This is a genomic window from Corynebacterium sp. HMSC065D07 (assembly GCF_001810695.1).
GTDB lineage: Bacteria > Actinomycetota > Actinomycetes > Mycobacteriales > Mycobacteriaceae > Corynebacterium > Corynebacterium hesseae.
Window position 1 is genome coordinate 1 of the sequence record NZ_KV802474.1, and the last position, 56,177, is coordinate 56,177.

Annotated in this window: 51 protein-coding genes and 1 pseudogene (1 of these 52 running past the window's edge); 24 read left to right on the top strand and 28 right to left on the bottom strand. The window is 63.2% G+C overall.

What is annotated here, in order from left to right; translation table 11 throughout:
* Window positions 1-675 precede the first annotated feature (675 nt).
* Window positions 676-1,833: a non-hydrolyzing UDP-N-acetylglucosamine 2-epimerase gene (gene wecB, locus HMPREF2760_RS10995; protein WP_070597373.1), complete on the bottom strand. Its 1,158-nt coding sequence runs from the start codon at window positions 1,831-1,833 to the stop codon at window positions 676-678.
* A 96-nt stretch (window positions 1,834-1,929) separates the two neighbouring features.
* Complete coding sequence (locus HMPREF2760_RS12895; protein WP_154736808.1) at window positions 1,930-2,067, bottom strand: hypothetical protein; 138 nt, start codon at window positions 2,065-2,067, stop codon at window positions 1,930-1,932.
* A gap of 207 nt (window positions 2,068-2,274) precedes the next feature.
* Between HMPREF2760_RS12895 and HMPREF2760_RS11000 the strand changes: the two genes are divergently transcribed.
* A complete protein-coding gene (locus HMPREF2760_RS11000; protein ID WP_070597375.1) occupies window positions 2,275-2,550 on the top strand; it encodes a hypothetical protein in 276 nt (91 codons plus the stop codon).
* A 50-nt stretch (window positions 2,551-2,600) separates the two neighbouring features.
* Here HMPREF2760_RS11000 and dnaG read toward each other — a convergent pair whose 3' ends face one another.
* Window positions 2,601-4,529 (bottom strand): DNA primase, encoded by a 1,929-nt coding sequence (gene dnaG, locus HMPREF2760_RS11005; RefSeq protein ID WP_070597377.1) that lies wholly within the window; start codon window positions 4,527-4,529, stop codon window positions 2,601-2,603.
* Window positions 4,530-4,686: 157 nt separating this feature from the next.
* On the opposite strand from dnaG, the gene HMPREF2760_RS11010 reads away from it, so the two are divergent.
* Together HMPREF2760_RS11010 and HMPREF2760_RS11015 are read left to right on the top strand one after the other, a co-directional pair.
* Window positions 4,687-5,214: a guanyl-specific ribonuclease gene (locus HMPREF2760_RS11010; RefSeq protein ID WP_070597379.1), complete on the top strand. Its 528-nt coding sequence runs from the start codon at window positions 4,687-4,689 to the stop codon at window positions 5,212-5,214.
* A gap of 3 nt (window positions 5,215-5,217) precedes the next feature.
* Window positions 5,218-5,451 (top strand): barstar family protein, encoded by a 234-nt coding sequence (locus tag HMPREF2760_RS11015; protein ID WP_070597381.1) that lies wholly within the window; start codon window positions 5,218-5,220, stop codon window positions 5,449-5,451.
* Between the two features lie 63 nt (window positions 5,452-5,514).
* Here the strand turns inward: HMPREF2760_RS11015 and HMPREF2760_RS11020 are convergent, their stop codons facing one another.
* The 3 genes from HMPREF2760_RS11020 to HMPREF2760_RS11030 all read right to left on the bottom strand — a co-directional run bounded on the left by HMPREF2760_RS11020 (window position 5,515) and on the right by HMPREF2760_RS11030 (window position 10,943).
* Complete coding sequence (locus HMPREF2760_RS11020; RefSeq protein WP_070597383.1) at window positions 5,515-8,820, bottom strand: LamG-like jellyroll fold domain-containing protein; 3,306 nt, start codon at window positions 8,818-8,820, stop codon at window positions 5,515-5,517.
* 252 nt (window positions 8,821-9,072) lie between these two features.
* Window positions 9,073-10,347, bottom strand: a complete 1,275-nt coding sequence (locus HMPREF2760_RS11025; RefSeq protein WP_070597385.1) for a deoxyguanosinetriphosphate triphosphohydrolase — start codon at window positions 10,345-10,347, stop codon at window positions 9,073-9,075.
* 11 nt (window positions 10,348-10,358) lie between these two features.
* A complete protein-coding gene (locus HMPREF2760_RS11030; RefSeq protein ID WP_070597387.1) occupies window positions 10,359-10,943 on the bottom strand; it encodes a YdcF family protein in 585 nt (194 codons plus the stop codon).
* Window positions 10,944-10,987: 44 nt separating this feature from the next.
* Between HMPREF2760_RS11030 and HMPREF2760_RS11035 the strand changes: the two genes are divergently transcribed.
* The gene (locus tag HMPREF2760_RS11035; RefSeq protein WP_070597389.1) at window positions 10,988-13,027 is read left to right on the top strand and encodes a TPM domain-containing protein; all 2,040 of its coding nucleotides are present in this window, start codon (window positions 10,988-10,990) and stop codon (window positions 13,025-13,027) included.
* 603 nt (window positions 13,028-13,630) lie between these two features.
* On the opposite strand, the gene HMPREF2760_RS11040 is transcribed toward HMPREF2760_RS11035, so the two are convergent.
* The 3 genes from HMPREF2760_RS11040 to HMPREF2760_RS11050 are packed head-to-tail and all read right to left on the bottom strand — an operon-like array spanning window position 13,631 to window position 15,947.
* The gene (locus HMPREF2760_RS11040) at window positions 13,631-14,050 is read right to left on the bottom strand and encodes a hypothetical protein (protein ID WP_070597391.1); all 420 of its coding nucleotides are present in this window, start codon (window positions 14,048-14,050) and stop codon (window positions 13,631-13,633) included.
* Complete coding sequence (locus HMPREF2760_RS11045; RefSeq protein WP_070530243.1) at window positions 14,050-14,568, bottom strand: hypothetical protein; 519 nt, start codon at window positions 14,566-14,568, stop codon at window positions 14,050-14,052. Before HMPREF2760_RS11045 ends, HMPREF2760_RS11040 begins: the two co-directional genes overlap by 1 nt.
* Window positions 14,568-15,947, bottom strand: coding sequence for a glycine--tRNA ligase (locus tag HMPREF2760_RS11050; RefSeq protein ID WP_070530241.1), 1,380 nt, complete (start codon window positions 15,945-15,947; stop codon window positions 14,568-14,570). Before HMPREF2760_RS11050 ends, HMPREF2760_RS11045 begins: the two co-directional genes overlap by 1 nt.
* 190 nt (window positions 15,948-16,137) lie before the next feature.
* Between HMPREF2760_RS11050 and HMPREF2760_RS11055 the strand changes: the two genes are divergently transcribed.
* Both HMPREF2760_RS11055 and HMPREF2760_RS11060 read left to right on the top strand, forming a co-directional pair.
* Window positions 16,138-16,437, top strand: coding sequence for an ArsR/SmtB family transcription factor (locus HMPREF2760_RS11055; RefSeq protein WP_070597392.1), 300 nt, complete (start codon window positions 16,138-16,140; stop codon window positions 16,435-16,437).
* A 28-nt stretch (window positions 16,438-16,465) separates the two neighbouring features.
* Window positions 16,466-16,885 carry a Fur family transcriptional regulator gene (locus HMPREF2760_RS11060; protein WP_070530236.1) on the top strand — a complete coding sequence of 140 codons (420 nt, stop codon included), beginning with the start codon at window positions 16,466-16,468 and terminating at the stop codon, window positions 16,883-16,885.
* A gap of 8 nt (window positions 16,886-16,893) precedes the next feature.
* Here HMPREF2760_RS11060 and HMPREF2760_RS11065 read toward each other — a convergent pair whose 3' ends face one another.
* The 11 genes from HMPREF2760_RS11065 to hemW all read right to left on the bottom strand — a co-directional run bounded on the left by HMPREF2760_RS11065 (window position 16,894) and on the right by hemW (window position 28,270).
* The gene (locus tag HMPREF2760_RS11065) at window positions 16,894-17,646 is read right to left on the bottom strand and encodes an isoprenyl transferase (RefSeq protein WP_070597395.1); all 753 of its coding nucleotides are present in this window, start codon (window positions 17,644-17,646) and stop codon (window positions 16,894-16,896) included.
* Between the two features lie 10 nt (window positions 17,647-17,656).
* Entirely contained in the window at window positions 17,657-18,373 is a 717-nt protein-coding gene (gene recO, locus HMPREF2760_RS11070; RefSeq protein WP_070597396.1) for a DNA repair protein RecO, read from the bottom strand.
* A gap of 1 nt (window position 18,374) precedes the next feature.
* Window positions 18,375-19,370, bottom strand: coding sequence for a GTPase Era (era, locus tag HMPREF2760_RS11075; RefSeq protein WP_070530228.1), 996 nt, complete (start codon window positions 19,368-19,370; stop codon window positions 18,375-18,377).
* 725 nt (window positions 19,371-20,095) lie between these two features.
* The gene (gene pdxY / locus HMPREF2760_RS11080) at window positions 20,096-20,944 is read right to left on the bottom strand and encodes a pyridoxal kinase PdxY (protein WP_070597399.1); all 849 of its coding nucleotides are present in this window, start codon (window positions 20,942-20,944) and stop codon (window positions 20,096-20,098) included.
* Window positions 20,945-20,994: 50 nt separating this feature from the next.
* Window positions 20,995-21,570, bottom strand: a complete 576-nt coding sequence (ybeY, locus tag HMPREF2760_RS11085) for an rRNA maturation RNase YbeY (RefSeq protein ID WP_070530222.1) — start codon at window positions 21,568-21,570, stop codon at window positions 20,995-20,997.
* Window positions 21,567-22,532, bottom strand: a complete 966-nt coding sequence (locus HMPREF2760_RS11090) for a PhoH family protein (RefSeq protein ID WP_070561478.1) — start codon at window positions 22,530-22,532, stop codon at window positions 21,567-21,569. The genes ybeY and HMPREF2760_RS11090 overlap by 4 nt, the downstream gene beginning before the upstream one ends.
* 10 nt (window positions 22,533-22,542) lie before the next feature.
* Complete coding sequence (locus tag HMPREF2760_RS11095; protein ID WP_070597401.1) at window positions 22,543-23,283, bottom strand: 16S rRNA (uracil(1498)-N(3))-methyltransferase; 741 nt, start codon at window positions 23,281-23,283, stop codon at window positions 22,543-22,545.
* The gene (gene dnaJ / locus HMPREF2760_RS11100; RefSeq protein WP_070597403.1) at window positions 23,283-24,425 is read right to left on the bottom strand and encodes a molecular chaperone DnaJ; all 1,143 of its coding nucleotides are present in this window, start codon (window positions 24,423-24,425) and stop codon (window positions 23,283-23,285) included. Before dnaJ ends, HMPREF2760_RS11095 begins: the two co-directional genes overlap by 1 nt.
* A gap of 54 nt (window positions 24,426-24,479) precedes the next feature.
* A complete protein-coding gene (gene hrcA / locus HMPREF2760_RS11105) occupies window positions 24,480-25,514 on the bottom strand; it encodes a heat-inducible transcriptional repressor HrcA (RefSeq protein ID WP_070597405.1) in 1,035 nt (344 codons plus the stop codon).
* Between the two features lie 10 nt (window positions 25,515-25,524).
* Window positions 25,525-26,697 carry an ATP-binding protein gene (locus HMPREF2760_RS11110; RefSeq protein WP_070597430.1) on the bottom strand — a complete coding sequence of 391 codons (1,173 nt, stop codon included), beginning with the start codon at window positions 26,695-26,697 and terminating at the stop codon, window positions 25,525-25,527.
* A 424-nt stretch (window positions 26,698-27,121) separates the two neighbouring features.
* Window positions 27,122-28,270 (bottom strand): radical SAM family heme chaperone HemW, encoded by a 1,149-nt coding sequence (gene hemW, locus HMPREF2760_RS11115; protein WP_070597408.1) that lies wholly within the window; start codon window positions 28,268-28,270, stop codon window positions 27,122-27,124.
* A 142-nt stretch (window positions 28,271-28,412) separates the two neighbouring features.
* Here hemW and HMPREF2760_RS11120 point away from each other — a divergent pair, with 142 nt between their 5' ends.
* The gene (locus HMPREF2760_RS11120) at window positions 28,413-29,786 is read left to right on the top strand and encodes a hemolysin family protein (protein WP_070597410.1); all 1,374 of its coding nucleotides are present in this window, start codon (window positions 28,413-28,415) and stop codon (window positions 29,784-29,786) included.
* Complete coding sequence (locus HMPREF2760_RS11125; protein WP_070564745.1) at window positions 29,786-30,853, top strand: CNNM domain-containing protein; 1,068 nt, start codon at window positions 29,786-29,788, stop codon at window positions 30,851-30,853. The genes HMPREF2760_RS11120 and HMPREF2760_RS11125 overlap by 1 nt, the downstream gene beginning before the upstream one ends.
* Before the next feature lie 198 nt (window positions 30,854-31,051).
* Here HMPREF2760_RS11125 and HMPREF2760_RS11130 read toward each other — a convergent pair whose 3' ends face one another.
* Both HMPREF2760_RS11130 and HMPREF2760_RS11135 read right to left on the bottom strand, forming a co-directional pair.
* On the bottom strand, window positions 31,052-31,732 hold the full coding sequence (locus tag HMPREF2760_RS11130) for a hypothetical protein (protein ID WP_070519581.1): 681 nt from the start codon (window positions 31,730-31,732) through the stop codon (window positions 31,052-31,054).
* A 125-nt stretch (window positions 31,733-31,857) separates the two neighbouring features.
* Entirely contained in the window at window positions 31,858-33,699 is a 1,842-nt protein-coding gene (locus tag HMPREF2760_RS11135; protein ID WP_070530199.1) for an AMP-dependent synthetase/ligase, read from the bottom strand.
* A gap of 93 nt (window positions 33,700-33,792) precedes the next feature.
* On the opposite strand from HMPREF2760_RS11135, the gene malQ reads away from it, so the two are divergent.
* Complete coding sequence (malQ, locus tag HMPREF2760_RS11140) at window positions 33,793-35,892, top strand: 4-alpha-glucanotransferase (protein ID WP_246823689.1); 2,100 nt, start codon at window positions 33,793-33,795, stop codon at window positions 35,890-35,892.
* 63 nt (window positions 35,893-35,955) lie between these two features.
* Here malQ and HMPREF2760_RS12900 read toward each other — a convergent pair whose 3' ends face one another.
* Window positions 35,956-36,111 carry a hypothetical protein gene (locus HMPREF2760_RS12900; RefSeq protein WP_167595632.1) on the bottom strand — a complete coding sequence of 52 codons (156 nt, stop codon included), beginning with the start codon at window positions 36,109-36,111 and terminating at the stop codon, window positions 35,956-35,958.
* The gene (locus HMPREF2760_RS12905) at window positions 36,104-36,262 is read right to left on the bottom strand and encodes a hypothetical protein (protein ID WP_168164014.1); all 159 of its coding nucleotides are present in this window, start codon (window positions 36,260-36,262) and stop codon (window positions 36,104-36,106) included. The genes HMPREF2760_RS12900 and HMPREF2760_RS12905 overlap by 8 nt, the downstream gene beginning before the upstream one ends.
* Window positions 36,263-36,285: 23 nt before the next feature.
* On the opposite strand from HMPREF2760_RS12905, the gene HMPREF2760_RS11145 reads away from it, so the two are divergent.
* Window positions 36,286-37,557 (top strand): carboxylesterase family protein, encoded by a 1,272-nt coding sequence (locus HMPREF2760_RS11145; RefSeq protein WP_070597414.1) that lies wholly within the window; start codon window positions 36,286-36,288, stop codon window positions 37,555-37,557.
* 10 nt (window positions 37,558-37,567) lie between these two features.
* Here the strand turns inward: HMPREF2760_RS11145 and idi are convergent, their stop codons facing one another.
* Both idi and HMPREF2760_RS11155 read right to left on the bottom strand, forming a co-directional pair.
* The gene (idi, locus tag HMPREF2760_RS11150) at window positions 37,568-38,092 is read right to left on the bottom strand and encodes an isopentenyl-diphosphate Delta-isomerase (protein ID WP_070597416.1); all 525 of its coding nucleotides are present in this window, start codon (window positions 38,090-38,092) and stop codon (window positions 37,568-37,570) included.
* Window positions 38,089-38,625 (bottom strand): hypothetical protein, encoded by a 537-nt coding sequence (locus HMPREF2760_RS11155; protein WP_070597417.1) that lies wholly within the window; start codon window positions 38,623-38,625, stop codon window positions 38,089-38,091. The genes idi and HMPREF2760_RS11155 overlap by 4 nt, the downstream gene beginning before the upstream one ends.
* 90 nt (window positions 38,626-38,715) lie before the next feature.
* Here HMPREF2760_RS11155 and HMPREF2760_RS11160 point away from each other — a divergent pair, with 90 nt between their 5' ends.
* The 12 genes and pseudogenes from HMPREF2760_RS11160 to HMPREF2760_RS11215 all read left to right on the top strand — a co-directional run bounded on the left by HMPREF2760_RS11160 (window position 38,716) and on the right by HMPREF2760_RS11215 (window position 53,139).
* Window positions 38,716-40,548, top strand: a complete 1,833-nt coding sequence (locus tag HMPREF2760_RS11160) for an ABC transporter ATP-binding protein (RefSeq protein ID WP_070597418.1) — start codon at window positions 38,716-38,718, stop codon at window positions 40,546-40,548.
* Window positions 40,549-40,558: 10 nt separating this feature from the next.
* On the top strand, window positions 40,559-41,656 hold the full coding sequence (locus tag HMPREF2760_RS11165; protein WP_070597419.1) for a MalY/PatB family protein: 1,098 nt from the start codon (window positions 40,559-40,561) through the stop codon (window positions 41,654-41,656).
* Window positions 41,657-41,694: 38 nt separating this feature from the next.
* Window positions 41,695-43,035 (top strand): branched-chain amino acid transport system II carrier protein, encoded by a 1,341-nt coding sequence (gene brnQ, locus HMPREF2760_RS11170; protein ID WP_070597420.1) that lies wholly within the window; start codon window positions 41,695-41,697, stop codon window positions 43,033-43,035.
* A gap of 3 nt (window positions 43,036-43,038) precedes the next feature.
* Entirely contained in the window at window positions 43,039-44,019 is a 981-nt protein-coding gene (locus HMPREF2760_RS11175; RefSeq protein ID WP_070597421.1) for an LLM class flavin-dependent oxidoreductase, read from the top strand.
* A 77-nt stretch (window positions 44,020-44,096) separates the two neighbouring features.
* On the top strand, window positions 44,097-44,852 hold the full coding sequence (locus HMPREF2760_RS11180) for a GntR family transcriptional regulator (protein ID WP_070564718.1): 756 nt from the start codon (window positions 44,097-44,099) through the stop codon (window positions 44,850-44,852).
* Entirely contained in the window at window positions 44,849-46,267 is a 1,419-nt protein-coding gene (locus HMPREF2760_RS11185; protein ID WP_070597422.1) for an ABC transporter substrate-binding protein, read from the top strand. Before HMPREF2760_RS11180 ends, HMPREF2760_RS11185 begins: the two co-directional genes overlap by 4 nt.
* Window positions 46,264-47,169, top strand: a complete 906-nt coding sequence (locus HMPREF2760_RS11190) for an ABC transporter permease (protein WP_070597423.1) — start codon at window positions 46,264-46,266, stop codon at window positions 47,167-47,169. Before HMPREF2760_RS11185 ends, HMPREF2760_RS11190 begins: the two co-directional genes overlap by 4 nt.
* Complete coding sequence (locus HMPREF2760_RS11195; protein WP_070597424.1) at window positions 47,166-47,924, top strand: ABC transporter permease; 759 nt, start codon at window positions 47,166-47,168, stop codon at window positions 47,922-47,924. Before HMPREF2760_RS11190 ends, HMPREF2760_RS11195 begins: the two co-directional genes overlap by 4 nt.
* Entirely contained in the window at window positions 47,908-49,128 is a 1,221-nt protein-coding gene (locus tag HMPREF2760_RS11200; RefSeq protein ID WP_070597431.1) for an ABC transporter ATP-binding protein, read from the top strand. Before HMPREF2760_RS11195 ends, HMPREF2760_RS11200 begins: the two co-directional genes overlap by 17 nt.
* Complete coding sequence (locus HMPREF2760_RS11205) at window positions 49,100-50,737, top strand: FUSC family protein (protein WP_070597425.1); 1,638 nt, start codon at window positions 49,100-49,102, stop codon at window positions 50,735-50,737. The genes HMPREF2760_RS11200 and HMPREF2760_RS11205 overlap by 29 nt, the downstream gene beginning before the upstream one ends.
* A 300-nt stretch (window positions 50,738-51,037) precedes the next feature.
* Window positions 51,038-52,758, top strand: a pseudogene (locus HMPREF2760_RS11210) (BCCT family transporter).
* Window positions 52,759-53,139, top strand: a complete 381-nt coding sequence (locus HMPREF2760_RS11215; protein WP_070519547.1) for a cell division FtsX domain-containing protein — start codon at window positions 52,759-52,761, stop codon at window positions 53,137-53,139. It abuts the pseudogene before it with no gap.
* On the opposite strand, the gene HMPREF2760_RS11220 is transcribed toward HMPREF2760_RS11215, so the two are convergent.
* Window positions 53,136-53,783, bottom strand: a complete 648-nt coding sequence (locus HMPREF2760_RS11220; RefSeq protein WP_070597426.1) for a response regulator — start codon at window positions 53,781-53,783, stop codon at window positions 53,136-53,138. The two genes, HMPREF2760_RS11215 and HMPREF2760_RS11220, sit on opposite strands and share 4 nt — an antisense overlap.
* Window positions 53,783-54,952, bottom strand: a complete 1,170-nt coding sequence (locus HMPREF2760_RS11225) for a sensor histidine kinase (protein ID WP_227486269.1) — start codon at window positions 54,950-54,952, stop codon at window positions 53,783-53,785. Before HMPREF2760_RS11225 ends, HMPREF2760_RS11220 begins: the two co-directional genes overlap by 1 nt.
* Before the next feature lie 88 nt (window positions 54,953-55,040).
* Between HMPREF2760_RS11225 and HMPREF2760_RS11230 the strand changes: the two genes are divergently transcribed.
* Together HMPREF2760_RS11230 and HMPREF2760_RS11235 are read left to right on the top strand one after the other, a co-directional pair.
* Window positions 55,041-55,829 (top strand): PrsW family glutamic-type intramembrane protease, encoded by a 789-nt coding sequence (locus HMPREF2760_RS11230; protein ID WP_083304527.1) that lies wholly within the window; start codon window positions 55,041-55,043, stop codon window positions 55,827-55,829.
* Window positions 55,826-56,177 carry the 5' portion of a hypothetical protein gene (locus HMPREF2760_RS11235; protein WP_070597427.1) on the top strand. Its footprint extends 71 nt past the window's final position, so only the first 352 of its 423 coding nucleotides appear in the window; it begins with the start codon at window positions 55,826-55,828; its stop codon lies off the right edge, out of view. Before HMPREF2760_RS11230 ends, HMPREF2760_RS11235 begins: the two co-directional genes overlap by 4 nt.

Here is a 56,177-nt window from a genome sequence, read left to right on the forward strand (position 1 = left end):
CACCCCGCTACGCACCCCGAAACCGGAAGAGCCACTAATGGCTGAAAAATAGAACAGATTAGAATACCTCACTTTTCACTACTACACAATCACAGAAATAGCAAATAGAAGTATTTCAGAACACTGCGGGAGCCAAAACAGAACGATTAGTTAAGCCATACTCAATACGAAGGTTTTCGTCCGTTCAGAACTGCACTACACGCATCCACCCCAGCGCTACTTAACAGTTCGACTACCTTATCGCGCATAGTTTTCAGTGCTTTTTCTGAATATAAGCCATGCCGGATGCTTTAAGATCCGTACCTAGCTATCCTTTTGCCAAAATCACGATCCGAGTCATTGTGAGCCCAGACAAAGCCATTCCAGCGCAGTCGATACTTGTGGCAGTTCGAAGAAGATCTAAAAATTTCTTCGCCACTTCAAAATGCTTCACATTTCTCTCACAAGTCTAAAGCCACCCAAACCATTCGCAATAGGGAGTGAGCTAGTCGGACCAAGGGGCAGATCGTTGTGGAGGATCTATACCAATGGACATACCTAGTACCAGTGCGTCAAAGAAATCCATGCAATCGCTTAAACACTAGCGTCTTGTGCGCTTACTGTCACGGCCTCCTGATCCTTCTCACGGGCAGACCAGCCGATGACAAGGGCTCGTCTACGAATATAGCGGACCGTCTATGCCCCTGCACTTGGTTCAAAGTCTGGTAGCCGTTCACCTACGCCGAGGAGCTCGGCAATAGCGGCAACGGCACGCTCGGCAGCCTTGCCATCGCCATAGGGGTTCACGGCGTTGGCCATGGAGTGATACGCGGCGTCGTCATCAAGCAACAGCTTGGCCTCCGCCACGATGAGACTACGATTGGCCCCCACAAGCTTCACAGTGCCGGCAACAACAGCTTCAGGGCGCTCAGTGTTCTGGCGCATGACTAGGACCGGCTTACCCAGAGCCGGCGCTTCCTCCTGGACTCCGCCGGAATCCGTCAGGATGATGGTTGCGCGGTCAAGAAGCTTGGTGAACTGGTCATAAGGAAGTGGGTCCGTGATGAGAACATTGGGCAAGGACTCGACTTCCGGAAGCACAGCTTCACGAACCTTTGGGTTCAGGTGCAGTGGAAGGACAAAGTTGATGTCCGAGTAGCTCTCCGCAAGGTCCTTAACTGCGCCGCCGATCTTCTTCATCGCTTCGAGGTTCTCGCGGCGGTGGGTGGTGACCACCACGAGGCGCTTGCCAGTTTCGGCTGCTTCCTGCAGGGCGGGATCCTCAAATTCGGTGTCCCAGCTGGCTGCCTCCAGAAGAGCATCAATGACGGTGTTGCCGGTGACCGCGATGTCCTTCGACCGGACGTTCTCACGGCGCAGGTTTTCCATCGAGCCTGCAGTCGGCGCGAGGTGCAGCTCTGCCACCTGGCCAATGAGCTTTCGGTTGGCTTCTTCCGGGAACGGAGAGTGAATGTCACCGGTACGCAGACCAGCTTCGAGGTGAACGACCTTCACGTCTCGGTGGAAACCAGCCAGCGCTGCGGCCATTGCGGTCGAGGTATCGCCCTGGGAAATGATGACATCAGGCTGTTCGGCATCAATGATCTCATCTAGTCCCATCAGCGCACGGGAAACAATCTCATTGAGCCCTTGGCCTGGCTTCATAAGGTGAAGATCCAGCTTTGGCTCAATGCCGAACATTGTATTAACCTGTTCCAGCATTTCCTTGTGCTGACCAGTGGAGACGGCAACGGATTCGAAACGCTCGTCCTTCTCCAGAGCCTTGATGACCGGTGCCACCTTGATGGCTTCAGGGCGGGTTCCGTACACGGTCATAATCTTTGGCTTAGACATAGACTTCCTTTGTTGACTACTGGGAGAGAATCTCCATAAGAGTCTACAATGCGGATGCTTCGCGCACATGGCCCAGAGTTATATAGAAAACAAACGCTAGTCCTCGCTCACGGTGACTTCGCGCGGTTCTTCAAGGCAATTGGTGCGGGGCTCAGCTGCCGCCACGCTGGCCGTTAGCAGCGCTGACATGGCCACGGCTGCCGATACCGCATGCGTACGCTTCGAAGTCTTCACAGGTATTAAGTTAACTGAAGCGAATGCAATATGGGAAGAGTTCCTCTCATATCTATTCGGTATCCCTGTTCGCTTCGCTGCCAAGAGGCCACCTGCCCCGGACTGGTTTGGCAGGTAGGCTATTCATGAGAATTGCACGTTGCCCGTACGTTGTACGCAAACGCCGGCTGTTGCGCTGGCTTGAAGTAAGGGGATGACTAGTTTCCAATGATCCAATTTGTTGTGGGTGCTGCCGCCGGATACGTCTTTGGAACCAAGGCGGGGCGCAAGCGCTATCACCAAATTAAGGGTGCCTACGAGAAGGCCGTCAACTCCCCCGCCACCAAGGCCGCGGTGCGTTCCGCACGCAAGGCCGTGGCCAACCGATTGGACCCGGAACCGCGCATGCGTGAGCTTAAGGACTACAACAAGGGGCACCGCGGCAAACGCGGCGCCGCGGATGGTGCGCAACCGGATCGGATTTACGAGCCGGACGAAGATTAGCGCGTACGCTACAACGCGTGCACGTGGCTGCGGATTAGCGGGGGCGTCGGTTAGCGCACGCCGCGGAAAGCGCGATCATTGAGCTCGCGGCGGGCCTGCTCGAGGGCGACGAGGTCCGCGAAGAGTGAGTTGTAGGATTCTTCGTCGTCGGAGGGGCGCATGCGGCCCAGCTGCGCCTTGAGTTGGGCTACCTGGTCGCCCACACGGGCCTCTTGGAGGCGGGAGAGTACGGAATCGGCGTAGGCCTCAAGGTCGGTATCGGGGTTGCCGGTCTCCCCTAGCTTGATAGGTTCCACGGCGAGCTCAGAGACGAAGTTGCGGGCCATGAGGTCCGGCATTTCACCCGCCACGGCGGCCAGCCACTCCACCCCGGGCTGCTCGGCACCGGCAGTCACTCCGCCGAGGGTGGAGATGGCGCGGCGGATGGTGCGGTAGGCCTCGTTGGAGTAGGCGTCGTCTGTGATTCCGTCGAAGTAGCTGCCGGCGATCTGCGGGAATTGCAGGGCCAGCTTGAGGGCCTCGCGCTGCGGCCACAGGTGTGGCTCGCGGGGGCCAGGGATGTGCATGACGGGGGCATTAGACTGCGCGGGCGCAGATGAGGTCTGTTCCAGGGAGGCAAAGCGCGGGCGCTGTTCCTTCCTGGGCTTACGCGCCTCCTGGCGCACTTGGTGGAGTACTTCCTCCGGATCGGGCCAGCCCACCCAGCCGGCAAGGCGGCGGGCGTACTCGCGCTGCAGAGGTTGGTCGCGGATCTGGGCCACCACGGGCACCGCGCGACGTAGGGCTTGGAGGCGGCCCTCCGCGGTATCGATGCTGAAGTCTGAGATGACGGAGCGGATGACGAACTCGAACATGGGGATGCGGTCCGCCACCAAGTCACGCACCGCGGCATCGCCGCGCGCGAGGCGCAGATCGCACGGGTCCATGCCATCGGGGGCTACGGAGACGAAGGATTGGCCGGTGAACTTCTGCTCGCCCTCGAAGGCTCGCATCGCGGCCTTCTGTCCGGCCTCGTCGCCGTCGAAGGTGTAGATGAGCTCGCCGTGGAAGTAGGAATCATCCAACATGAGGCGGCGCAACACCTGCAGGTGATCCGCGCCGAAGGCGGTACCACAGGAGGCCACGGCGGTCTTCACGCCCGCGGCATACATGGCCATGACATCCGTATAGCCCTCCACCACCACGGCCTGGTGCTGTTCCGCGATGTTGCGCTTGGCCAAATCCAGCCCGAAGAGCACCTTGGACTTGTGATAGAGCATGGTTTCGGAGGTGTTCATGTACTTGCCCAGCTTGTCGTCGTCGAAAAGCTTGCGCGCGCCGAAGCCGATGACGTTGCCGGATAGGTCCTTGATGGGCCACAGCAGACGCCGGTGGAAGCGGTCGATGGGACCGCGCTTGCCCATCTTGGAGATGCCGGCGGCGTCGAGCTCCTCAAAGGAAAAGCCCATACGTAGCAAGTGCTTGGTGGCGGTGTCCCAGCCCTCCGGGGCATAGCCGCATTCGAAGGCGTAGATGATTTCCTTGGAGAAGCCGCGGTCGAGGAGGAACTCACGAGCAGTGGCGGCCTGCGGGGTCTCCAGCTGCTGGCGGTAGAACTCGTGCGCGGCCTTGTTGGCGGCGATGAGGCGGCGGCGGGTGCCGGGCTTTTCATCGCGCGCACCGGTGGAGCCACCTTGGTAGTTGATGTGGTAGCCGATCTTCTGGGCTACTGCCTCGACGGCCTCCGGGAAGGAGACCTGCTCCATCTCCATGAGGAAGCTGAAGACGTCTCCGCCCTTGCCGGTGGAGAAGCAGTGATAATAGCCGCGCTGCGGGCGCACGTGGAAGGACGGGGTCTTTTCATCCTTGAAGGGACTCAAGCCCTTCAGCGAGTCATAGCCAGCGGGTTTGAGCTGAACGTACTCGCCCACGATTTCATCAATAGGCGCGCGTTCACGGATAGCTTGGATGTCGCTGTCCGGAATTCTGCCTCGTGCCATGCGTACAGACTACCCCGCCCGCCGGAGCTACAGGTACCCACGGCTGGGTGGATCAGTGGCGCCAAGTCCCACATCCCCAAACAACCTGCAGTGGGGATTGGGAAAAGGCCTGGTCCGGATTTCTGGTTCAGGCCCTATACCTGCAATGATGGGGGCCATGTCCCAATCCTCCCCCTCCAAAAAATCGCTGCCGGCCATCATCGGTGGCGCGGTGCTAGTCCTCGTCGCGGGCTACTTCGGCATTGACCTCGGCGGCTCCGGCGATGGCGCTGACCAGAAGGCAGCGCCCTCATCGGCTGCGTCTGCTTCGTCCGCTGCATCCGGCGCATCCGATGGCGGCGATGGGGATAAGGGGGACGTCGCAAAGCAAGGCGAGTCAGACCTGCCCACCTGCGCCATGGACTCCCTGCCGCAGGAGGCCCACGAGACCGCCGAGGATATCCTGGCCGGCGGGCCCTATGACTATCCAGATAATGACAACGTGCGTTTCGGCAACTATGAGGGCGCGCTGCCGCAGCAGTCAAAGAATTACTACCGCGAATACACCGTGGAAACCCCGGGGATTGGGCACCGCGGGGCAAAGCGCATCGTCACCGGCGGCGGCAGCGAGACCGACCCGGATGTCTGGTACTACACCGACGACCACTACGACAGCTTCTGCAGTATCCCGGACGCGGAGGACTAAGACATGCAACGCATTCTCATCACCGAACCCATCCGCACGCGCGAGGACTTCTATAGCGCGCTCGGCCGCCTGCGCGGCTGCCAGTCCGGTGCCCCGCGCAACCTCGACGCCCTGGCGGACTTCCTCCGCGAGCAACACATCGTAGCGATTATCGCCGCGGATTTTGACATGGTGGAGGAAGATTTAGCGCGGGTGAGAACCGTGCTGGAGGACCAGGGCGTCGCGCTAGTGCGCTAGTGAGGTTGTGGGCCGGCTGCGGTGATGGGCCGGCGGGTGGTTAGCCCGCCGGGGCCTTAGACCTTAGAGGCCGAGGGCGCGCTTGACGGTATCGCGCATTTCCGGTGCGAGGTAGTTCAGCAGGCCGGCGATGACCGCGGTGGCGCCTGCAGCGCCGAAGAGGGCGCCGAGGATGGCGGGGAGGACGCTTCCACGGCTCGAGCTGTTGCTCGAGTGGTCGCTCGAGCCGCTGGAGCCACTGTTGCTTGATCCGCTGCTGCTCTCGCTGCTGCTGTCGGTGTTGTCGTCCGCGCTGCCGGCGGTGACTTCCACGACGCGGGAGGCCAGGGCCTGGTTACCAGCGGAGTCGGTCACGGCGTAAGTGACGGAGTAGACGCCCGGCTTGGCGGTGTCGATGTTGCCCACCACCTTCACCTTGTCGGTGAGGTCACCGTCCTTATTGTCCTTGGCGCTAACACCTTCGAGGAGGTTGGCCTTTTCGCCCTTGGTGAGGGTGAGCTTGTCGCTCGGGACTGTGAGTTCAGGGGCTTCGTTATCCTTCTCCTGCTGATCCTGCGCGGTGAAGACGCCGAACTGGCGCACGATACCGGGCTTGGTGTCCTCCTTGGAGGAGGCATCGGCAGAGGTAGCGTACCAGCCATAGGCCTGGCCGGCCTTGACGTCCTTGTAGGTAACGCTGGCGGGCCAGCCGGACTTGGCGGTGTCTTTGCCAATCTCCTTGCCGGTATCGGTCAGGGCGAGCATCGAGTTCGTCGCAAAGCTGGTCTTGCGGGTCTGGAACTGGATCGGCACACGGAACTCATCCTCATGGCCGTTGTAGCGGTGGCGGTCGTCGTACTCGGTGGCATTGTGGTCGTCGAGAAGCGGCGAATACGTATCAACGACCATCTCCGAATTCTTCAGGTCAAACTGCAGGAGGCGCAGGTAGCTGGAGCCAAAGCGCAGGCCGGTGTCGCCGTCATACTTGCCTAGCTCCGTCAGTCCCAGCTCATCGGAGCCGACCTCATAGAACTGGTAATCCGCGAGAAGCTCCACCACGTGGTTGTTGGTGTGGCCAACGTCCTTGCGGGTGACAATGGACACACCGTGCTCGTGGCCAGCCAGAACCAGAGCCACGTTGGGGTTCTTTTCAATGACGTTCTCATAGACCATCACGCCGTCGTGGGAGAAGTCCGAGCCGCGGCCATCCGGGTTAGCGGAAGGCTTGAGGTAGGCGTGGGTGAGCAGGATGGCGTTGCGGTCGGAGTACTGCTTGAGCACCTTATCCGCCCACGCGGCTTCCTCCTCCGTGACGTCAAAGCCCAGGTGCAAGGCGATGAAGTCCATGCCGTTGGTGGAGAACAGGTCATAGTGGTTATCGTTATCGCCCTCAGCATAGGGGTGGTAGGAGGCATCCTGCTCAGCCCACTTGCCCGTGCCCTGCTGCGCCTCGTAGCGCTCCGGACCGAAGTATTCGTTGTAGAGGTTGCCGGCGCCGACATCCGCGCCGCTTTGGTTGTCGTGGTTGCCGGGCAGCACGCCGTTGACCACGCCGGCGTCCTCCAGAATCTTCTGGGCGTTGGAGGCTACCTCGAATTCCTTCTTGGCATTGGGGCGGTCATTGTCCTTGCCAATCCAGTTCTCAATGATGTCGCCGGTGTGGGCGGAGTAGGCGATCTTGCGCGTCTCGGCGTTGTCCGCGATCCACTGGGTGGCTGCGGTGTAGCCGTCTTCCCACTTCTTGCGTTCCTCGGCGGTGGCCTTCTCTACTGCGCCTTCGGAGAGGTACTGGGTATCGGTGTGGTGGGCGATGGAAAAGTCATAGTCGCTGGTGTCGGCGAATTGCTCGTTGACGGGCTCGTTGAGGTCATCGGCAAAGACGTCATAGCCCACCAGCATGGTGTGGATGCTTCCGCCGTCGACGAAGTTCTGGTTGACTTCCGCGCTGAGGCTTACTTCGGCATCGGCTACGCCGCGGGTTTCTGCTAACTTCTCCCAGCTGTTGCTCTTGGTATTCCACGCCATAAGGCGCACCGAGCGCTTGGGATCCACGGTGCCGGACCAGGCGAGGTCGTGGGCCTTCTTCTCTGCGTCCTTGACCTTCAGATCAAAGCGCTGGAAGGGCATGTCCTCCGTGGAGCTGGTCTCCTGGGCGTCCTCGTTATCCGGGTTGAGGGACTTGTTGAAGTCCTCGCCGTCTTCGTACTCGAAGTCTAGGGTCTCAGGGATATCGGTGACGGTGCCCTGGAAGCCCTTCTCCGCTACCGCAACGTCTGCTTCAGTGAAGGTGGTCTCCACCTCCCCACCGCTCGGGTTGTCCGCGCGGGCGGAGATGGTCACGCCCTCGCCGCTCGGCGTGGAGTCGGTACCGGCGGCACCCGGGAGGTTGCCGGAGGTGAAGTCGATGGCCTGGGAGATGGGGTTACCAAAGACATCGCGGCCCTCGACCTGGATGGAGTGGTTTCCTTCCTTGAGGCCGGTGCCGATCTCCTGCCCGCGCTCAATTTCTTCGCCGTCCAGGGCGTAGGTGAGCTCGCGGGAGATGAGGGCTTCGTCGTTGAACTGGACGTCGAAAGTCACCGGGCCCGTCAGGTGCTGGCCAGCACTCGGGGTGGAGCCGGTGATCTCCGCCTTCTTATCGGTGCTCAGGTTGGAGTCCTCGTAGAGGGCGGAAATCTCTTCTTCGCCCAGCGGATCGGAGAAGATGCGGGCTTCGCTCACGACGGCATCAGAGTAGAACTGGGCGGCGTTATCCCGGCCGGAGTCCGCGCCGATCATCACGGCGGTGGAGTTGGACTTGGGCTTGGTCACCTCACCGTTGATCTCGGTGTTCTCAGCCACCTTGGCGCCGTTGACATAGAGCTCGCTCTTGGTGCCGTCGTAGACGCCCACCGCGTGGTACCACTGCCCCGGTTCCACCTGCTGCTGGGCTTTCTTGTAGCCATCGCTGCCGTTGACGGTGAAGGTGAGCTGGTCGCCGTAGATGACCATGGCCCAGCCACCTGCTTCCTTGTTGGCGCAGAGGCTCTTTTCGTTGCCGTCGAATTCTCCGTCGTAGCGGAAGACGCATTCGACGGTGAAGCCGTCCTTGATCTGGTCAAACTTGTCCCCGATGTCGAAGCCGACGGCATCCTTGCGGCCGTCAAAGTGGGCCACGGGGCGCTCAAGCACGCTGTCTTGCTCCACGGTGGGCGCGCCGATGTTCAGCGGTGCGGCATCGGATGCGGAGTTGCTGATGGTCCCGTTCTCCAAGGACAAGTCCAGGATGTCTGCCTTGGGCAGGTCCTGGGCGGAGGCGAATGCGGGAGCAACAAGGCTTGAGCCAACGAGGCTGATGGAGGCGATCAGCGCGGCTTTATGCAGTTTTTTCTGAGACTTCTTTTGAGACACAAAAATTCCTTGACAGATAGCAAAATGAAGAGACTTCCGCTTCTGAGGGCTCCACAGGAGCCGCACAGCTGACGGCCCGCCCGAGGCTAGGCCGCTCGTTTAACAACGAGTTGTCAGGTGCATGACGTCAAAGTAAACGGTGTTCAACTATCGAGTGACGGAAATCTCCCGCTTCGCCCGGCCGTTGCGCGCAGCACGGCCCTGCCCCACCTTCTGCCCGTGGGCTGGGTGCGCTGGTGCGCTAGCTCCGCCCTAGCTCAAGAAGCCGAAGAGCTCGGCGCTGCGCTGCGCCAGGCGCTCCAGGCGCGACTCCGTCATGGAGGCGATCTGGTCGATGATGGCGCGGTCACGCTCCAGATCGGTGTCGGCCTGGTTCCACCACAGGGCGAAGGTGGCGTCCAGCGAGCCCGGCGCGCCGGCCACCAGGTAGTCGTAGACGCGGTAGATGCGCTCGCGCTGGCGGTCCTGGCGGGCTAGGTGGGCGGGCTCATCCATGACGTAGAGCACGGCGATGGTCTTGAGCAGGGTCACCTCCGCCACCGCGCCCGGCGGGACGGCGAGGTCGCCGTTCATGCGGCCAAGCGGTTCGTCGTTAGCCGCGAGCGTGGCGGAGACGGTAGCGCCCACATAGCGGCCGACGAGCTCCGAGGTCATCTTCTTCAAGTTGGCATAAGAGCGCAGGGAGTAGTCGAAGTTGCCGATGGCGTTGATGACGTCCAGCTGGCGCAGGCGGTCGGCGGCCTCCAGGAGCTCGTCGGCAGTGCCGCCGAAGGCCTTGGCGCCCTTGTCCGCGAGGTTGGCCAGCTCCACCAGGTCCCACAGCACGTTCAAAGAGATGCGGCGGGAGATGATGCCGTCTTCGACGTCGTGGACGGAATAGGCGATGTCGTCCGACCAGTCCATGACCTGGGCCTCCATGGACTTGCGCTTATCGCTATGCCCCTGGCGCAGCCACTCCAGGATGTCTACGTCCTCGTCATAGGCGCCGTATTTGCGGTTGGTGGTGCCATCCGGGTTGGTCTTGGTCCAGGGGTATTTGCAGGCCGCATCGAGCGAGGCGCGGGTGAGGTTCAAGCCGTAGCTGCGCGGGCCCGCCGGGGTATCCAGGACCACCTTGGGCTCCAGCTTGGCCAGGATGCGCAGGGTCTGGGCGTTGCCCTCGAAGCCGCCGAGGGCTACCTCGTTGAGTGCATTCTCGCCGTTGTGGCCGTAGGGCGGGTGGCCGATGTCATGGGTTAACCCCGCCATATCGCACAGGTCCGGGTCCAGGCCTAAGCCAGCACCAATGCTGCGGGCGATCTGGCTGACCTCCAGGGAGTGCGTCAGCCGGGTGCGCGGGGTATCGCCATCTCGAGGGCCCACCACCTGGGTTTTATCCGCCAGGCGGCGCAGCGCCGCGGAGTGCAGGACGCGGGCGCGGTCCCGGGAGAAGGCGCCGCGGTGCTCCTCGGATTTGAGCAAGGCCGAGCCTTTGGGTGACTCGGAAGCGAGGCGGGCGACGTCTTCTGCGCGGTAGGAATAGCTCACGGGTTTTAAGTTTAGGCGGAGTCCTGGCCTTCCTGGGTCTGCCTCGCGCCAATGACGCGGTGGCGCAGGGCCTGGTTGGGGCGAATAATGCGCTCGATGCGGTAGAAGGCCGCGCGCACGCCATCGGTGCGCTCCTCCCCCAGCAGGGTGCGCAGGCCCAGGTAGGCCAAGCCGCCGGTCTCGTGGGCCAGGTAGCGCCACCACGGGATGGAGAAACGCGGGGAAGGATAATAGGGCGTGCCCATAACGGTCGCGGTGATTCCTTCTTGGCGGGCGATAAGGAAGGTGCGCAGGCGGTGGAGCGGATCGGTGATGATGACGGCCTCGGTCACGCCCAGCTTCTCGCGCGCGGCAATCAGCTCGCTGCGGGTGTCCAGGCCTTCCTCGAGGGCGGTGACGTTGAGGGGATCGTCGTCAAGCATGCGCTTAGCCACCCCGGCCTCGGTGAACCTATCGCCGGGCAGCTTGCCGCCCACGGTGATGATGGGCAGGTCGTGCGCGGCGGCGTACTCGGCGGCACAGCGCACGCGGCCGGACAGGATGCGGGAGGGGCGCCCGTCGTACTGTGCGGCGCCGAGGACAATAACGTACTTCACTGTCTGACCACTCTAGCGCTGGGTGGGAAGGTATCGTGGTGCGCATGACTACTGCTGCTCGTTTTGGTCGCGCCGCCCTTGCCGCTGTGGTGTTGGGGTTGGCCACTGCTAGCCCCGCCGTGGCGGCGGACTTCGTTCTCGCCGCACCCGAGGCGGCCTCCATTAAGGACAAGGTGACGGATGAGGCGGGGGTGCTCTCGGACTCGGAGAAGTCCGAGTTGGAGGACAAGATTGCCGCGCTGCAGCAGGAGAACCACGTGGTGATTTTCGTGGTCTTTGCCTCCTCGCTGTCGGAGGGCGCGGAGAGCTATGCAGGTGAGATTGTGCAGTCCAAGGGCCCGAACTCCGCGGCCTATGTGGTGGGCGTGGATGATTCCACCGTGGGCGTGCAGACGGGTAAAGACTGGCCGCGTGGGCGCCTGGATGCGATGTATGACGCGGCCTACGCCAAGCTTGCCGAAGGTCACCAGTACGGCCCCTCCGCACTTGCGCTTGTCGACGCTGCCGCTTCCGGTTCTGCGGGGTCGTCTTCTGGCGCTTCTGCTGCTTCTGACTCCGATGGCTCCGGAGGCCTGTGGCTAGCTGGCGGCGCAGGCGCGCTGGCTTTGGCGGGTGGCGGAATCGCGGTGGCCAACAGGCGCAAGACAAAGAAGGACTCGGCGGCCACTCTGGAGTCCGCGCGCCAGATTGAGCCGGGCAATACCGCGCAGCTCGACCGCCTGGATATGGATACGTTGGAGAAACTGGCGCAGGAGGAGCTGGTCTCCACCGATGAGTCGATCCGCCGCGGCAAGGAGGAGCTCGACATCGCGGTGGCCGAGTTCGGCCCCGAGCGCACCCGCCCGTTCACGCGCGCGATGAACCACTCCACGCTAACACTGCAGAAGGCGTTCCAGATGCAGCAGAGGCTACAGGATAACCTGCCGGAATCGACTTCGGAGCGCCGCCAGATGCTGGTGGAGATTATCTCCTCCTGCGGGCAGGCCGATGATGCGTTGGATGAGCAGGCGGCGGACTTTGCCAAGATGCGTGACTTGCTTATCAACGCCGGCTCCAAGCTGGATGAGCTAACCCAGCGCACGGTTGATCTGCGAGGGCGTCTGCCGCAGGCGCGCACGACATTGTCATCCCTCAGTGCTTCTCATTCCGAGGAAGCGTTGTCCTCGATTGCGGATAACCCGGAGATGGCAGAGGTCTCGCTCGACGAGGCCGAGAAGCTGCTGTCACGCGGCCGCGACCTGCAGTCCCAGCCGGCCGGGCAGCAGGGCCCTTTGGTGGGCTATATCCGCGATGCCGAGCATGCGCTCGAGGTCTCCGACCGCCTGCTCAGCGCCGTGGAGAACGCGGAGAACTCGATCACCGCGGCGCAGGATAACCTGCCGGCGCTCATCGATGAGGTCGAGGAAGAAATCGCCGAAGCACAGCAACTCGAGCAGCAAGGAAAGGCGCAGGGCTCCCCTGCCGATTGGTCCGCGCTGGAGTCGCTGCTCGTTCAGGCGCGGGAGGCGCTCAGTGCGGCTCGCCAGCAGGGCAAGGCCGACCCGCTGGGGCAGTACACCGCGCTGACGGCGCTCGATAGCAAGCTGGACGAGCAGCTCGATACCGTCCGCGAAACCAACGCCACCCGCGAGCGACAGATTGCGCTCTACCGCCAGCAGATTGCCGCGGCCGAGTCCGCCATCCAGGCGGCAGAAGACTTGCTCTCCTCGCGCGGCCGCGTGGTGGGCCCGGATGCGCGCGTCGCGCTTGCCGATGCCTCCCGCCTCTTCGCCCAAGCCCAGAACTCCGCCTCCAAGGACCTGCGCGCGGCGCTCAACTATTCCCGCGATGCCGCTTCTGCTGCGCAGACTTCGCTCAACCGCGCGAAGGAAGACCTGGAGGCTTATCGCCGCCGGGAGCAGCGCCGCCAGGCCACCGATGCCGCGGGCAACATCCTCACCGGCATGGTCATTGGCCAAATCCTCGGCGGCGGCAGCTCCCGTGGTGGAGGCTTCGGTGGCGGCTTCTCCGGTGGTGGAGGCTTCGGCGGCGGTGGCTTCTCGGGCGGCGGAGGCGGAGGCGGTTTCCGCGGCGGCTCCTTCTAGCCGCCCCCTCCCCCTTTTCGCGCCTAGGCCTCGAAGCCCGCGGCCTACACCCGGCATCTCATAACCGGGGCGGCCCCACATGGCATCTCGCAAAAGGCGCCTTGCACAAGGCATCTTCCAGAAGGCGTTTTCACAGCTAAAAACGCCTTTTGAGCCCTCCACATGGCGTCTTCAGCCCCAAAGACGCCTTTTGTCAGACACCATTTGTCAGATGCCTTCCGTCGGATGCCATTTGTGAGATACCGTCTGCCACATTTCCTGTGCCCACATCGGACGACTGGACCCCGGCTCGGTAGCCGGCCAATCAGCTCCTCGGATACGGGGTGGTGCACATACACGGTAGGTGGAACACGGTCATGCACATGGTTCTCGTCAAAAGGCTTCTCTCACAAGGTTGCAGTCAAACGGTTTACCTGGGGGCAAGTAAACCTTCTGCACCGAGCTAGATGGTTCGTTTGGGGGCAAACAAACCTTATGACTGCAACCATCTAACTAGAACCCTCTACTGGCATACCAAGCCGAGCAAGGATGCCAGAAGAGCTCCCCTTTTAATGAAATCACCCAAGTTTCCACGCCAGTTCTGGCTATATCGCGGAAGGTAGGTTAGGTGCGAAGGGGGCGGGTGGAGCCGTCGAGAAGCAGGCAACAGTAGCTGGTGAAGGCGGCGTCCGCGAGGGGGAGCTCGCCCACCGCAACCTCGAGGTCGCGGCCCCGCGGGGCGGTGCGGGCGACCTCGTTGGCGTCTGCGAGAGCGAGGATGCGGCGCTCGCGGCGGAAGGGGTTCGTGCGCTCGAGCAGGTACTCGCGGCCCTGGCAGACCGCGCGCAGCTTTTTCACTGTGAAGCTGGTCTGTTCCGCCGAAAAGTCGGGCCCGCGTACAGTAAAGCTGCGAGCGCCCGGGATGTGCTCGAAGGCGATGGTGGCACCCGTTCCAGGAAGCAGCAGGCCCGTCGGTCTCACGCGGGCGATGACCTCACCCGCGCCATCCGCCAACGCCCCGTCGTGCCACACCCAGCGCTGCATCAGAGCAGCACCACAACGACCGCAACGATGGTCAGCAGCACCAACGTCGCGATGATCGGGATAGCGGTGCTCTGCGTCCGCGCCTCCAGAATCACACGCGTAAACCAGCTCAGCGCCGCAATCTCCGAATGATTGAGGTCATCGGAATCATCGCTTTTCTCGCCCTCAAACTCCAGGATGGCCTTACGTACACCCGAGTTCTTCGAGGAGAACTGCGCGATTTTCAGCCCGTCGTGGTCCTCAACAATCCAGTCGCCGCCGGCCTCGTTGATGAAGGCAAACGTGCGCCCATCCAGGGACGCCTCCAAGCGCTTATCGCGCTTGGGGTTGCCCGCCAGGCGGTAGACGCGGTCATCCTCCAGCGTCACCGACGCGCCCAAATCATCGAGCCCCAGGCGCCAGTGCTCGCCTTCCACGTCCGCCGAGCGCTCCTGGAACATGCCCAGCGACGCCGGACCCTCCCCTACGAGGAGCACCGGGTTCTTGCGGTCGCTGCGGTCCCAGCTGGTGTAATGCATTAGCAGCCGATCAGTCGAGCGGCCAGGTAAGCCTCAAGCTCGTCGAGCTTGACGCGCTCCTGCTCCATGGAGTCACGCTCACGCACGGTGACCGCGTTGTCCTCCAAGGTGTCGAAGTCATAGGTCACGCAGAACGGCGTGCCGATTTCATCCTGGCGGCGGTAGCGGCGGCCGATGGCGCCGGAGGTATCGAACTCCACGTTCCAGTTCGCGCGCAGCTTGTTCGCCAGCTCGCGAGCCGGGGTGGATAGCGCTTCCTTCTTCGACAGCGGCAGCACGGCCACCTTCACCGGTGCCAGGCGGCGGTCCAGGCGCAGCACCACGCGCTTGTCGGTGCCGCCCTTTGCGTTGGGGGCCTCCTCCTCGTCATAAGCGTCAACGAGGAAGGCCATCATGGAGCGGCCCAAGCCGGCAGCCGGCTCGATGACGTACGGGGTCCAGCGCTCGCCGGACTCCTGATCGAAGTAGGACAGGTCCTCGCCCGAGCCCTTGGTGTGGACGGAAAGGTCGTAGTCCGTGCGGTTAGCCACGCCCTCCAGCTCGCCCCACTTGGAGCCCTTGAAGCCGAAGGCATACTCGACGTCCACGGTGCGCTTGGAGTAGTGGGAGAGCTTCTCCTTCGGGTGCTCGTAGAGGCGCAGGTTCTCTTCCTTGATGCCCAGGTCGACGTACCAGTTGTAGCGGTCATCGATCCAGTACTGGTGCCACTCTTCATCCTCGCCCGGCTTGACGAAGAACTCCATCTCCATCTGCTCGAACTCGCGGGTGCGGAAGATGAAGTTACCCGGGGTGATCTCGTTACGGAATGACTTACCAATGTTCGCAATGCCGAACGGCGGCTTCATGCGGGCCGAGGTCATCACGTTCTTGAAGTTCACGAAGATGCCCTGCGCGGTCTCCGGGCGCAGGTAGTGCAAGCCCTGCTCATCGTCGACCGGGCCAAGGAAGGTCTTGAGCAGGCCGGAGAAGGCCTTCGGCTCAGTCCAGTCACCCGGCTGGCCGGTCTCCGGATCGTTGATGTCAGCGAGGCCATTGGCCGGCTCGTGGCCGTGCTTTTCCTCGTAAGCCTCGATGAGGTGATCCGCGCGGTAGCGCTTACCGGTGTGCTTGGATTCCACCAGCGGGTCGGTGAAGACCTCGACGTGGCCGGAAGACACCCACACCTGGCGCGGCTGGATCACGGACGTATCGACGCCCACGACATCGTCGCGGGACTGCACCATGTGACGCCACCACTGGCGCTTAATGTTCTCCTTGAGCTCGACACCGAGCGGGCCGTAGTCCCACGCAGAGCGGGAACCGCCATAAATTTCACCTGCCTGGTAGACCAAGCCGCGGCGCTTACACAGGCTGACGACGGTATCAATGACGGATGCCATAGCTAATGGGACTCCTCTGGTAGGGGACAGTCTTTATACAGTGCGGCCTAGTCTAGCGCGCCCCCTGACACCGCGTGCCCTCACCCCGAAACTGTGGTGCATTTTATACACTTTTTCGCATTCTTCAGCTATAGTACCTATATCTCTCTTTTTAACTCTCCCCCAATAGATATGGTTGAAGGTGAATGGTGTGACCAACACCCAGAAAGAAGCTCTCTCGTTCGATCCCGCGGCAGCCGCCACCGTCATTAGCGCTTTGGATTCACCGCTGCGCATCGACATCATCCGGCGCCTAGCTGAGCGCGATCACTACGTCCACGAACTCGTGGCCGCCACCGGCAAATCCCAACCGCTTATTAGCCAACACCTGCGGGTTTTGAAGCGCGCGCACATCGTCGACTGCGAACGCCTCGGCCGCGAAGTCCGCTACTTTTTGGCGGCTCAGAAGGTGCTGCCTTTGCTTCGCGACGCCTCACTGGCCACCTCTTAATGGAAGTGTGTTGATAAACTTTAGACCCATGGCCATCCACGACAGTATTCCCAAGCTCGGCGCTCGCAATACCCGCCAGCGCACCGCCGTCGTCGAAGTCCTGCGTAGTCTCGACAAATTCGCCTCTGCCAAGGACATACACCAGGCGCTTATCGACGGCAACCAGAAAGTCGGCCTCACCACCGTCTATCGCACGCTCCAATCGCTTTCGGAGATTGAAGCCGTCGATGCACTCCACATGCCTTCCGGCGAGACCCTCTACCGGCACTGCGAAAGCAATGCGCACCACCACCACTTGGTATGCACCAAGTGCGGCCGCACCGAGGAAATCGACGGCGGCCCCATCGAAGAGTGGGCCTCCTCGGTAGCCAAAGAGCACGACTTCGAGCTCACCGGGCACGATGCCGAAATCTTCGGCATCTGTGCCAACTGCTCCGCGGCGTCTTAGATTGCGGGCTACTTGACGCCGCCGAAGCGGCGGTCGCGCCGCGCGTACTCCTCCACCGCGGCGAACAAGTCATCCGGAGTGAAATCCGGGAAGAGCTTGTCCTGGTAAATCATCTCTGCGTAGGCCGACTGCCACAGCAGGAAATTCGAGGTGCGCTTCTCACCGGAGGGGCGCAAGAACAGATCCACGTCCGGCATATCGGGGTCATACATCACCGAGCTCACCGTCTTCTCATTGATGGAGCGCGGATCGAGCTCGCCGAGGGAGACTTGCTCGGCGAGTTCCCGGATGCCGTCGACAAGCTCGGCGCGCCCACCGTAATTCACGCACATCACCAGAGTCATCTTGGTGTTGTCCTTGGTGAGCTCCTCGGCGGCCTCGAGCTCCTTGATAACGGAGCGCCACAGGCGCGGGCGGCGGCCGGCCCACACCACGCGCACTCCCCTATCGTTGAGCCAATGGCGCTGGCGGCGCAGGACGTCGCGGTTAAAGCCCATGAGGAAGCGGACTTCCTCCGCGCTGCGGCGCCAGTTCTCGGTGGAGAAGGCGTAGGCGGAAAGGTAGGGAACGCCGAGGGCGAGGCAGGTATCGACGACGTCGAGAAGCACTGCTTCCCCGCGGCGGTGGCCTTCGGTGCGCTTCATGCCGCGCTCCTCTGCCCAGCGGCCGTTGCCGTCCATGACCAGCGCGATGTGGCGCGGCAGGAACTCCTGCGGGATAGCGGGCGGATGAAGGACTCGGTTCGGGTCAGGCGTAATCACGCATTACAGTCTACTGTTCCATGATCCCCAGCGCGCCAACGGAGCGCTCGAGGTGCCATTGCAAGTGCGCGCGGGTGAGGCGATGGGCTTCTTGGGCTTGGGTGTTCGTCGGCTGGCTGGGGTGGCCGTGGGCGATAAGCCACATGTGGTGCAGGGTTTCCGGGTCCACCTCGGCGGCCCCGGGCGGGCGGCATTGGTGGCAGGCAGCACCCCCGACGGCTGGGTGGAAGGCGTGGTGAGGGCCGGGCCTTTGGCACTGGGCGCAATCGAAAAGGCTGGGTGCCCAGCCGGCGTGGGCCATGGCTTGGAGGAGGAAGGCGTCGAGAAGCATGAGCGGATCGCCGTGCTGAAGGTTGTCGAGGACGTCGACGCAGGCATTGTAGAGATAGGGGTCCCCGGGGGCATCGGCGGCGGCGAGGCGCTCGGCGGATTCGAGGGCAGCACACGCGGCGGTATAGCGCTCGTAGTCCTCGATGATGCGCGCACCGAAGTAGTCCACGGTATCGGCCTGGGAAATGGTGTAGAGGTTTCGGCCCGGGTAGAGCTGCACGTCGAGGTTGACGAAGAGCTGCAGGCGCGAGCCGAAGCGCGATTTGGCGCGGCGAACGCCCTTGGCCACCCCGCGCACGAGGCCGTGGTGGCGGGTCAAGAGCACGATGATGCGATCCGCCTCGCCAAAATCATAGGAACGGATGACGAGGGCGCGGTCGCGGAAATTTTCGCGCACTTTAGAAGCCCAGGCGGCCCAGTGCCTTCGGGTCCGATTGCCAGTTCTTGAGCACCTTAATGCGCAGGTCAAGGTAGACGTTTTGGCCGAGCAGCTGGATGATTTCCTTGCGGGCGGTGCCCACGATGCGGCGGAAGCGGCGGCCGTCCTTGCCCTCGATGATGCGCTTCTGGCCGGGACGCTCCAGGTAGAGGATGGCGTGGACGTTGAGGACGTCGGGGCGTTCCTGGCTGGGCAGGATCTCATCGACCTCGACGGCGACGGAGTGCGGGAGCTCGTACTTCAGGCCGGACAGCGCAGACTCGCGGATAAGCTCAGCGATGCGCTTGGCCTGATCCTCGTCGGTGATGTGGTCATCCGGATAGAATTTAGGCCCCTCGGGGAGGTGGTCCACGATGACCTGGGTCAGCTCATCCAGCTGCACGCGCTCGGTGGCGGAGACGGGGATGACCACGGCGTCTGGGTTCTCCTCGGAGAGGAGCTCGTGAAGAGCTACGAGCTGGGCGCCGACTTGGTCCTTGGAGGCTTTGTCCAGCTTGGTGACGATCCCGATGATGGGGGTCTTCGGGGCGACCTTGCGGACGTTCTCCAGAATCCAGCGATCGCCGGGGCCGATCTTCTCATCGGCAGGGATCGTCAGGCCGATGACGTCGACGTCTGCGTAGGTGTCCTTGACTACCTCGTTGAGGCGTTCGCCGAGCAAGGTGCGCGGGCGGTGCAGGCCGGGTGTGTCGACGAGGACGATTTGTGCATCCTCGCGGTGTACGAGGCCGCGGATGGGGTGGCGGGTGGTTTCCGGCTGGTCGGCGGTGATGGCGATCTTCTGCCCCACCAGGGCGTTGGTCAGGGTGGACTTGCCGGTGTTGGGGCGGCCGACGAAGGACACGAAGCCGGAGCGGAAGCCCTCGGGCGTGTCGGTGTATTGCGAATAGTCAGCGGCGTTGGCTTCGCCCTCAGCCGGCAGGTCCGCGAAGGCGGCATCGAAATCAGTGCTCATATCGCCTCATATCATAACGCACGAGCTGCCGAGTCCCGTTCTTGTTGTATGGCCCTGCTCTGGCTCTCGACGTGCGGCCCCGAGAGCTTCCTGTCGAGGGGCTTAAGAATGGTCCTTTCAGTTTGATCCTTCTACTCTGGTCCCTTCTCTGTGTAAAGGGACCATCTGGTGGTGGTTTTCGCGTACTGAAAGGTCCCTTTAGTGTGCGAAGGGACCAGACTAGAGGGACCTTTTGTGCTCGCGCGAGGGTTATCCGCCCTGCAGATGGTTTGAGTCAGGCGGTTCTGGTCATAAGGTTTCTTAGCCCCCAAACGAACCATCTAGCGACCTCCAGAAGGTTTGTTTGCCCCCAAGAGAACCTTCTGACCCGAACCATCTGAGTAGAACCTTATGGCTGGAAACGACATCGTTGAAGGAGGGCCGCGAAAGCAGCGGTGAGGTGCGGGTGAAAGCTGATGGCGCGAGGTTATCCGCCGTATGACGACTGCGAAAAGCTTGCGCCAAATGGCATCTTGCAAATGGCGTCTTCCGAAAGGCGTCTTTGACCGCAAAAACGCCATCTGGCCGCAGCAAAAGGCGTTTTCAGGAGTGAAAACGCCTTCTGACAGATGCCTCCTGCGGGATGCCGTTTGCCGGACACCAAATGCCGGGCCAGGACATGACGCCGGGTCAAGGCATCCACGCCAGGCCGCGAACGCGCGCGCAGGGCGGTCACGGATTGACGGCTAGAGCTCCTCCACCCGGAACTGCAGCTGCGGGTTAGCAAAGACATCCTGCGACTCGATGAGCAGCAGCTCCTGAGAATCCGCCTCATAGGTGTTTTGGAGCAGGTCAAAGACGGAGGACGCGGTTCGCTTGAGGGCCAGCTTGGCGTCGTTGGTCTCCACGTAGTGCCCCGTAAAGAGCGAAGCCGTGACATCGCCCGAGCCATTGCGCTTGAACGGCAGCTTGGGGGTAGCGACTAGGAAAGCGCGCTCGCCATCAACGGCGAGCATCTCAATCTCGTCCTCGCTGGTCTCCGGGCGCTGCACCGAGGTCACCAACACGGTCTTCGGGCCGATCTCCTGCGCGCGCTTCACCGCAGCGAGGGTCTGCTCCAGGGTGCCCACCTCACAATCAGTCAGGTAGCCCAGCTCAAACTGATTCGGGGTGATGATATCCGCAATGGGCACCACCTTATCGCGCAGCAGCGGCGGGATTTCATCGGAGACGAAGCAGCCGGATTTGGCGTTGCCCATCACCGGGTCACACGCATAGAGGGCCTTGGGGTTAACCGCCTTGATGCGGTTCACGGCATCCACGATGGCGCCCGCAATATCCGGACCGCCCTGGTAGCCAGACAGGATGGCGTCGATGCGAGGGAAGGCGCCGCGCTTCTCGATGCCATCCACAATCGCCGTGACCTCCTCCGCCGGGATCATCGGCCCGCCCCAATCGCCATAACCGGTGTGGTTGGAGAAGTTCACCGTGTGAATCGGCCATACCTCATGGCCAGCGCGCTGAAGTGGAAAGACTGCTGCGGAGTTGCCCACGTGACCGAAGGTGACGTGGGACTGAATGGAGAGGATGTTCATAGTCCTCCATTGTGCTACGCCCCACGTAGCACCTCAACGTTTGGGCCGTTTTAGATTCCGCCGCCGGGAACTTCCTCATCGAGCTTCGCGCGCTCGGCGGCATCCGGGAAGGCCTTCGGGCCCGAGGGCTTGGGCTGGTAGCTCACGCCACGCGCCGCCAGGTCCTCGTACCAGTCCGCCAGCAGCTCGTTCTGCAGGCCGAACATTTCTTTCTCCTCCGCCGCAGTGGTGTGATCATAGCCCAGCAGGTGCAGGCAACCATGCACTGTCAGCAGGGCCAGCTCGTGGCCCAAAGAGTGGCCGGCCGCGGTGGCTTGGCGCTGCGCGAATTCCGGGCAGAGCACGATATCGCCCAGCATGGCCGGTCCAGCCTCGGCGGCGTCGGGGCGCCCGCCGGTAGCACCCGGGGTGAGCTCATCCATGGGGAAGCTCATCACATCGGTCGGGCCTTCCAGGTCCATCCAGCGCACGTGCAAGTCCGCGATGGTATCCAGATCCACGGCGGTAATCGTGCACTCGGCATCCGGGTTAACGTCGAGGCGGCCGAGGGCGTAGGAGCAGACGTCGATCAGCATCTCCTCGTTCACGCCGTCATAACCGGACTCGTTAATAAATTCGATGCTCATTTCTTCTCCTCCTGCTCAGCAAAGTTATCGTAAGCCTCCACGATGCGCCCGACCAGCTGGTGGCGCACCACGTCGGCCGCGCCCAGCTCCGCGAAGTGAATATCGGGCACGCCCTTGAGAATGCGGCGCACCAGACGCAGGCCGGAAACTTGCCCGCCCGGCAAGTCCACCTGGGAAATATCGCCGGTCACCACGATGGTGGAGCCAAAACCCAAGCGCGTCAGGAACATCTTCATCTGCGCCGGCGTGGTGTTCTGGGCCTCGTCGAGGATGACGAAGGCATCGTTGAGCGTGCGGCCACGCATATAAGCCAAGGGGGCGACCTCAATGATGCCGGCCTCCATGAGCTTCGGAATCATCTCCGGATCGATCATGTCCCGCAAAGCGTCGTACAGCGGGCGCAGGTAGGGGTCAATCTTGTCGTTGAGTGTGCCGGGCAGAAAGCCCAGCTTCTCCCCCGCCTCAACCGCCGGGCGGGTCAAAATAATGCGGCTGACCTGCTTGGCGCGCAGGGCCTGCACCGCCTTGGCCACCGCCAGGTAGGTCTTGCCGGTACCGGCCGGGCCGATGCCGAAGACAATCGTGTTCTCGTCGATGGCCTGCACATAGCGCGACTGGCCCACCGTCTTCGGGCGCACGGCCTTGCCGCGGCGCGAAACGATATCCGCTGCGAGCGTCTCAGACACAGACGCCGGGGCATCCACCGTGACCAGGTCCAGGGTGTGCTTCACGGTATCCGTGCTCACCGGGTGGCCGCGGCGCGCGATGGCCTCGAGCTCCTCTAAGACCTTGTGCGCGCGGGCCACCTCATAATCGGGGCCGGCGGCAGTAATGGTGGTGCCGCGAGCAAAGAGGTCCACGCCCAGAAGGTTTCCCAAAACGCGCAGGTTATCGTCTGCCGGGCCGAGCACCGTGGCCAGGTAGGCGGAATCGAGATCAAACTTGGTGGTGATAATAGGCACGCCCAAAAGGCTACCAGCGCGCGGTCAGGGTGCCGATGCTGGCCAACGCCACCATGCTTGCCGACGCCGTCCTCAACACCTCCGGCCCCAGCTTGATCGCCGTCGCACCGGCGTCCTGCAAGCGGGCTAGTTCCTCCGCGCCGATGCCACCCTCCGGGCCCACCAGAAGGTAGATAGTCTCGGCGGAGTCCAAACCACTCAGGTCCTTGAGCCGGACCTCGGCTTCCTCGTGGAGGACCAAGGCTCGTGCGCCCACAATCTCCTGGCACAACTGGCGGGTGGTCAGCGGGCCACGCACCGCGGGCACGCGCACGCGGCGCGATTGCTTCGCCGCCGCCACGGCCGCAGATTCCCACTTCGCTAGCGCCTTCGGGGCCTTCTTCGCATCCCACTTGGATACGCAGCGATCCGCCTGCCAGGCGATGATCTCATCCGCCCCTGCCTGGGTGGCCAGGTCGACGGCCAACTCGGCGCGCTCCGACTTCGGGATGGCCTGGACCACGATGACGCGCGGGGAGGGTTCGGGGATGATCGCGAGGTCGGCGACAAGCGCGGCCAGCGTGTCCTTGCCCTGCGTATCGGTGATGGTGGCGGTGGCGCGGCGCCCGGAGCCGTCGATAAGCACCAGGCTCTCCCCTGGGCCCATGCGCTTGACGGTGACCGCGTGGCGACCCTCCGCGCCGTCGAGGCCCACGGGCTGGCCGACCTCGGCGAGGGACAGGTCCGGGTGGAGGAAGACGGGCAGAGACATTAGCGACGGAACTTGCCTCGGAGGCGGGTAAAGAGGGATTCGCCCTGATTGTCACCGGCGCGGTGCACTTCGGTGCCACCGTGGCCGGCGGCGCGGACCTTTTCGAGGGCCTCGCGGGTCTTCTTATCCAGGTCCGTCGGGATCACCACATCCACGTGGGCGTGAAGGTTGCCAAAGCCATCGGTGCGCAGGCGCGGCATGCCCTTGCCCTGGAGCGTGATGGACTCGCCCGGCTGGGTACCCGGCGCGATATCGATGGTGAGCTCCTCGCCGTCGAGCTGCTCGACGGTACAGGAAGAGCCCAGAGCCGCATCCACCATGGGCACGCGAACGGTCAGGTGCAGGTCATCGGCATTGCGCTCGAAGACGGGGTGCGGCTCGGTGTGCACCTCCACGTACAGGTCACCGGCGGGGCCGCCGCCGTGGCCGACCTCGCCCTGGGAGGCCATGCGGATGCGCATGCCATCACCAATGCCGGCGGGGATGCTCACCGTAATATCGCGACGCTTGCGCACGCGGCCATCGCCTCCGCAGTGGCCGCAGGGATCGGTGACCACTTCGCCGAAGCCATAGCACTTCGGGCAATCGCGGGTAGTCATCATGTTGCCCAACATGCTGCGCTGGACTTCCTGGACCTGGCCCATGCCGCCGCAATGGTCACAGGTGACCGGCTTGGACTTGGACTCGGATCCGGTTCCCTCACAGCGGTCACAGATCACGGCGGTGTCCACCTTGACCTGCTGCTTGACGCCGCTATAGGCCTCCTCGAGGGTAATGGTGGTGCGCAGGAGGGCATCATCGCCCGGCTGCACGCGGGAACGCGGGCCGCGGGAGGCCGCTCCCCCGCCGAAGAACTCGGCGAAGATATCCCCGAGTCCGCCGCCGCCGAAACCGCCAAAGCCGCCGCCCTGGGCCGCGCGCTCCTCCATGGGGTCACCACCCATGTCCACAATCCGGCGCTTCTGCGGATCGAGCAGAACCTCCTGTGCAAGGGAAGCCTCGCGGAACTTCTCCGCGGCCTCATCATCGCCCGGGTTGACGTCCGGGTGGTACTTGCGCGCCAGCTTGCGGTAGGCCTTCTTAATCTCGGCGTCGGACGCCGACTTTTCTACACCAAGAATGCCGTAGTAGTCACGAGCCACGTACTGTCATCCTTCTATTTCTCGTTGATACTAAATCTAATCCGACGGGCTAGCTTACTCGCCCGCCAGGATTTCACTCACATAGCGTGCAACGGCAGAGACCTTGGAAATTGTTCCCGAATAGTCCATATACGTCGGCCCCACAACACCCAGCCCGCCGAGTGCCGCCGCATGCTCGCCGGTGCCAAAACCATAGCGCGTGGCCACGACAGAGGTTTGGCGCAGCTCGTCGGCTTCATTTTCCTCGCCGATGGATACAGAAACACTGCCCAAATCCGGCACACGCGCCAGCAGCTTGAGCACGACGACCTGCTCCTCAAGGGCCTCGATGATAGAGGGCAGGCCCTCGGTGAGGGCCACGCGGGTGAGGTTGGAGGTACCCGCCATAATCAGGCGATCGGAGGGCTGCTCCACGAGGGTCTCAATCAGCGTCGTCGCGGCCTTGAGGAGGTGGGGGCGGATGTCGGCTGGGGAGTCGTCAACAAGCGCGGCCAGCTCCACCGAAGCATCGGTGAGCGTCTTGCCCTCCAGGGCGGTGTTGAGGATGTCGCGCAGGCGGTGGGTCTGCTCGGGGTCGATCACGTCATCGAGCTCCACATTGCGCTGATCGACGCGCCCATTATCCGTAATCAGCACCAAGAGCAAGCGCACCGGTGAGAGTGCCACGACCTCGCAGTGCTTGACGCGGGAGACCTTGAGGTTGGGCATCTGCACGACGGCTGCCTGCTTGGTCACCTGGGCCAGCAGCTGGACAGACCGGCGCAGCACGTCTTCCAAATCCACCCCACCTTCGAGGAAGGTGAGCATGGCGCGGCGCTCCGCTTTGGAGAGCGGCTTGACGTCGTGCAGCGTATCGACGAACTGGCGGTAGCCCTTCTGCGTGGGCACGCGCCCGGAGCTGGCATGTTCCTGGGCGATGAGCCCTTCGGCTTCGAGCACTGCCATGTCATTCCGAATCGTCGCCGAGGACACGCCCAGCTGGTAGCGCTCGAGCAGGGCCTTGGAGCCGACGGGCGATTGCGAGGCGATATAGTCCGCGACGATGGCGCGCAGGACCTCTTGGCGGCGGGCATCGGTGGAGCTGGACATGTCTTTAAGGCTATCCGTTCTGGCGGGCGATGAAGTCGTCAAAATTTGGCACAGTGTAGCTCACCCTGCCGTGTTCTGGAGCATAGATCAATCCTTTACTAATGAGCTTGGCTCGCACAGGACCCAGTTTCTTCGTGTCTTTACCTAAGATGTCCGCGATGTCCTTGCTCGAGATTTCCTCTCCGCCAACCTTTGCCATCGCGGTCAAGTAGTCCCGCTCGGCTGGAGTAGCGCGATCCCACCTGGCTTGGAAAAACCCGCGGTCCAACTGCTCAATTCCAAGCCGCGCGGCGCGTCGAGCTGCATCGGAATCCATAGGTGAAGTTCGCGCAGTGCGCCACATTTGTGCACCAAATTCCTGGATGAAATACGGATACTGCCCCGATACATTAGCTAGATATTCAACTGCTTCATCGTCAAATTCCACATTCTGTGTCCGCGCAGGTTCACGGAAGGCGGCAACTGCGGCATACATTTCGAGCCTGCCAATTTGGTGCACCTCGAACATTCGCTCTGCATAAGAGCGGGACTCCGCCAGAATCCCTGGCAGACTCGGGAGCCCAGCGCCAATAATGTAAAAAGGCAAGCCCAGCTGCGCTGCTTCATGTTGTGCAGAAATGAGTGCTTCGAGCAGCTCTTCATCAAGGTCTTGCATTTCGTCGATGAAGATTCCTAAAGCTTTATCCTCCTTGAGGAGCGTCGTAGTGATGGCCTCGATCACATCGTGCAGATCAAGCTCAAGGTTTCCTGTTGCCGGAGGAATGTCTCCTACTTCAACCCCAAGGTCAATAATGCTTTGTCCTACCGAGAGCGAAAAAGATTTTACGGCCGCAGCAATAAAGTGAAAACCCTCAGATACCTTGGCTTTCGTCCGATAGCGCAAAGAGGCTTTGGCTAAACCTTGCGCTAGAGCACGGCGGGCTCCTTCTCGTCCACGTGCCCCCTGCGAAGCCTCAAACTTAATCGTTAGCCAGTCGGCTTGGTCAGCCTTCCTTTTTAATTGGTTGAGCAGCACGGTCTTACCCACTCCACGCAAGCCAACGAGCAGCATTGGACGGCCAAGCAATCCGTTCTGGATGCGTTTGACAAGATTGTCAAACGCATGAAGGTCTCTCTCGCGCCCAGTAAGAACTGTCGGCGCGATGCCCGAGCCAGGAGTATAGGGGTTTAAGGCGTCATCCATGCCACTAATACTAGCAATATCGAGAGCGACTAACAGGTTTCTCGACGTGGAGAGAGAAACTAACACCGCTATCAAACTTCCCGACGACAGGAGCAAAACTAACAAATTCCCGGCGGAGCTAACTTTAAGTCCCCATGTCTCCTCGACGTCGAAAGGCCAAGGCCTAGCCACTTCTTCGCAGCTTCGCGGTTGCATCACACAGCTGGTTCTACTCAGATGGTTCAGGTCATACGGTTTACTTGCCCCCAAACGAACCTTCTAGCAGCCTAAGGAAGGTTTGTTTGCCCCCAAACAAACCTTATGACTAGAACCTTTCCACTGGAACCATGTGCGGAAGGCTGAGGACAGGCCACGAGCAGGGTACGGCCGCTAATGAGCCAGCTGATGCGGATCCGGAGGTCGGCCCGCAGGCGGGGCAAGCCCCCTAGCGAGCGGTGCCTTCGGCGGTATCTTCGGCGACGAGAAGATCGGTGATGATGCCGTCGGCGAGCAGGCGGCCTGCCTTGGTCACGCGGAGGTGGTCGCCGGCGCGCTCCAACAGGCCGCGCTCGATGAAACGCGCGGCGACGGGCTCGGCGGCCGGCGCTAGCCACGAGGACGGGATGCCCTCGCGCAGGCGCAGTCCCAGCATGATGCGCTCGGTGTGGCGATCGGCGGCGCTAAGCTCCTCACGCTCCTTGATGGGAAGCTCCCCTTGGTCTACCGCCTTGATATAGGTCCGCGGGTTCTTCACGTTGAAGAAGCGCTCGTTGCCCAAATGCGAATGCGCGCCCGGGCCCGCGCCCCACCAATTGCCGTCCACCCAGTAGATGCGGTTGTGCTGGCACTCCCCGCCCGGCTTGGCCCAGTTGGAGACCTCGTACCACTCAAAGCCTTCGGCCTCGAGCGTGGAGGAGATCATCTCGTAGCGCCGGGCCAGCACGTCCTCGTCCGGGGCCGGAAGCAGGCCCTTCGATACCTTGCGGGCCATGCGCGTGCCGTCCTCCACAATGAGCGAATACGCACTGATGTGGTCCACCCCGGTCTCCAGGGCGCGCTCCAAGGTCAGGGCAACGTCGGCGTCTTCTTCAGTCGGCGTGCCATAAATCATGTCCAGGTTGACGTGCTCGAAGCCCGCGGCACTAGCCTCGCATGCCGCATCGAAGGCGCGGCCCGGGGTGTGGGCACGCTCGAGCACGGCGAGCACGCCCGGGGAGGCGGACTGCATGCCAAGGGAGAGGCGGGTGAAGCCGGCGTCGAGAAGCCCGGCGAAATACTCCGGCGAGGTCGACTCCGGGTTGGATTCCGTGGTGACCTCCGCGTCTGGGGCTAGGCCAAAGGTGTCGCGCACCCGATTCAACACACGGCCCAGCCCCTCGGCACCCAACAAGCTCGGCGTGCCGCCACCGATAAAAACTGTTTCGGCCTCGCGGCCTACCTGGGCCGCCCCCATCTCCAGCTCTTTCTCCAGCGCAGCCAGATAATCGCTGGTCAGATCCCCTCCCAGCTCACCGGGCGTATAGGTGTTGAAATCGCAGTAGCCACAGCGCGAGGCACAGAAGGGAACGTGAATATAAAGACCGAAGGGATCCATGGGGAACAAAATAACCGACTACACCGTTGAAGCGGTAGTCTATAGTGCAGATTTGCAACCCCGATAGTGAAGAAAGGCCCCCTTTTTCGTGGAACCTCCGAGTCGATGTCCCCGCCGTCTCCTTAAGGCGGTGGGGTAAGCCGTGTTATCTGCCATCCTGATGATTGTGGCGGGTTTCGCCGTCATCGCTCTCATTATCGTGGCCAACGCGTACTTCGTCGCGCAAGAATTCGCCTTCATGTCCGTGGACCGCACGCAGCTGCGCCAGCGCGCCGCTGCGGGGGATAAACCAGCGGAGCGCGCGCTCAAGATCACGCAGAAAACCTCCTTCATGCTTTCCGGCGCACAGCTGGGCATCACGATTACGGGCCTGCTTATCGGTTATGTGGCCGAGCCACTCGTGGGCCAAGGCCTGGGCCAGCTGCTCGGTGGCGTGGGCGTGCCCACGGGCGTGTCCGTCGCCGTGGGCACGGTGACCGCGCTGGCCGTGTCGACGGTTCTCACGATGCTCTTCGCCGAGCTCTTCCCCAAGAACTACACCATCGCCGCCCCCATGAAGTCAGCGCTGTGGCTGTCCGCGTCCACGATGTGGTACCTCAAGATCTTCGGCTGGCTGGTCCACTTCTTCGAGTATTCCTCCAACGCCATCCTCAAGGTCTTCGGCATCGAACCGGTGGAGGATGTCGATTCTTCTGCCACCACCGATGATCTGGAGTCCATCGTGGATGCCTCCCACGAGGCCGGCGACTTGGATGAGGACACCTACCTGGTGCTCGACCGCCTCCTCGACTTCCCCGAACACGACGTGGGACACGCCATGATTCCGCGCTCGCGCGTGGATGTCATCGAGCCAGAGACCACCATCGGTGAGGTCCGCGAGATGATGTCGGAGAACCACACCCGCTACCCCATCATCGACGATGAGCACAATCCCATCGGCGTGGTGCACCTCTACGACGTGCTGGGCACCGAGCTGCCCGCAGCCACCCCGGCCCGCGAAATCATGAAGGAACCCGTGGTGGTTCCGGAGCTCATGCCGCTTCCTGACGTCGTCACGGAGCTTCGCGACGCCGACGAAAAACTCGCCTGCGTCATCGACGAATACGGCGGCTTCGTGGGCATTGTGACCATGGAGGACTTGGCCGAGGAGATCCTCGGCGATGTCACCGATGAGCACGACCTCGAAGAGACCGAGGAGATCACCGAGCAGGACGAGACGCACTGGATCGTCGACGGTGACACACCCATCGACGAGGTCGAGCGCGCCATCGGCCACGACCTGCCGGAGGGTGATTTCGAAACCGTCGCCGGCCTGCTCATCGCGCACTCCGGCACGTTGCCGGAGGAAGGCGAAGAGCTCGCCATCGAGCTGGAGGCAGAGCCTGAAGACTGGGTCGACGGCGATGAAGCCCCCACCCGCACGCTCAACGTGCGCGTCGAGGAAATCGACCGCCACGTGCCCTCCGTCCTAGCCCTAGAGCTGGTGGAGGAATTCCCGGAAGGAGACGATGACTAATGACTGATACTTGGTGGTTCAACCTCCTCATCACCATTCTCATCATTGCTGCTTCCGGCTTCTTCGTGGTCATCGAGTTCTCCCTCATGGGTGCGCGCCGCAACCGTCTGGAGGAAACCGCGGAATCCTCCGCTGCCTCGCGCGCGGGCCTTCGCTCGCTCAACGAGCTGACCATCATGTTGGCCGGCGCCCAGCTGGGCATTACCGCCGCAACCTTCGTCCTCGGTGCCGTGACCAAGCCGTGGGTCCATCACCTGCTCATGAGCCCGCTGGAGGCCCTCGGCTTGCCGCTGGGCGTTGCTGACGTCGTCTCCTTCCTCCTTGCGCTTTTCGTCGTGACCTTCCTGCACCTGGTCATCGGCGAGATGGCGCCGAAGTCCTGGGCCATCGCCCACCCGGAGACGGCCCTGCAGCTCATTGCGGTTCCTGCCCGCGGCTTCATCTGGCTCTTCCGCCCGCTGCTGATCTGGATCAACAAGATGGCGAACAAGCTGGTGCTCATGACCGGCGAGGAACCCGTCGACCGCGCCGGTGCGGCTGGCTATGACGCGGAGACCCTGCGCCACCTCGTCGAGCACTCGCGGCAGACGGGCACGCTTGACGACGACTCCGCGAACCAGATCACCGGCGTCATCGAGCTGGAAGCCTCCACCGCCGCACAGTTGGCTCGCGAGCACGGAGCGGAAATCTTGCCTTTGTCCTCCGATGCCACGGTGGCTGAGCTGCACGACCTCGTCGTAAACAAGTCCATCATGCGCGTGCTTGTCTACCCGCGCGCCTCGCGCATTCCGCGCATCGTCCACGTCCGCGATACTCTGATGGCGGATCCGGAAACCCCGGTGCTGGAATTCTCCCGCCCCGCGTTGGCGGTGAGCTCCTCCTCGACCGTGCAGAAGACTCTGGATCAGATGCGCGCCCGCAACGAGCAGCTCGTCATGGTGGGCAAGCCCACCAAGGACAAGACCGTGTGGATCCTGACCTGGGATGACATCATGGGCCAGCTGTGGCCGCAGATTACGGAGCAGCTGGACCAGGCCGCGCCGGCCGCCAAGAATCCGGGGGTCTAGCGCTTGCGCGCTAGACGGGGGCACACGAAGCTAAGCGTGGCTCACGAAGATAGACGGGGGAACACGAAGCTAGGCGGTGGCACGCAATACTAGGCGCGCCACGCTAACTACGAAAAGCGCCACCGAGAGAGGGAATCTCGGTGGCGCTTTCCTTTTGTCCTTGTGTGTTGGCAACAAGGAAGTCTGTGATGCGGCTCCTTAAGCGGTCGTGGCGGCCTGCTTCTGGCGCTTGGCGCGCACACGGGCGACGACGGCGTCGATACGCGCGCGCTCCTCGAGGAAGGGCGGCGGGTTGTGCCCGCGCATGGTGCGCACGAAGGCGGGGTGCGCCTCGACGACGGTGTGGCGCCAGGCCTGCACGGCAATAAGGGAGGATTCTCCCGCGCGCTTGTACAGGTTCGGCAGGGAAACCACGTCGAGGTTGCGGGCCACGGCGTCGGTTTGCGCCAGCACGTACTCGACCAGCTCGCGCAGGTAGGCAGCCACTGCGGCGGTACGGCCGCGCAAGGTTTCTGCCAACTCGGAGACCACGACGGGCGGGCCGGAGATAGGCAGGCCCTCAGCGAGCGCGCGTGCGGTGAGCTGCTTCGGTTCCTCGACGTCATTGTCGCCGGAGGAGGCAGCCGAAATGGTGCCGGACTTCAGGCCGGAGACCAGCGCCTGGCGCAGGCCGATGAGCTCGCCGACGCAGCGCCCGGAATCCACGCGGGCGTCTTCGACGATATCCCCCAGCTCGGCCAAGCAGTCGAGGGAGAGTTCATCGTCCCAGTCCTCGATGGCCTCGATGAGGTGCTCGATGTAGTCGACGACTTCATCGCCGATGTTATAGATTTCTTGGGTCAGCTCACGGTGGCGCAGCTCGGCTGCGATCTTGTGCATAGGCCGCCCTTCCCGTGAGAACCTCTAGTTGAGGTTTAGAGTTTTTCTGACCCCGCTGACTCTATTAGAGATCCTCGCATTCGGCTGCGCGACACTCCGAAGGAATTCACAGACTCCGTCCAGCCTTATTTCTTGCCGGCGTAGAGGCGCTCAATGTCAGCCGCATAGCGCTGGGCCACCACGTAACGCTTGACCTTCAGGGTTGGGGTGAGCTCGTTGCTTTCCTCGGTGAGGTCCTGATCCAGGATGACGAACTTCTTAATACCCTCCGCGTGGGAGACGGTGGCGTTGACCTGGTTGATGGCGTCCTGAATATCCGCGCGCAGCGCCGGATCCGCAGCTACCTCGCGCATGCCCTTGGTCGCGGCGATGTTGTGGTCCGCCTTCCAGCGCTTGAGCGCGTCCTCATCCAGGGTGAGCAGCACGCCGACGAAGGGCTTGCCGTCGCCAACCACCATGGCCTGGGAGATCAGCGGGTGGGAACGCAGGATATCTTCCATCGGGCCAGGCGAGACATTCTTGCCGCCCGCGGTGACGATGAGGTCCTTCTTGCGGCCGGTGATAACGAGCTTGCCTTCTTCGTTGATCTCACCGAGGTCGCCGGTGTTGTACCAGCCGTCCTGCAGCGCATTCTCGGTGGCTTCCGGGTTCTGCCAGTAGCCCTTGAAGACGATATCTCCCTTAATCAGGATCTCGCCGTCCTCGTTAATGCGCATCGTCGTTCCGCCCAGCGGCGGGCCGACGGTGCCGATGGACTGATCCACGAAGTCCACGGCGGCAGCCGCTGCGGTCTCCGTAAGTCCATAGCCCTCGTAGATGGTCACGCCGATGCCGCGGTACCAGTGCAGCAGATCCTGCGAGATGGCCGAGCCACCGGAGATGCAGTACTTGACCTCGCCGCCCATTGCCTGGCGGATGGCGGAATAGACCAGCTTGTCAAAGGCCTTGTGCTTGGCCTTGAGAACTCGGTTGGGGCCCTCCGGGGTATCCAGCGCCTTGGAGTATTCGATGGCGACTTTCTCCGCGCTGTCGAAGATCGCGCCCTTGAACGCGGAGGAACCATGCGCCTTGGCGGACGCACCGTTGCGTACCTTTTCAAACACGCGCGGCACGCCAAGAATCAGGTTCGGGCGGGAACGAGCGAACTCAACGGTGATGGTGCTGAAGTCCGCCCAGTGGTTCTGGGACGCACCACCGATGGTGACCGCCAGCGACACCGCACGGCTGAAGACGTGTGCCAGCGGCAGGAAGGTCAGGACGTGTGCGCCCGGCACGGCGATGGCACCAATGGGGTTGGTCAGCAACCCGCGGGCTTCCGCCAGCCAGTTGCGGTGGGTCAGCATGCAACCCTTGGGGCGCCCGGTAGTGCCGGAGGTGTACACCAGGGAGGCGACGTCGTCAGTGTGCGTAGCTTCGATGCGCTGGTTGACGGTGTCGTCGCTGATGTCGCGTCCCTCAAACTTCAGCGTATCGATGGCCGAAGAGTTGATTTCTAAGACACGGCGCAGCTGGGAGGGGGAACCGTGCAGCTGCGGGGTTCCGTCCTCCTGCAGCTTCAGATGCTTGACCAGCTCGGAGTGCTCGCGGGTTTCCGTGATGGCGAGGATTGCGCCGGAGTCCTCGATGATCCACTGAACCTGGGACATCGACGACGAGGGGTACACCGGAACGGAAACCGCACCGGCGGCCCAGATGGCGTAGTCCAGCAGGGACCACTCATAGCGGGTGGTGGAAATGAGCGCCACGCGGTCACCCTGCTCCACGCCGAAGGCGATGAGCCCCTTGGCCACCGCGTATACTTCCTCGACGAATTCCTTGGCGGTGACGTTGACCCACTCGTAATTCGCCGGGCGGGTAAACAGCACGCCATGTGGGCGGGCGTGCGCCGTAGCCATCATGGCGGTAAGGCACGTTTCGCCGTCCTTGATCTCGAATTCCGCTTTGGTGTGCGCTTCATTCAAAGTCACAGTTGTGTCCTTTCCCACAAAAACTAAATTCCAGCCCACTCTACCAACCTGATTTATCACGCGCGTGGGGAGGGCGTGGCACAATTGGGGGATGTGACTACCCGTGATCTGCTTCAAGAACTTGCCCAACGCCACGGTGTGGCCTGCGAGTACACCGCCCAGAACGGACAGCCCGTGTACGTCAGCGAGGAGACAATCACCTACACGCTGCGCGCACTCGGCGTCTCTATCTCAGATCGTCCGGACGATGAGGAGCTAACCCAAGCCCTCTTCGAGGACTACCTCGCTCGGGCTTCCCGCCCGCTGCCGCCCTGCGTTGTGGCCCGCGAAGGCACCGAGAAGTCCTTCGCAGTCCACGTCCACGACGGGGATCCAGTCTCCGTCACCATCGAATTGGAAAGCGGCGAGACCCGCCCGACCTACCAGGACCCCAACGATGCCCCGGCTGCCGACGTCTCCGGAACCATGTGGGGCGAGGCAAGCTTCCACGTCCCCGGCGACCTGCCTCTCGGATTCCATAAACTGCGCCTTTCCTCCCCCGGCACCGGAGAGCACGAGTGCCCGCTCATCGTCGTGCCGAACCACCTGAGCACGGCAGATCGCTACCTCGAGCGCCCCGCAGCGGGTGCGATGGCACAGCTGTATTCGGTGCGTTCCGAGAAGTCCTGGGGCATGGGTGATTTCGGTGACTTAGCAGAGCTGGCGGAGGTCTTAGCACCGGACTACGACTTCCTCCTTATTAATCCGCTGCATGCTGGCGAGCCGATTCCGCCGGTGGAAGACTCGCCCTACCTTCCCACCACGCGGCGATTCATCAATCCGATCTATATCCGCATCGAGGACGTCCCGGAGCTGAAACTGCTCAGCCCGGAACTCCAGGATGACGTGGCCGAGCTGGCCGCCGAGTTCCGCGAGCGCAACCTGTCTGCAGAAGAGATTGATCGTGATTCCATCTTCGAGGCCAAGCTGCAGGTCCTCCAGGAGCTCTTCAACAAGGGGATGACCCCAGAGCGCCGCACCGCCTTTAGCGAGTACCAGCGCCGCGAGGGCCGCGGCCTGCGCAACTTCGCCCTATGGTGTGCAGAGACCGAACTCGAACGACACAGCGGCCGCCGCCACGCGCTGAGCCTCGACGTCAGCGAGTTGGCCGAGTTCTATTCCTGGCTGCAGTTCCTCTGCGATGAGCAGCTGGATGCCGCCCAGCGCCGCGCGCTCGACGCCGGCATGAGCATCGGGCTTATCACCGATATGGCCGTGGGCATCCACCCCGCCGGTGCCGACGCCGTCAATCTGGCGGAATACCTCGCCCCGCAGTGCTCGGTGGGCGCCCCGCCGGATGATTACAACCAGCAGGGCCAGGACTGGTCCCAGCCGCCGTGGCACCCGGTCCGCCTGGCGGAATCCGGCTACCAGCCGTGGCGTGATCTGTTGCGCACGATGCTGGGCAATGCTGGCGGCCTGCGCGTTGACCACGTGCTCGGCCTGTTCCGCCTGTACTGGATCCCGCGCCACTCCACCCCGCTCAACGGCACCTACGTGACCTATGACTGGGAGGCTATGCTTGGCATCTTGGCGCTCGAGGCTGAGCGCGCCGGTGCGGTCCTCGTGGGCGAGGACCTGGGCACCCTGGAGCCGTGGGTCCAAAACGCTCTGCGCGATATGGGTGTGCTGGGCACCACGATCATCTGGTTTGAGCACGCCGAGGACGGCCCCACCCCGCGCCCGCAGGATCAATACCGCCAGATGGCGATGTCCTCGGTGGGCACGCACGATCTGCCGCCGACGCTCGCCTTCCTGCGTGGCGACCACATCGCGCTGCGCGCCCGCTTGGGCCTGCTGACCCGCCCAGTGGCGGAAGAAGAAGCCGAGGACCGCGCGTGGCAGGAAAAGGTCAAGGACAACCTGCAGGCCTATGGCATGTTGGACAACCGCGAGAGCGAAGAGGACATGCTCGTTGCCCTGCACCGCTACATCGCGGGAACCCCGTCGGCGCTGACGGTGACCAACCTGGTGGACATGGTCGGTGACGTGCGCGCCCAAAACCAGCCGGGCACGACGAAGGACCAGTACCCCAACTGGTGCATCCCGCTGTGCGATACCGCCGGCAAGCCGGTGTTGTTGGAGGATCTGCCAAAGCAGGAGCTCTACCAGCGCCTCGCCCAGGTCGCCACGAGGCCGGGTGCCGGGCGCTAGGGCTAGGAGGGGCGTCGGCAAGCGCGGCGCCCCTAGCGGCGTCTTCCCTTCAGGAAGACCCCCTTAAAAGACAACGCCGACGATGGCCACCACGACGATGAGCGCGATCATCAGCCAGAGGGTCACGCTCACTCGGGACTTGGGCAGTGCGCGTTTGCGGTGGGGAGGCTGCGGGCGCTCGGGGTCCCACAGGCCTTCGCGGTGATCATCGTCAGTCATGTTTCTTCATCCTAGTCGCGGGTGCTAGCCACGAATTCACACGGTCGATAACCCACATCAGCACCCACCCCATGACGGTCGCGGCCGGCACTGCGGTCACGGCGAGCACCGCCATCTGCGCCCACACTGGCGCCTGCACGAGCCATTCCATGCCCTCAGGGTAGCCTGTTGTCCATGAGCAGTGCACCTTTCGACGTCACCTGCCCCGCGGGCACCATCACCGGCTACCTCGATGGGGACGTGGCCCATTTCCGCTCCATCGAGTACTCCCACATCCCGGGAGATTTCGATAACCCCGAGCCCGCCCCGCCGCGTGACCAGGACGCGCGCGAACCGCATCCGGAGAAGGTCGCGCTGACCATCACCGCCCCCGCGCCCGGCAAACGCACCGCCGCCCTAGCCCCCACGCTGGTCTACATCCACGGCGGCCGCTACGAGCACGGCTCCCACGAGGACCCCCGGGCGGAGGGTACGCCGACCGCGGAGGCGGGCATCGTCCACGTGCAGCTGGACTACCGCGTGGGGCTGCCGGGCCTGGCCCGTTTCCGCGATGATGAGCCCAACCACTACCGCGCCATCGAGGACCTACAGCTGGGCTTGGAATGGATTCAGCGCAACATCGAGTCCTTCGGCGGCGATCCCACCAACGTCACCGTCGTGGGCCAGTCCGCCGGCGCCAATGCCGTTCTCTGGCTGTGTCGGCGCGACCACTACCGCGGGGCTTTTCGCCGCGCCGTGGCGCTCTCCCCGGGCTTCCCTCGGGAGAGCTTCGAGGAGCGCAAGGCCACGCTGCGCCAGGTGATGAAGAAGCCCATCACGCGCTCCTCCCTCGCGGCGATGAGCCAAGAGGAGCTCGCGGCCGGCTACGCAAAATTCCGCAAGAAGTACAGCCTCGATATGGCGCTGGGCCCTACCCCACTGGAGTGTGGGCAGCTTGCCGACGTCCCCCTCATCCTCGCCAGCACCCGCGACGAGTTCTACAACATCCCCGCCACGCAGAAGATCGACCGCTCCCCTTTCCGCGGCCTCATCCTGCGCTATGTGGCCCCGCGCTTTGGATTTCCCCGCAATGGTTTCAAACCGTGGTATCAGGTGGCACAGCACATGGATAAGGACCGCCCGATGGGCCGGTTGGTGGGTGATGCCATCATCCGCCGCTGGGCGGCAGAGGTGGCGGAGAAGGCACCAGGTAAGACCTGGATGGTGGAGTTCACCCGCTCCTCGGGCCCGGCCTTGCACTGCGAGGAGCTGCGCCCGCTCTTTGGGGACACGGAGCTAGCACAGTGGCTGCGGGACTTCGTGCGCACCGGCGAGCCCGGTTTCGAGGCCTACCGCCCCGAGCACGCCATCTGGGAATACAACCTGGATAACGGCGAAAACCGCGTGGCCTATTCCAGCCTGGATTATATCTCGGCGGCCTTCGCCCAGGATGGCAGCCTGCTCTGATCCGCGCGGGTTAAGCCAACAGGGCCTCGCGCAGCGGCTCGTGGGCCAGTTCCTCAACCATCCACGGGCTAAAGGCGAAAGGCGTGGCATCGACAGCCGCGAGGACATCGCGCACTGGGGCCCACGCGAAGGAATCCACCTCCTCCGGGTTAGGGGCCGGATCGTCCTCGGTTTCGAAGAGATAGACCGGGCAGATTTCATTTTCCACCACGCCGGAGGAATCCACGGCGCGGTAGGCAAAATCCGGAAGCACCAAACGCGGCGTGCCGGTCAGCCCGAGCTCGAAGCGGCCGCGGCGCAGGACGGCGTCGGCAGTCGGCTCGTCCGGGCTTGGGTGTCCGCAGAAGGAATTGGTCCACACACCAGGCCAGGTCAGCTTGGACAGGGCGCGGCGGGTCAGCAACAGCTCGCCTCCGCGCACCACCCAGGCGGAGAAAGCAAAGTGCAGCGGAGTATCCGCGGTGTGGACGGCGGCCTTCTCAGCTACGCCTGCGGGTTTACCCTCGGGCGAGGCTAGAACGACGAGTTCCGTCATAGATTGAGGTCTCCTACAAAACGCACGTTGCCGATGTTGAAGCGCGCGTTCCAGAGGTTGCCGGGGGCAACGTCATAGACATACTGGAGGTTGGTGGACGCGCCTGCCCCCAGCGGGTGGTCCAAGCCCGGCGCGGCTACATCTGGGTGGACAGCGGGGTCAACATCAATCGAATCCACGGTGGCCCAGCCGCCGTTGCCGTCGGCGCGCTCGAGGGTGGGTTCCGGGAGGGCGTCGGCAGGCATGGGGACCTCGTTGAGGTTGTGGATCTTCACCGTGAGCACCGTTCCACCGCCGCCGGAGTACAGGCCCTGCAGCTCATACTCCACGTTGAGTCCCTTGTCCTTGACAGGTGCCGCCAGGTTAGAGGTCACCTCTTCGGCGTCCACGTCTTTAGCCTCAAAGGTCGGCGGCTCCGAGCTGGACACCACGATGTTGTCCTGCAGGCCCGTGTCCGGCGGCTGGAGGATGCTGCAGCCTGAGAGGGCAACCAGGCACAGCGGGGCACACGCTAGGGGGAGGTACTTCTTCACCGCGAATCCTTTTCCATCACGACTTCGGTTTCTCCCTTACCTTAGTCGACGGGTTGGATATTCCTATTAAGGGCGTAACATCGGCCGACGATGAACTCTATTCTCCGCATCGTCCGCAGCGCATCTGCGCTGTGGCCGTTCTATCTCGGCGTCCTAATCACCGCGTCAGTCACCGCGATTCTCTCGCTGCTGACTCCCTTCATCCTCCGCGAGGCCACCGACACCGTCGTCGCAGGAGGCCCGCTGCGCACCATCCTCTGGTGGGTCGTCGCACTCTTTGTGGCGGATGCGCTGGGCAACGTGGTGAAAAACATCGGCGGCTATATCGGCGACGTCATGGTGGCACGCCTGCGCCAGATTCTGTCCACGCGCTACTTTGCCAAGCTGCTCTCCGTGCCGCAGGGCTATTACGACAACCAGGTCACCGGCACCATCATCGCGCGCTTAGACCGCTCGATTGCCAATATCACGCAGTTCCTGCAGTCCTTCTCCAATAACTTCTTCGTCATGCTGATCCAGGCCGCGGCGGTGTTGGTCATCACCGCCGTGTACTACTGGCCGCTGGCCATCTTGCTGGCAGCACTCTTCCCCATCTATATGTGGCTCACCGCGCTGACTTCGGAGCGCTGGCAGAAATTCGAGGCCATCAAGAATGAGAACATCGACGTGGCCAACGGCCGCTTCGCAGAGGTCATCGGCCAGGTGAAGGTGACCAAGTCCTTCGTCGCTGAGGCCCGCGAGTTGGCCTCCTTCGGTTCGCGCTACCGCACAGTGGTGGATACGACGAAGCCGCAATCGCGGTGGTGGCATTCCATGGATACCGCGCGTGGCGCGGCCATGGCGCTGATCTTCTTAGGCATCTATGGCCTGATCTTCTGGCGTACCTTGGAGGGCCACTTCTCCATCGGTGACATGGTCATGCTCCTGCAGCTGGTGAACATGGCCAAGCAGCCGGTGTTCATGATGAGCTGGATCGTGGATGTCAGCCAGCGCGCCATCGCCGGCTCCAAGGACTATTTCAAGGTCATGGAGGAGACCCCGGAGCCCACGGTAAACCCGCAGCTGGTCGCCGCCGCTGACGCCTCCGACGTCCCCGAGCTCGATCTCACCCCGGCCGAGCCGCTGCGCCCAACGCAAGGCCCGGTCTTTGCCTTCGAGGACGTGTCCTTCTCCTATGAGTCGGAAAAGCCGGTCGTCGCCGATATTTCCTTCGCCGCCCAAGAGGGCCATAAGGTCGCGCTTGTCGGCGAATCCGGCGGCGGCAAGTCCACCTTGGTCAACCTGCTGCTGGGCCTGTACCAGCCCACGGAGGGAAAGCTGACGGTGCTGGGGCACGACGCCGCGGAGCTTACCGCCGAGCGCCTGCGCGCCTCAGTCGGCGTGGTCTTCCAGGAGTCCTATCTCTTCTCCGGCACCATCAAGGAAAACATCGCTTATGGCAAGCCGGGGGCGACGATGGAGGAGATCTTAGACGTCGCCAAACGCGCCAATGCACACGACTTCATCGAGGAATTCCCCGATGGCTATGACACCGTCATCGGCGAGCGCGGCCTCAAGCTCTCCGGCGGGCAGAAGCAGCGCGTGGCCGTGGCGCGCGCCATGCTGAAGGACGCCCCCATCCTCGTGCTCGACGAGGCCACCTCGGCGCTGGACACCAAAGCCGAGCGCGCTGTGCAAGCGGGCCTGGATGAGCTCATGAAGGACCGCACCACGCTCATCATCGCGCACCGCCTGTCCACCATCGCGGACGTGGACACCATCATCACCCTCGACCACGGCCGCATCTCCGAAATTGGTTCCCCGGCCGAGCTGGCGCAGTCCGGCGGCATCTACGCCGAGCTGCTGCGTTTGACCCAATCCGCCTCCGCCGCCGACCGCCAGCGGCTGAAAAAATACGGATTTGTGCAGCCCACCGACGAGTAAGGTGGGGCGCATGCATTTCCCTAGCCTGAAAGAACTTAGTGCCCGCGGCACCCGCAAGTGGACCGTCTATGACGAGGACATCATTCCGCTGTGGATCGCTGAATCGGACTTCCTCACCGCCCCCGCGGTGAAGGAAGCAATACAGGAGGCTGTCGACGCCGAATCCTTCGGCTACACCCCGGCGCCGAAGGCCTCCGAGCTCAACGCGGCCCTGGCGGATTTCTATGAATCGCGCTATGGCTGGCGCCCAGAGCACGTCTTCTGGATTGGGGACGTCGTGCGCGGGCTGCTGCTCGGGGTGCAGTACTTTACTGAGGGCGCGGTGGCCGTACCGGTTCCGTCTTACCCGCCGCTGCTGGAGCTGCCGGAGACCGCGGGACGAGAGAAGATAGAGACCTCGCTGGAGCTAGACGATATCGAGCGTGCCTTTAAGGCTGGCGCCGGTTCTATCCTGCTCTCCCACCCCTATAACCCGCTGGGCATCGTCTTCGACGAGGACTGGCTGCGGGGACTCGTGGAACTGGCGGATAAGTATGATGCCCGCATCCTCTCCGATGAGATCCATGCCCCGCTGGTCTACGAAGGCCGCCACATCCCGTTGGGCGCTTTGTCCGACCGCGTCATCACCGTCACCGCTACCTCCAAGGCATGGAATACCGCGGGTCTCAAGTGCGCGCAGGTGATCTTCTCCAACTCCGCGGACGTGGAGCGCTGGAATTCGCTGACCGGTGTGGCCAAGGACGGCACCGGCACGCTGGGCGTTCTAGCGGCGGAGGCCGCCTACCGCGACGGCGGGGAGTTCCTCGACGAGGAGATTGCGTACTTAAAGAAGACCCGCGACTGGCTGGTGGAGGAGCTGCCCAAGCGCGTGCCGGGCCTAAAGACTTCCCACCCGCAGGCCACCTACCTGCTGTGGTTGGATTTTTCCGGGACCGCTATTGGTGATGACCCGAAGCCCGCGGCGTGGGTCCGTGAACACGCCAAGGTGGCTCTCAACGAGGGCGTGACCTTCGGTACGGGCGGCGAGCACCACGCGCGTTTGAACTTCGCCACCTCCCGCGAGCTGCTCGAAGAAGCGCTGGACCGGCTGGAGAAGGCCTTCAGCTAGAGTTTACATCTCATGTCATGGGCATTATTCTTAGAAAAATGTCCATTAATGACGCTCAGGCTCCCTCTCAGTCCGCCTCGAAGACGGGTTCCCCCATCGGCATCGTCATCGTTGCCTCACTCATGCTCTTCTCCATGTTCTTTGGAGCGGGCAACCTCATCTTCCCGCCGGAAGTCGGTGTCTCCTCCGGCACCAACTTCTGGCCCGCCACTTTGGGCTTCCTCGCCGCCGGCGTGGCACTGCCGGTCTTGGCTGTGGTCGCGGTGGCTATCTCCGGCCAGTCCGTGCGGGACATCGGAAACCACGGCGGCAAGATCTTCGGCGTGGCCTTCTCCGTCATTGCGTACCTGGCCATCGGCGCCTTCTACGCCCTGCCGCGTACCGGCGCGGTGTCCATGGAAACCGCCATCACCCCGCTGCTGGGTTGGGAGGGGACCTTCGCCAACGGCGCCTTCAACGTCGTCTTCTTCCTTATCGCGTTGGCTTTGGCCTGGCGCCCGAATGACATCATCGACACCCTGGGCAAGTTCCTCACCCCGGCGCTGGTCATCCTGCTCGCGGTCCTCATCACCCTCGCTACCGTGGCGAATCCCCGCGTTCCCGGCACCCCAACCGAAGAGTATGCCTCCGCACCCTTCGTTACCGGCCTCTTTGAGGGCTATAACACCATGGACGCCATCGCGGGCCTGGCTTTCTCCATCGTCATCGTGACCTCCCTGCGCTCCAAGGGTTTTTCCAAGAACAGTGAGCTGCTGCGCGGAACCATTCTCTCCGCGGTCATCGCCGGCGCCCTACTCGCCGCCATCTACCTGGGGCTGGCGTGGATCGGCCAAACCATGCCGAACGGCGCCTCCTATGAGTCCGGCGCCTCCCTGCTTGCCGACGCCTCCAATCTCACCATGGGCAATATCGGCCAGGCCGTCTTCTCCGCCATCGTCATCCTGGCGTGCATGACCACCGCCGTGGGCCTGATTTCCGCCACCTCGGAGTTCTTCGCCCTGCTCGTGCCGAAGACCACCTACCACCTGTGGGCCTGCCTGTTTACCGCGCTGTCCATCGCCTTCGCTTTCCAGGGCCTGGACACGGTGCTTGCCATCGCGGTGCCCTTCATCGTGTTCTTGTACCCGCCGGCTATCTCGCTGATTGCGCTGACCCTCCTGCAACCGGTAGTCAAGAAGTGGGTCACCTTCTACTGGGGATTCCGCTTGGCACTGTGGGTTTCCGTGCTGTGGTCCGCCGCCACCTCCTTCGGCGCCCCGCTTGATTTCGCCCCTGGCCAAGACGTTGGCCTGGGCTGGGTGGTTCCCACGCTCCTCGCATTTGCCATCGGCGTTATCATCGACGTTGTATCTACAGGCTCGTCGAAGAAAAGTGAGTAGCTCATGACGTTCCGCGCCGCTTTGTCCGTCCTCGATTTCTGCACCATCTACCCGGGGGAATCTCCCTCCCAGTCCATGGCCAGGTCGGTCGAGCTGGCGCAACGCGCGGAGGCTTTGGGGTTTAAGCGCATGTGGTACACCGAGCACCACAACATGCCCTCCATTTCTTCCTCCTCCCCGGCGGTGCTCATCGCACACATCGGCGCGAAGACCGAGCGCGTCCGCTTGGGCTCCGGCGGCGTCATGCTGCCGAACCACGCGCCCTATGTCATCGCCGAACAATTCGGCACCCTCGCCGAGCTCTACCCCGGCCGCATCGACCTCGGCCTGGGCCGCGCCCCCGGCACTGACATGCAGACCTTGGGCCGCGCCCTGCGCCGCGATGGCCACGCCGCCGAACGCTTCCCCGAGGACGTCAAAGAATTGCAGGGCTACCTCTCCGGAAAGTCCCTCATCCCCGGAGTGAAGGCCATCCCCGGCCATGGCACCAACGTCCCCATCTACATCCTGGGATCCTCGCTGTTCGGCGCCTCGCTCGCCGCCAAGTACGGGCTTCCCTATGCCTTCGCCTCGCACTTTGCCCCGCAACACCTCGAGGCCGCCACGGCCTACTATCGCGAGAATTACCAGCCTTCCGAAGCCCACCCGGAGCCCTATGTCATCGCGGGTGTCAACGTCACCGCGGGTGATGACGCCGACGAGGAATTTGAAAAGGTCTGCTTCCGCCGCGTCAAGGCCTTTGCAGGTCGTGGCAAGCAGCTCAGCGACGCCGACGTTGCCCGCATCATCGATTCCCCGCAGGGCCAGCAGATCATCGGCATGCTGAAGTACTCCGCCGTGGGCAGTATCGAGCACGTGCGCGACTACCTCACGGAATTCCAAAATCTGGCCCAGGCGGATGAACTCATGATCTCCCTGCAATCCACAAGCCACGAGGCCGCCTTGGGTAACATGGTTAACCTGGCTCAAGCGTGGCAGCTGTAGGCGGACGCGCCCTCGCGCATCCGCGCTTCAACACATCACTACCCATCACAGCGTTTTCTACATAGAGGAGCATCACCGTGGCCCTTCGCGGTACACAGCAGCACAGTATTATCGCTGACTATCTGCGCAATCTCATTCGCAGCAAGAAGCTTTCCCCCGGTGATTTCCTGCCCAGCGAGGCCGAGCTGTGCCAGCAATTCTCCTCATCCCGCGGTCCCGTGCGCCAGGCCGTCGCGGCGCTGCGCTCGGAAGGCCTCATCTCCTCCGGCCGCGGCCGCCGCTCTGTCGTTCTCGGCCGTTTCACCTCGGAGTCCTTCGACTCCATCTACTCCGTAACGCACTGGCTGCGCGAGCGCGGATTCGAGCCCGGCGCCTCCACCCTGTGGCTGGGCCGCTGCCCCGCTACCGAAAGGGAGGCCGAGTTCCTGCGGGTAGAGCCCGGCTCCCCGGTTATCTTTGTGCACCGCGTGCGCAGCGCCAATGGCATGCCGATCGCCATCGAGCGCATGTTCTTCCCAGTCGACGTGGGCAGCCACATCCTCAACTTCGATGCCGATAATGAGTCCATCCACGATCACCTGCGCAAGCAAGGCGTGGAATTCGACAACGTCAACCGCGAGCTCTCGCTGGCTTCCGCCAGTGAGGAGGATGCGCGCTCCCTCAACGTCGAGCCCGCCACCCCGCTGTGGCGCCTGCACTTGGACATCTCGGATCACTCCGGGCATCCCGTCGAGTGCACCGAAATCCTGTACCTCGGGGACCGCCTCACACTTGGCATGACGAGTGTGCGCGGCACCACCTCCCCGCTCGAGGTCAAGTTGTCCGAAGGATGAAGGCCTGGTTAGGTGCGCTGGGGGTGGTGCTGGGGGCGTCGCTCAGCGCCTGCTCCGCCGGTTCCACGGCGCTTGTTGATTCTGATTCCTCCGCGCTGACGCTGGCCACGACGACGCCCGCGACGTCCCTGGATTTCACCACCGTCGGCGGCGCCGCCATCTCGGCCGCGCTCATGAGCAACGTTTACGAAACCCTCGTGCGTATCTCCGCGCAAGGCGACATCGAACCGGGACTGGCCGAGTCCTGGGAGGTGGACTCCACGCGCTACACCTTCCACCTGCGCGAGGCCTCCTTCTCCAACGGCGAGGCCTTCACCGCGCACACCGCCGCGTGGTCCATCAACGCGGTGAAAACGGAGTGGACCAACGGGCTCAAGAAGCAGATGGACGTGGTGGAATCCGCCACGGCGGTGGATGATCACACGCTCGTCGTCGAGCTATCCCGCCCCTCCGCCGGCTGGTTGTGGTCCATGGGTACCGTCATCGGCGCCATGCGCACGCCCACTGAAGCTGTGGGCACCGGCCCCTTCGCTGTCGCCGGCTTCTCCCCCAACGAGTACATCGCGCTGCGCGCCCGCCCGGACTACTGGGGAACCCCGGCGAAGGAAGACATCACCATCCGCTACTTCCCGGATTCCCTCACTGCGGTCAACGCCCTGCGCTCCGGCGGAGTCGACGCCGTGTGGGGCGTGCAGAACCCCGAGCTGCTCGACACCCTCGATGACTCCATTGAAACGGCAGTCGGCACCACGAACGGCGAGGTGCTGCTGTCCATGAATAACCAGGCAGCGCCTTTCGACGATCCCCGCGTGCGCCGCGCGGTGGCCTATGGCATCGACCGCCAGGCCGCCAACGAGATCCTCTGGGAGGGCCGCGCGAAAGATACCGGCGGAGCGCCCGTCCCGCCGACCGATCCCTGGTTTAGTGGAAAGGACTACTACCCTTATCATCCGGCGCGCGCCCGCGCGCTGATGGAAGAGGCCGGGGCGGTGGGCACGCCGCTCACGCTCACCGTGCCAAGCCTGCCCTATACGCAAACACTCTCCGAGTTCCTCTACTCGCAGCTGACGGAGATGGGATTCGAGGTCACGCTGGAAACCGCGGAGTTCCCCGCCGTGTGGCTGAGCCAAGTCATGGGGGCGAAGGACTATCAGATGTCGCTCGTCGCGCACGTCGAACCGCGCGATATCCCCACCATCTTTGGCGCCCCGGACTATTACATCAGCTATGATTCGCCGCAGACCCGCACGTTGTTGGAGCAAGATGACATGACAGGTGCGGTGGACCAAATTATGGAGGACATGCCCGCCCTGACCTTGATGAACATGCCCAATATCGTGCTCTACCGCGAGGGCCTGACCGGCCTGCAGCCTAACCAGATCACCGATGCCATCGAGCTTAAAGGTGTGCAATGAGAATCCTGCGCTTCCTCGGCACCATGTGGGCCGCCTCCATCATCATCTTCCTGCTCATGCGGGCCGTGCCCGGCAACCCGGCGCGCGTGGCCTTGGGCGTCAACGCCACTGATGAATCCGTGGCGGAGCTGACCCACGCCATGGGCCTGGACCGCCCGCTTCTCGTGCAATACCTGGAGTGGATGAAAGGGCTGTTGACCGGCAACTTCGGCGTCTCGCTGTCCTCGCAGCAGGACATCACCCCGCTCGTGGTTGACCGCGCGCAGGTCACGCTGTTGCTCATCGGGCTGGCCATCGCCCTCGCACTAGCCGGGGCTATCCCCATGGGCATCCTGCTGGCCCGCTTTAGGCTCCCCGTGCTCAACGCGGCCACGCAGCTGGGTATTGCGGTGCCGAGCTTCCTGGTCGGTATCTTGTTGGTCGCCGTGTTCTCCGTGCACCTGGGTTGGCTGCCGGCCAACGGCTGGCAGCTACCGCGCGAGGGCTTAAGCTACCTGGTCCTGCCGGTCATCTCGCTGGCGCTGGTGCAGGGTGCGATGCTCACGCGCTACGTGCGCGCCACCCTCCGCGAGGAGATGGACAAGGACTACATCCGCACCGCCCGCTCCCTGGGTGAATCCCGCACCGGGGCGCTCATCCGCCACGGCCTGCGCAACGCCGCCCTGCCGGTGCTCACCGTCACCGGCGTGCAGCTGAGCACCCTGGTGGTGGGCGCGGTGGTCATCGAGAACGTCTTCGTCATCCCTGGCTTGGGCTCGCTGCTTCTCGACGCCGTCTCAACCCGCGACCTCACCACCGTCCAGACCCTCATCATGGTCTTCGTGACCTTCACCCTGACCGTCAACCTGTTCACGGACCTGGCCTACCGGGTCATCGACCCGCGGCTGAAGGAGGCGCGATGAAACCCGGCTATATCCTGGTGGGCCTGACCATCCTGCTTGCGCTGGTCTCCCTGGTGTGGACGCCCTATGACCCCAACCTCATCTCCCCCGACCGCCTGGCCGGCCCCAGCCTGGAGCACCTCATGGGCACCGACCGCTTCGGGCGCGATACCTTCTCCCGCATCCTCGCCGGCGCTCAAGTCACCGTGCTGGTGGGCGTGGTGGCGGTGGCCATTGCCGCACTCATCGGCGTCCCGCTGGGTATTATCGCCGGGATGCGCGGCGGCAGCGTCATCATGGCGGCCACCGACCTGCTGCTCGCCTTCCCCGCGCTCCTACTGGCCATCGTCGCCGGCGCGGTGTGGGGCTCCTCCACGCTCACGGCCACCATCGCCATCGGCATCGCCGGCATCCCCTCCTTCATCCGGGTCACGCGCTCCGGCACGCTGCAAATCATGACGCAGGACTATATCGCCGCCGCGCGCATCTCGCGCGTGCCGCCGGCGCTCATCGCGTGGCGCCACGTGCTGCCCAACCTCGGCGGCATCGTGGCCATCCAGGCTTCCGTCTACTTTGCGCTGGCCGTCCTCGCTGAAGCCGGCCTGTCCTACCTCGGCCTGGGCACTGCCCCGCCGACCGCCTCGTGGGGCCGCATGCTTCACGACGCCCAACCGCTCCTGGCCACCCACCCCCTCCAGGCGCTGTGGCCCGGGCTGGCCATCGCCGGCACCGTCCTCGGATTCAACCTTCTAGGAAGCCATGCTGACCGTCACTGATCTGCGCGTGGGCCCCGTTGGCCCCCTCTCCTTTTCCATCGCTCCCGGCGAGCGCGTCGGCCTCGTCGGGGATTCCGGCAGCGGCAAGTCCCTGACGGCCCTGGCCATCATGGGGCTTTTGCCCGATCACCTGCAGGCCACCGGATCCATCCAGTTCAACGGCCAGGAGCTGCTGGGCATGCGCGACCGCGATCTGCGCAAGCTTCCGTTGGCCATGGTCTTCCAAGAACCTATGACCGCGCTCGACCCGCTGATGAAGGTGCCCGGCTTCAACCGCTTCCCGCACCAGCTTTCCGGCGGGCAGCGCCAGCGCGCGCTCATCGAGATGGCCATGGCCCGCCGCCCCAAGCTCCTCATCTGCGATGAGCCGACTACCGCACTGGATCCCTTCACCCAGGAAGAAATCCTGACCGCCATCGTGGATGCCGCCGATAACGAGGACACCGCGCTGCTGTTTATTAGCCATGACCAGGATGTCGTCAAGCGCGTGTGCGACCGCGTCGTGCGCATCGGCGAGCTCACCACGCCCGATCTCACCCCACCACCCGTACCTACCTTGGGCGAGCCCGTCATCACGCTCAAGAACGTGACCAAGACTTACCGCGGGGTGACCGCGCTGGACGACGTCTCCCTCACCGTCCGCGAGGGCGAGCGCCTCGGCATCGTCGGTGGCTCCGGCTCCGGCAAATCTACGCTGCTCAAGCTGCTCACGGGGCTGGCGGAGCCGACCTCGGGAACGGTGGACGTCGCCAAGCGCGTGCACATGGTCTTCCAAGACCCCAAAGGCTCGCTCAACCCGCGCATACCTATTTGGAAGATCGTGGCCGAGGGCGGCGGGACGCGCGAGGAGGCCGAGGCCGTGCTGCGGGAGGTCGGCATCGAGGGCTTCGAGCGCTATCCGCGGGACTTCTCTGGCGGGCAGCGCCAACGCATCTCGCTGGCGCGCGCCGTGGTAGGCAAGCCGGATATTCTGCTGGCGGATGAGGCCGTCTCGGCGCTGGATGCCACCTCGCGGGCCCAAGTCCTCGAGCTGCTGCAGCGCGTGACGAAGGACATGACGCTGGTGTTTGTCTCCCACGACATCGACGTCGTGCGTCACTTGTGCCCCACGGTGGCGGTCTTGCAGGACGGCCGGCTGGTCGAGCGCGGCGAAGCGAGTAAGGTGTTCTCCCGATATGGAACACCCACTGCCGCAACGTCCTAACGCCCTTCAGCTCTTTACCGCCTTCAACACCTCCGCGCGCCGTTGGCCCGGTGCCCTGCGCGCGGCGTTGGCGATCATCATCCCGGGCGGGATCGCTGTGGCCACCGGCCACCCGGACGCGGTGCTGCTTATTTCCGCCGGTGCCTTCTCCGTTATCTACGGCGAGGGTCACCCCTACCGCACGCGGCGGCGCGTGATCCTCACCGCTGGCGGGCTGCTCACGCTGGCGGCCACGGCCGGTTCCCTCGTCGGCGTGCATGGGCTGGCGCTGTCCGCGGTGTTTACGGTGGCTCTAGCAACCATCGGCGCGTTCGTGCAGAATGCGCTGCGGCTGCCGCCGCCGGGTTCCTTCTTCATCGTGATGGTGGCCGGTGGTTCCACGATGCTGCGTGGGGTCTCGCCGTGGGAGGTGGCCGCGTGGAGCCTGGCCGGCGTGGCGGCCAGCTACGTGCTAGGCATGCTGCCGCGTTTCCGGGATCCGCACGGCCCGGAGACCCGCGCGGTGGCCGCGTTGGAGAAGGCCGCCGATGCCTTCGTGAACTCCGATAGCGATTTCCTGGCTCGCCACCACCAGGCGCAGTCCGCGATTTCCACGGCGTGGCAAGCGCTTGCCGACGCCGGCGTCATCCGCGGCGGCCGCATCCGCCACCCCGCCCAGGCGGACTTGGTGCACCGCGCACTAGCGGCACAACAACGCATCGTGGCGCACCACAAGCAGGTGGGCGGCAACTCGGATGAGCTGTCTGATTCCCCCACCTACGTGGACCCGGACCGCACCAGCATCCCGCACACCAAGCCGACGATGCGCTACCGCTTCTACCGCGCCGCGGTGGGCAATTCCCACGCGGTGGTGACGGCTGAGAAGATCGCGCTTGGTGGCCTGGCGACCGCGTTCATTGGCATGGCGCTGGGGCTTAACCGCCCAGACTGGGGCGCGGTGTCGGTGCTCCTGCTCTTGCAGTGGGGGCCGGACCGGGTACCGGGAACGATTCGTGGAGTACAGCGCATGCTGGGTTCGGTTCTGGGCGTGTGTGTCTTCGCGCTCATTGCGTCGTTCAGCCCGCACGGTTGGGGGCTGGTGCTCGCGCTAGCTTTCTGCCAGTTCTGCGCAGAGATTCTGGTGGTGAAGAACTACGCGCTATGCGTTATCTTCTCCACCCCGCTGGCACTGCTGATGGGAAACTCCTCGGAGCATTTGGCCCACACCATCGGCTCGCGCATGGCGGAGATTGGGCTCTCCGTGGTCGTGGCGATGCTCTTCCTGTGGCTGTGGAAGCCGCGGGCCCAGATGACCAACCACTACCGCCTGCAAACGCGTTGCTTCGAGGCGATGGCAGCCTTGCTCGGTTCCCTGCTTATCAAGACCCCGGAGGAAGCGCTGGCGCAGCGCCGCGACTTGCACTACGAGCTACTCTCGGAGCGGCGCAGCATCCAATCACTTGCCACCAACCACTCCGATATCAGCCAGTTCTGGCAGCGCCACACGGCTCTGCAAACCGCCGGTTACTTCCTCCTCGACTTCTGCGTGGTCAACCCGCTCTCACAGCCCAGCCGCGCGGAGCTGGACACACTCATTGAGAAGATCACCGCAGCGGAAATGCGTCAATGACCTCATAGTGCGCACCCGCCGCGGAGTACTCGCGGGCGCACAGAAGAGGCGGATTATTTCACCGTGAACAGCAGGTTCGGATCGAGGACGTGTTCCTCCACGAGCTCAAAGAGGGCAAAGGCTTCCTCCAGCTCACGGACATTCTCATCAAAATTAGGCAGCGGCATGGCATTCCAATCGACGCAGAAATAAGTGCCTTCATCCTAGCTCACATCGCTGTCATTTCGCGCACCTGCGATAATTGTTGACGTGAACACTCGAAAATCTACCGGTCCACCCGTTGGCATCTATCCCCACAACATGCACCCGGGCTTGGTTCCCGGAATCGGTGTGGAAGACCAACGCAATGCTTTCACGCTGGACAAGGTCACCTTCTTCAGCACGGCTACGTTCGTCGTAGCCTTCATCATCTGGGGCATCACCTCACCGGAGTCCGTCTCCGCCGCCTCCTCCGCGGCCTTTTCCTGGGCCGCATCAAGCTCGGCACGGATGACGAGGAACCCGAGTTCGGCTGGTTCAGCTGGGTGGCCATGATGTTCGGTGCCGGCATCGGCGTTGGCATCTTCTTCTACGGTCCTTCGGAGCCGCTGTCGCACTACATCACCCCGCCTCCCCACACTGTCGACGGCAACAGCGTCGAAGCCCTCCACCAAGCAATGGCCCAGGCGCACTACCACTGGGGTGTCTCGCCCTGGGCGGCCTATGCCCTCGTCGGCGGCGCGATCGCCTACTCTTCCTACCGCCGCGGCCGCGTTCCGCTGGTGTCCTCGATTTTCAAGCCCCTGTTTGGCTCCCGCGATACCGATGGGCCGCTGGGCAAGCTTATCGACATCCTCGCACTCGTCGCCACACTCTTCGGCACCGCCGCCACGCTGGGGCTTTCCGCCATCCAGATTGGCCAAGGAGTGTCCATCATCCGCGGCGCAGGTCCGTTGACCAATGCTGTGCTCATCGCGATCATCGCCGTACTGGGGTGCGGGTTCATCATCTCTGCGGTCTCTGGTGTTTCCCGCGGCGTGCGCTACCTGTCCAACTTCAACATCACGCTCACGCTCGGCCTGGTCATCTTTGTTTTCTTCACCGGCCCGACCTTGCTTTTGCTCAACCTCGTGCCCTCCGGCATCGTCACCTACATCGACCAGCTTTTGCCCATGATGGCCAAGGGCCTGTCCTGGGGCGATGAAACCATCGAATTCCAGTCCTACTGGACCGCCTTCTACTGGGCGTGGTGGATCGCGTGGACGCCCTTCGTCGGCATGTTCGTCGCCCGCATTTCCCGTGGCCGCACGCTGCGCGAATTCACCGCCGTCACCGTCTTCGCGCCCTCCCTCATCCTCATTTTGGCCTTCACCATCTTCGGCGGCACGGCCATCACCTTCCAGCGCGAGGAACTACCGAACTTTGATGGCTCTGCCTCCGGCGAGCAGGTTCTCTTCGCCATGTTTGACCACCTGCCGCTGAGCAGCATCACACCATTTGTTCTGATCGTGGTGCTGGCGGTCTTCTTCATCACGTCTGCCGATTCCGCATCGGTCATCATGGGAACCATGTCTTCCAAGGGCAATCCCGCGCCGAACAAGTTCATCGTCATCTTCTGGGGACTGTGCATGATGGGCATCGCCATCGTCATGCTGCTCACCGGCGGCGAGGACGTGCTCACCGGCCTGCAGAACCTCACCATCCTCTCGGCGCTCCCATTCTGTCTGGTGCTGCTGTTCATAATGGTGGCCTTCATCAAGGACCTGCGCTCCGACCCGATGTTCATCCGCCGCGCCTACGCGCGCGCCGCGGTGGAAAACGCCGTCGTGCGCGGCATCGAGGAGCACGGCGATGACTTCGAGCTCACCGTCGAGCATGCCGACGAAGGCCGCGGTGCAGGCTCCGACTTCGACTCCTCCGCCCACCGCTACACGGACTGGTACCAGCGCACCGATGAAAAGGGCGAGAACGTAGACTACGACTTCGACACCGATACCTGGGCCGACGGCTACGACCCGAACACTGAGCAGAAGGAGAAGTAAATGGGAATACCGGACGACGTCGTCCTTGAGGGCTATACCCTCATCGAGCAGCACGAAATTGACCACGAGTTCCTCATCAACGGCTCCCCATTCGCTGCGGTAACTCCCCTGCTATTCGCTCTCACCATCGCCGGCATGCTCCTCGTGGCAGCCAGCTTCTTTCTGCGCGGCAGTCGCCGCATCATCGCTGGCCTGCTCGGCGCGGTCCTCACTCTCACAAAGTTGTGGTGGATGCCCATTGCACTTGCCCGCCAGTTCAACGACAGCCAGGTCTTCGGCTACGCGCTGAAGTACTACCCCCAGTACTGGCCGGCGGCGTCCATCATCGTGATCGTCATCGCGCTGCTCGGCCTCGCCTCCGCGTTTATCCGCCGGCGCTAGCGCGCTTCCAACACCGCAATCGCGATGTGCACCCGGTTGGTGCCGCCCAGCTTGTCCAGGATGTGCTTGATGTGGGTTTTCACCGTGGTCACGGAGACGTAGAGCTGCCCCGCGATCTCCTGGTTGTCCAGGCCCTGGGCCACCAGCTGCGCCACCTCGTTCTCGCGCTGGCTTAAGCCCTCCAGCGGGCGGGGCCCAGGCGCCTTTGTCTCTGCCGGCGCGGGCTCGGGGTGCTTGAGCGCCAGCAGATTCTTCAGGGCCTTCGGGCTCAGCAGCTGCTGCCCCGTGGCGGCGGCCCGCACCGCCGAGACCAGGCCCTCCGGCTCGATGGTCTTCAGCAGAAAGCCCATCGCGCCCGCGTGCAGCGCATCCACAATGAACTCATCCGTATCAAAAGCGGTGAGCATGACCACCGGGATATCCGGCGCGCTGGCCCGCAGCTTCCCGGCCGCCTCGATGCCGTCCATCACCGGCATGCGGATATCCATGAGGACAACGTCCGGTTGCAGGTCCAGCACGCGGGCCACGCCATCGCGCCCATTGCTGGCCTCGGCCACCACCTCAATGTCCGGCGCGCCCTCGAGGATGAACCGGATGCCGCGCCGCAGCGCCTGCTCGTCATCGACCAATACCACTGAAATCATTACGCACGTGCCTCCTCAGGGAGTTCGAGGACCCAGGTGAAAGTGGAGGCGTCGTCAAGCACTGTGAAAGTACCTCCCGCCAGCCGGGCGCGTTCCTCCAACCCCAGCAGGCCGTTGCCGCCACCGGACTCTGGCTGCGCAGCCACTTTCTTGTTCTGCATGGTCACCCGCACTTTATCCTCCTCGTTCTCCACGGTGAGCGTCACCTTCTTCCCCGGCGCGTACTTGCGCGCGTTGGTCAGCCCCTCCTGCACGGCGCGGCCCAGCGTGTGGGCGGCTAGTGTGCTCAGCTTATCGACGTCCCCCTTCTTATAGCGCACCTTCGTCCCCGCCGCGCGAGCGCGCCCGATGTGTTCCTCGATGCTCGCGCGCGGATCCACCCGGTCATCCACGCGCAGCGCCTTGATCACCCCGCGCAGGTCCTCCACGGCGGCCTTGGCCTCCGATTGGATGGTGTCTGCCGCCTCGGCGACCCGCTCCGGGTCGGCGTCCTTGCGGTAGCTCAAGCCTCCCGCGTACACGGAAATAAGGCTGAGCCGGTGCGAAAGGGAATCGTGGATATCGCGGGCAATGCGGTTGCGTTCCTCCAGGCGGGCGCGCTCCTCGCGCGAGCGCAGCTGATCCTCGTTGAGCTCCGCCAGGCTCACCAGCGTGACCTCGCGCTGGCGGCGCTGCGCGCGCACCGAGCCCGTAATCCAGGCAACGATAAGAAAGAGGCTTCCATAGAACACGTAACCAAAGGGATCGAAGATGTTCATCCGAATGTAAGGCACAGAGATAATGGTCACACACGAGGCCACGAACACCGCCGTCCCCGCCAGGGACCACCGCAGTCGGCCGCGCGAGATGATTGAAATCAACACCACCAGCACTGACAGCGACAGTGGGCGAAACCCGCCTAGTACCAGGACGAGCAGAGCCGCAATCAGCACCACCGGGTGGCCGGGGTACTCCTCGTGGATGTTGCGCTCCCGCCGTGAGTGGTGCAGGGCGAAGGGCAGCAGAATCCACGTGGCGAAGCTAAATAGACCCATCAAGCCCAAAACAAGGGCTTCCTGATCCGTCCCCTCGAAGTTTTCGATATGGGGGATCCATGCCGCCAAATCCGCCACCACGCAGAGCAGAATGAGCAGCACCGTGATCCACAGTGGTCGCGTCTTTCTCGTCATGGTTGCCACGATAGTTCTCCCTGCGTTCCGGAAAATCCTCCCTGCGGAGGATACCGGCACCCCAGGCGCGGTTCATAGCCTAAACCGCATGAGAAGAACACAGACTTTGTACGAACTGCTCACCGCCGCTGGGCTGGTGTACGTCGCTTATGATTTCTCCCACGGCGCTTTCGTGCCCACAAGTGCGCTCGCCGCGGTGGCCTACGCCGCTGTTGCACTAGGCCTCACGCTGCTGATTTTGCGCAAGCACCCCGGCATTGCGCACGGGGTGGTGTGGGGTATTGCGGTCTCCACTGTCGCCGGCCAGCTCAACGAGCACATGAACCACCTCCTCATCCGTACGGTCCCGGACTGGCTGGTCATCGCTGGAATCGCCCCGCTTAACGAGGAAGTCCTTAAATTCCTCGGCGTCGTCTTCATCTGCACCTGCGTCATCCGGCCCCGCCACTGGGCGGACTACGTCTTCGTCGGTGTGGCCGTGGGCATGGGCTTTAGCGTGACCGAGAACGCCATCTACTACGCCAACATGACACTGGAGAACCTCGATTCTGATCTCAAGGGAACGCTTCTGGGGCTCCTTGCCCGATTCATCGCGAACCCGCTCATGCATTCCTTCTTCACCTCAATCGCGGCTTACGGGCTCTCCCGCCGGCAACCGGTGCGCTGGTTGCTCATCGCCATGGCGGTGCACTTCACGGCTAATTTCGGCCCGTCTATCTCTACCGCGTTTGACGACGCCCTATGGCCCATCTTCCCCACCTTCCTCATCCTCATCGGCCTGTGGGTGGCCATGATTGTCAGCATTGTCAAACTCCGCAAAATCCTCCCTGCGGAGGATACCGGCGCAAAACCGCAGCTCTTAGGGTCGAAAGCATGAGAAACACACTGATTTATTCCTGCATCGGCGTCCTCGCCGCAGTACCGCTTGCCGACGCCCTCCTCCCCGACCCCACTCCCGACACCACCCCCGTGCGCGGCATCCCGGGACTGGAGTGCCCGGAGGATCCGTACGCCTCCTCGCAGACCTGGAACTGCGGGAGCGCGACCATCATTTCTGAGGAAGGCAGCTCCTCCCGCGAGGTCGAGACGTACCTGCCGCGCCAGCACCGCTCCTTCAACGGGACCAGCGCGCTCACCGACGCCCCCATCACCACCCAGGCTGCCGAGCTCTACCGCATCGAGGACGGCGACGGCATCACGCTGTCTCAGCGGCACAACAACACCA

What these genes read in the sequence shown, in the direction of transcription:
- HMPREF2760_RS11125 (WP_070564745.1), top strand. Translation starts at nt 29,786, where the DNA reads ATGACTGATACTTGGTGGTTCAACCTCCTCATCACCATTCTCATCATT.
- HMPREF2760_RS11185 (WP_070597422.1), top strand. Translation starts at nt 44,849, where the DNA reads ATGAAGGCCTGGTTAGGTGCGCTGGGGGTGGTGCTGGGGGCGTCGCTC.
- HMPREF2760_RS11130 (WP_070519581.1), bottom strand. Translation starts at nt 31,732, where the DNA reads ATGCACAAGATCGCAGCCGAGCTGCGCCACCGTGAGCTGACCCAAGAA.
- HMPREF2760_RS11190 (WP_070597423.1), top strand. Translation starts at nt 46,264, where the DNA reads ATGAGAATCCTGCGCTTCCTCGGCACCATGTGGGCCGCCTCCATCATC.
- HMPREF2760_RS11215 (WP_070519547.1), top strand. Translation starts at nt 52,759, where the DNA reads ATGGGAATACCGGACGACGTCGTCCTTGAGGGCTATACCCTCATCGAG.
- wecB (WP_070597373.1), bottom strand. Translation starts at nt 1,833, where the DNA reads ATGTCTAAGCCAAAGATTATGACCGTGTACGGAACCCGCCCTGAAGCC.
- HMPREF2760_RS11040 (WP_070597391.1), bottom strand. Translation starts at nt 14,050, where the DNA reads ATGCAGCGCTGGGTGTGGCACGACGGGGCGTTGGCGGATGGCGCGGGT.
- HMPREF2760_RS11220 (WP_070597426.1), bottom strand. Translation starts at nt 53,783, where the DNA reads ATGATTTCAGTGGTATTGGTCGATGACGAGCAGGCGCTGCGGCGCGGC.
- HMPREF2760_RS11060 (WP_070530236.1), top strand. Translation starts at nt 16,466, where the DNA reads ATGGCCATCCACGACAGTATTCCCAAGCTCGGCGCTCGCAATACCCGC.
- HMPREF2760_RS11195 (WP_070597424.1), top strand. Translation starts at nt 47,166, where the DNA reads ATGAAACCCGGCTATATCCTGGTGGGCCTGACCATCCTGCTTGCGCTG.
- HMPREF2760_RS11045 (WP_070530243.1), bottom strand. Translation starts at nt 14,568, where the DNA reads ATGCATTACACCAGCTGGGACCGCAGCGACCGCAAGAACCCGGTGCTC.
- brnQ (WP_070597420.1), top strand. Translation starts at nt 41,695, where the DNA reads ATGTCCATTAATGACGCTCAGGCTCCCTCTCAGTCCGCCTCGAAGACG.
- idi (WP_070597416.1), bottom strand. Translation starts at nt 38,092, where the DNA reads ATGACGGAACTCGTCGTTCTAGCCTCGCCCGAGGGTAAACCCGCAGGC.
- HMPREF2760_RS11200 (WP_070597431.1), top strand. Translation starts at nt 47,908, where the DNA reads ATGCTGACCGTCACTGATCTGCGCGTGGGCCCCGTTGGCCCCCTCTCC.
- HMPREF2760_RS11165 (WP_070597419.1), top strand. Translation starts at nt 40,559, where the DNA reads ATGCATTTCCCTAGCCTGAAAGAACTTAGTGCCCGCGGCACCCGCAAG.
- HMPREF2760_RS11050 (WP_070530241.1), bottom strand. Translation starts at nt 15,947, where the DNA reads ATGGCATCCGTCATTGATACCGTCGTCAGCCTGTGTAAGCGCCGCGGC.
- HMPREF2760_RS12905 (WP_168164014.1), bottom strand. Translation starts at nt 36,262, where the DNA reads ATGGAATGGCTCGTGCAGGCGCCAGTGTGGGCGCAGATGGCGGTGCTC.
- HMPREF2760_RS11230 (WP_083304527.1), top strand. Translation starts at nt 55,041, where the DNA reads ATGAGAAGAACACAGACTTTGTACGAACTGCTCACCGCCGCTGGGCTG.
- HMPREF2760_RS11015 (WP_070597381.1), top strand. Translation starts at nt 5,218, where the DNA reads ATGCAACGCATTCTCATCACCGAACCCATCCGCACGCGCGAGGACTTC.
- HMPREF2760_RS11035 (WP_070597389.1), top strand. Translation starts at nt 10,988, where the DNA reads ATGACTACTGCTGCTCGTTTTGGTCGCGCCGCCCTTGCCGCTGTGGTG.
- HMPREF2760_RS11110 (WP_070597430.1), bottom strand. Translation starts at nt 26,697, where the DNA reads ATGGATGACGCCTTAAACCCCTATACTCCTGGCTCGGGCATCGCGCCG.
- HMPREF2760_RS11010 (WP_070597379.1), top strand. Translation starts at nt 4,687, where the DNA reads ATGTCCCAATCCTCCCCCTCCAAAAAATCGCTGCCGGCCATCATCGGT.
- HMPREF2760_RS11225 (WP_227486269.1), bottom strand. Translation starts at nt 54,952, where the DNA reads ATGACGAGAAAGACGCGACCACTGTGGATCACGGTGCTGCTCATTCTG.
- HMPREF2760_RS11160 (WP_070597418.1), top strand. Translation starts at nt 38,716, where the DNA reads ATGAACTCTATTCTCCGCATCGTCCGCAGCGCATCTGCGCTGTGGCCG.
- HMPREF2760_RS11145 (WP_070597414.1), top strand. Translation starts at nt 36,286, where the DNA reads ATGAGCAGTGCACCTTTCGACGTCACCTGCCCCGCGGGCACCATCACC.
- HMPREF2760_RS11205 (WP_070597425.1), top strand. Translation starts at nt 49,100, where the DNA reads ATGGAACACCCACTGCCGCAACGTCCTAACGCCCTTCAGCTCTTTACC.
- hrcA (WP_070597405.1), bottom strand. Translation starts at nt 25,514, where the DNA reads ATGTCCAGCTCCACCGATGCCCGCCGCCAAGAGGTCCTGCGCGCCATC.
- era (WP_070530228.1), bottom strand. Translation starts at nt 19,370, where the DNA reads ATGAGCACTGATTTCGATGCCGCCTTCGCGGACCTGCCGGCTGAGGGC.
- ybeY (WP_070530222.1), bottom strand. Translation starts at nt 21,570, where the DNA reads ATGAGCATCGAATTTATTAACGAGTCCGGTTATGACGGCGTGAACGAG.
- HMPREF2760_RS11000 (WP_070597375.1), top strand. Translation starts at nt 2,275, where the DNA reads ATGATCCAATTTGTTGTGGGTGCTGCCGCCGGATACGTCTTTGGAACC.
- HMPREF2760_RS12900 (WP_167595632.1), bottom strand. Translation starts at nt 36,111, where the DNA reads ATGACTGACGATGATCACCGCGAAGGCCTGTGGGACCCCGAGCGCCCG.
- dnaG (WP_070597377.1), bottom strand. Translation starts at nt 4,529, where the DNA reads ATGGCACGAGGCAGAATTCCGGACAGCGACATCCAAGCTATCCGTGAA.
- hemW (WP_070597408.1), bottom strand. Translation starts at nt 28,270, where the DNA reads ATGGATCCCTTCGGTCTTTATATTCACGTTCCCTTCTGTGCCTCGCGC.
- pdxY (WP_070597399.1), bottom strand. Translation starts at nt 20,944, where the DNA reads ATGAACATCCTCTCCATTCAGTCCCACGTCACCTTCGGTCACGTGGGC.
- HMPREF2760_RS11095 (WP_070597401.1), bottom strand. Translation starts at nt 23,283, where the DNA reads ATGTCTCTGCCCGTCTTCCTCCACCCGGACCTGTCCCTCGCCGAGGTC.
- HMPREF2760_RS11175 (WP_070597421.1), top strand. Translation starts at nt 43,039, where the DNA reads ATGACGTTCCGCGCCGCTTTGTCCGTCCTCGATTTCTGCACCATCTAC.